General features: G+C 65.7%; 56 protein-coding genes and 1 pseudogene (2 of these 57 cut by a window edge). 31 read left to right on the top strand and 26 right to left on the bottom strand.

Annotated elements, in window-relative coordinates; genetic code table 11:
* The 4 genes in view from BLS52_RS11935 to rbsD are tightly spaced (at most 46 nt apart) and all read left to right on the top strand, a layout consistent with a single transcriptional unit that may run on beyond the window.
* Positions 1–245: the final stretch of an ABC transporter permease gene (locus tag BLS52_RS11935; RefSeq protein ID WP_090586968.1), read on the top strand. 739 nt of this gene lie to the left of the window's left edge; the window shows 245 of its 984 coding nt (coding positions 740–984); the start codon falls outside the window, past its left edge; it ends in the stop codon at positions 243–245.
* Positions 246–291: 46 nt separating this feature from the next.
* Positions 292–1,236 carry a substrate-binding domain-containing protein gene (locus tag BLS52_RS11930; protein WP_090586966.1) on the top strand — a complete coding sequence of 315 codons (945 nt, stop codon included), beginning with the start codon at positions 292–294 and terminating at the stop codon, positions 1,234–1,236.
* Positions 1,233–2,171 (top strand): ribokinase, encoded by a 939-nt coding sequence (locus BLS52_RS11925; protein WP_090586963.1) that lies wholly within the window; start codon positions 1,233–1,235, stop codon positions 2,169–2,171. The genes BLS52_RS11930 and BLS52_RS11925 overlap by 4 nt, the downstream gene beginning before the upstream one ends.
* A complete protein-coding gene (gene rbsD, locus BLS52_RS11920; protein WP_026545194.1) occupies positions 2,168–2,551 on the top strand; it encodes a D-ribose pyranase in 384 nt (127 codons plus the stop codon). Before BLS52_RS11925 ends, rbsD begins: the two co-directional genes overlap by 4 nt.
* Positions 2,552–2,750: 199 nt before the next feature.
* On the opposite strand, the gene BLS52_RS11915 is transcribed toward rbsD, so the two are convergent.
* Positions 2,751–2,954: a hypothetical protein gene (locus tag BLS52_RS11915; protein ID WP_090586961.1), complete on the bottom strand. Its 204-nt coding sequence runs from the start codon at positions 2,952–2,954 to the stop codon at positions 2,751–2,753.
* A 113-nt stretch (positions 2,955–3,067) separates the two neighbouring features.
* Here BLS52_RS11915 and BLS52_RS11910 point away from each other — a divergent pair, with 113 nt between their 5' ends.
* Positions 3,068–3,430, top strand: coding sequence for a PadR family transcriptional regulator (locus BLS52_RS11910; protein ID WP_090586960.1), 363 nt, complete (start codon positions 3,068–3,070; stop codon positions 3,428–3,430).
* Positions 3,427–4,779: a permease prefix domain 1-containing protein gene (locus BLS52_RS11905; RefSeq protein WP_090586958.1), complete on the top strand. Its 1,353-nt coding sequence runs from the start codon at positions 3,427–3,429 to the stop codon at positions 4,777–4,779. The genes BLS52_RS11910 and BLS52_RS11905 overlap by 4 nt, the downstream gene beginning before the upstream one ends.
* 79 nt (positions 4,780–4,858) lie before the next feature.
* On the opposite strand, the gene BLS52_RS11900 is transcribed toward BLS52_RS11905, so the two are convergent.
* A complete protein-coding gene (locus BLS52_RS11900) occupies positions 4,859–5,905 on the bottom strand; it encodes an NAD(P)-dependent alcohol dehydrogenase (protein ID WP_090587013.1) in 1,047 nt (348 codons plus the stop codon).
* A 104-nt stretch (positions 5,906–6,009) separates the two neighbouring features.
* Positions 6,010–6,786, bottom strand: coding sequence for an IclR family transcriptional regulator (locus tag BLS52_RS11895; protein ID WP_245702838.1), 777 nt, complete (start codon positions 6,784–6,786; stop codon positions 6,010–6,012).
* A 153-nt stretch (positions 6,787–6,939) separates the two neighbouring features.
* On the opposite strand from BLS52_RS11895, the gene BLS52_RS11890 reads away from it, so the two are divergent.
* The 4 genes from BLS52_RS11890 (at position 6,940) to BLS52_RS11875 (ending at position 10,387) form a co-directional block, all read left to right on the top strand.
* A complete protein-coding gene (locus BLS52_RS11890) occupies positions 6,940–7,752 on the top strand; it encodes a maleate cis-trans isomerase family protein (RefSeq protein WP_090586955.1) in 813 nt (270 codons plus the stop codon).
* Positions 7,753–7,761: 9 nt separating this feature from the next.
* Positions 7,762–9,120, top strand: coding sequence for an SLC13 family permease (locus BLS52_RS11885; RefSeq protein WP_090586953.1), 1,359 nt, complete (start codon positions 7,762–7,764; stop codon positions 9,118–9,120).
* A gap of 179 nt (positions 9,121–9,299) precedes the next feature.
* Positions 9,300–9,848, top strand: coding sequence for a heme-degrading domain-containing protein (locus BLS52_RS11880; protein ID WP_090586952.1), 549 nt, complete (start codon positions 9,300–9,302; stop codon positions 9,846–9,848).
* Between the two features lie 38 nt (positions 9,849–9,886).
* Positions 9,887–10,387 carry a GNAT family N-acetyltransferase gene (locus tag BLS52_RS11875; protein ID WP_090586950.1) on the top strand — a complete coding sequence of 167 codons (501 nt, stop codon included), beginning with the start codon at positions 9,887–9,889 and terminating at the stop codon, positions 10,385–10,387.
* Between the two features lie 49 nt (positions 10,388–10,436).
* On the opposite strand, the gene BLS52_RS11870 is transcribed toward BLS52_RS11875, so the two are convergent.
* The 4 genes from BLS52_RS11870 to arsB all read right to left on the bottom strand — a co-directional run bounded on the left by BLS52_RS11870 (position 10,437) and on the right by arsB (position 13,589).
* Complete coding sequence (locus tag BLS52_RS11870) at positions 10,437–10,985, bottom strand: P-loop NTPase family protein (RefSeq protein WP_245702837.1); 549 nt, start codon at positions 10,983–10,985, stop codon at positions 10,437–10,439.
* A 66-nt stretch (positions 10,986–11,051) separates the two neighbouring features.
* Positions 11,052–12,029: a thioredoxin-disulfide reductase gene (gene trxB, locus BLS52_RS11865; protein WP_090586947.1), complete on the bottom strand. Its 978-nt coding sequence runs from the start codon at positions 12,027–12,029 to the stop codon at positions 11,052–11,054.
* 13 nt (positions 12,030–12,042) lie between these two features.
* The gene (locus BLS52_RS11860; RefSeq protein ID WP_026545157.1) at positions 12,043–12,474 is read right to left on the bottom strand and encodes an arsenate reductase ArsC; all 432 of its coding nucleotides are present in this window, start codon (positions 12,472–12,474) and stop codon (positions 12,043–12,045) included.
* Positions 12,475–12,491: 17 nt separating this feature from the next.
* Complete coding sequence (gene arsB / locus BLS52_RS11855) at positions 12,492–13,589, bottom strand: ACR3 family arsenite efflux transporter (protein ID WP_090586946.1); 1,098 nt, start codon at positions 13,587–13,589, stop codon at positions 12,492–12,494.
* A gap of 88 nt (positions 13,590–13,677) precedes the next feature.
* Here arsB and BLS52_RS11850 point away from each other — a divergent pair, with 88 nt between their 5' ends.
* Positions 13,678–14,028, top strand: a complete 351-nt coding sequence (locus BLS52_RS11850) for an ArsR/SmtB family transcription factor (protein ID WP_026545155.1) — start codon at positions 13,678–13,680, stop codon at positions 14,026–14,028.
* A gap of 10 nt (positions 14,029–14,038) precedes the next feature.
* Here the strand turns inward: BLS52_RS11850 and BLS52_RS11845 are convergent, their stop codons facing one another.
* Genes BLS52_RS11845 through BLS52_RS11835 form a run of 3 tightly spaced genes read right to left on the bottom strand, consistent with a single transcriptional unit; the run spans position 14,039 to position 18,236 of the window.
* Complete coding sequence (locus tag BLS52_RS11845; RefSeq protein ID WP_090586944.1) at positions 14,039–15,739, bottom strand: amidase; 1,701 nt, start codon at positions 15,737–15,739, stop codon at positions 14,039–14,041.
* Complete coding sequence (locus tag BLS52_RS11840) at positions 15,739–16,788, bottom strand: agmatine deiminase family protein (RefSeq protein ID WP_245702842.1); 1,050 nt, start codon at positions 16,786–16,788, stop codon at positions 15,739–15,741. The genes BLS52_RS11845 and BLS52_RS11840 overlap by 1 nt, the downstream gene beginning before the upstream one ends.
* Before the next feature lie 17 nt (positions 16,789–16,805).
* Entirely contained in the window at positions 16,806–18,236 is a 1,431-nt protein-coding gene (locus BLS52_RS11835) for a flavin monoamine oxidase family protein (protein WP_281241716.1), read from the bottom strand.
* Between the two features lie 397 nt (positions 18,237–18,633).
* Between BLS52_RS11835 and BLS52_RS18540 the strand changes: the two genes are divergently transcribed.
* The 4 genes from BLS52_RS18540 to BLS52_RS11815 all read left to right on the top strand — a co-directional run bounded on the left by BLS52_RS18540 (position 18,634) and on the right by BLS52_RS11815 (position 21,609).
* Complete coding sequence (locus tag BLS52_RS18540) at positions 18,634–19,476, top strand: hypothetical protein (protein WP_090586940.1); 843 nt, start codon at positions 18,634–18,636, stop codon at positions 19,474–19,476.
* Between the two features lie 88 nt (positions 19,477–19,564).
* Positions 19,565–20,293 carry a class F sortase gene (locus BLS52_RS18535; protein ID WP_175460157.1) on the top strand — a complete coding sequence of 243 codons (729 nt, stop codon included), beginning with the start codon at positions 19,565–19,567 and terminating at the stop codon, positions 20,291–20,293.
* A 24-nt stretch (positions 20,294–20,317) separates the two neighbouring features.
* Positions 20,318–20,689, top strand: a complete 372-nt coding sequence (locus tag BLS52_RS11820; RefSeq protein WP_090586938.1) for an Hpt domain-containing protein — start codon at positions 20,318–20,320, stop codon at positions 20,687–20,689.
* A 35-nt stretch (positions 20,690–20,724) separates the two neighbouring features.
* Positions 20,725–21,609, top strand: a complete 885-nt coding sequence (locus BLS52_RS11815; RefSeq protein ID WP_217636748.1) for an EamA family transporter — start codon at positions 20,725–20,727, stop codon at positions 21,607–21,609.
* A gap of 69 nt (positions 21,610–21,678) precedes the next feature.
* On the opposite strand, the gene BLS52_RS11810 is transcribed toward BLS52_RS11815, so the two are convergent.
* Positions 21,679–22,851, bottom strand: a complete 1,173-nt coding sequence (locus BLS52_RS11810; protein ID WP_090586936.1) for an ROK family transcriptional regulator — start codon at positions 22,849–22,851, stop codon at positions 21,679–21,681.
* Between the two features lie 146 nt (positions 22,852–22,997).
* Between BLS52_RS11810 and xylA the strand changes: the two genes are divergently transcribed.
* From xylA to BLS52_RS11795, 3 genes are all read left to right on the top strand, one after another.
* On the top strand, positions 22,998–24,188 hold the full coding sequence (gene xylA / locus BLS52_RS11805; protein WP_090586934.1) for a xylose isomerase: 1,191 nt from the start codon (positions 22,998–23,000) through the stop codon (positions 24,186–24,188).
* Between the two features lie 114 nt (positions 24,189–24,302).
* Positions 24,303–25,691, top strand: coding sequence for a xylulokinase (locus tag BLS52_RS11800; RefSeq protein WP_090586931.1), 1,389 nt, complete (start codon positions 24,303–24,305; stop codon positions 25,689–25,691).
* Between the two features lie 70 nt (positions 25,692–25,761).
* Positions 25,762–26,784 carry an LLM class flavin-dependent oxidoreductase gene (locus BLS52_RS11795; protein WP_090586929.1) on the top strand — a complete coding sequence of 341 codons (1,023 nt, stop codon included), beginning with the start codon at positions 25,762–25,764 and terminating at the stop codon, positions 26,782–26,784.
* A 22-nt stretch (positions 26,785–26,806) separates the two neighbouring features.
* Here the strand turns inward: BLS52_RS11795 and BLS52_RS11790 are convergent, their stop codons facing one another.
* Entirely contained in the window at positions 26,807–27,118 is a 312-nt protein-coding gene (locus BLS52_RS11790) for a putative quinol monooxygenase (protein ID WP_090587011.1), read from the bottom strand.
* 57 nt (positions 27,119–27,175) lie between these two features.
* Between BLS52_RS11790 and BLS52_RS11785 the strand changes: the two genes are divergently transcribed.
* From BLS52_RS11785 to BLS52_RS11775, 3 genes are read left to right on the top strand one after another with little or no spacing between them, the layout of a single operon-like run.
* Positions 27,176–27,700, top strand: a complete 525-nt coding sequence (locus tag BLS52_RS11785) for a VOC family protein (RefSeq protein ID WP_245702836.1) — start codon at positions 27,176–27,178, stop codon at positions 27,698–27,700.
* A complete protein-coding gene (locus BLS52_RS11780; RefSeq protein WP_090586928.1) occupies positions 27,628–28,374 on the top strand; it encodes a DsbA family protein in 747 nt (248 codons plus the stop codon). Before BLS52_RS11785 ends, BLS52_RS11780 begins: the two co-directional genes overlap by 73 nt.
* Positions 28,375–28,404: 30 nt before the next feature.
* A complete protein-coding gene (locus BLS52_RS11775) occupies positions 28,405–29,643 on the top strand; it encodes an ROK family protein (protein ID WP_139186262.1) in 1,239 nt (412 codons plus the stop codon).
* Here BLS52_RS11775 and BLS52_RS11770 read toward each other — a convergent pair.
* The 4 genes from BLS52_RS11770 to BLS52_RS11755 form a co-directional block, all read right to left on the bottom strand.
* Positions 29,628–30,425, bottom strand: coding sequence for a cation:proton antiporter domain-containing protein (locus BLS52_RS11770; protein ID WP_245702835.1), 798 nt, complete (start codon positions 30,423–30,425; stop codon positions 29,628–29,630). The two genes, BLS52_RS11775 and BLS52_RS11770, sit on opposite strands and share 16 nt — an antisense overlap.
* Before the next feature lie 58 nt (positions 30,426–30,483).
* On the bottom strand, positions 30,484–31,152 hold the full coding sequence (locus BLS52_RS11765; protein ID WP_090586924.1) for a class F sortase: 669 nt from the start codon (positions 31,150–31,152) through the stop codon (positions 30,484–30,486).
* 84 nt (positions 31,153–31,236) lie between these two features.
* Complete coding sequence (locus BLS52_RS11760; RefSeq protein WP_090586923.1) at positions 31,237–32,475, bottom strand: hypothetical protein; 1,239 nt, start codon at positions 32,473–32,475, stop codon at positions 31,237–31,239.
* A gap of 136 nt (positions 32,476–32,611) precedes the next feature.
* Positions 32,612–35,491 carry an FAD-binding and (Fe-S)-binding domain-containing protein gene (locus BLS52_RS11755; protein WP_090586921.1) on the bottom strand — a complete coding sequence of 960 codons (2,880 nt, stop codon included), beginning with the start codon at positions 35,489–35,491 and terminating at the stop codon, positions 32,612–32,614.
* Between the two features lie 52 nt (positions 35,492–35,543).
* Between BLS52_RS11755 and BLS52_RS11750 the strand changes: the two genes are divergently transcribed.
* The 3 genes from BLS52_RS11750 to BLS52_RS18845 are packed head-to-tail and all read left to right on the top strand — an operon-like array spanning position 35,544 to position 37,964.
* Positions 35,544–36,245 (top strand): GntR family transcriptional regulator, encoded by a 702-nt coding sequence (locus tag BLS52_RS11750; protein WP_090586920.1) that lies wholly within the window; start codon positions 35,544–35,546, stop codon positions 36,243–36,245.
* Positions 36,246–36,293: 48 nt separating this feature from the next.
* Complete coding sequence (locus tag BLS52_RS18850) at positions 36,294–36,995, top strand: DUF7800 domain-containing protein (RefSeq protein WP_245702834.1); 702 nt, start codon at positions 36,294–36,296, stop codon at positions 36,993–36,995.
* 39 nt (positions 36,996–37,034) lie between these two features.
* Entirely contained in the window at positions 37,035–37,964 is a 930-nt protein-coding gene (locus tag BLS52_RS18845; RefSeq protein WP_245702833.1) for a metallophosphoesterase family protein, read from the top strand.
* A gap of 22 nt (positions 37,965–37,986) precedes the next feature.
* Here the strand turns inward: BLS52_RS18845 and BLS52_RS11740 are convergent.
* Positions 37,987–39,605 (bottom strand): annotated as a pseudogene (locus BLS52_RS11740) (SLC13 family permease).
* Positions 39,606–39,759: 154 nt separating this feature from the next.
* Here BLS52_RS11740 and BLS52_RS11735 point away from each other — a divergent pair.
* The 3 genes from BLS52_RS11735 to BLS52_RS11725 all read left to right on the top strand — a co-directional run bounded on the left by BLS52_RS11735 (position 39,760) and on the right by BLS52_RS11725 (position 42,956).
* Positions 39,760–41,199: a lipase maturation factor family protein gene (locus BLS52_RS11735; RefSeq protein WP_090586918.1), complete on the top strand. Its 1,440-nt coding sequence runs from the start codon at positions 39,760–39,762 to the stop codon at positions 41,197–41,199.
* 68 nt (positions 41,200–41,267) lie between these two features.
* On the top strand, positions 41,268–42,536 hold the full coding sequence (locus BLS52_RS11730) for a multidrug effflux MFS transporter (protein ID WP_245702832.1): 1,269 nt from the start codon (positions 41,268–41,270) through the stop codon (positions 42,534–42,536).
* Between the two features lie 21 nt (positions 42,537–42,557).
* Positions 42,558–42,956 (top strand): VOC family protein, encoded by a 399-nt coding sequence (locus BLS52_RS11725; RefSeq protein ID WP_090586917.1) that lies wholly within the window; start codon positions 42,558–42,560, stop codon positions 42,954–42,956.
* A 16-nt stretch (positions 42,957–42,972) separates the two neighbouring features.
* Here the strand turns inward: BLS52_RS11725 and BLS52_RS11720 are convergent, their stop codons facing one another.
* Positions 42,973–43,227, bottom strand: coding sequence for a hypothetical protein (locus BLS52_RS11720; RefSeq protein ID WP_090586915.1), 255 nt, complete (start codon positions 43,225–43,227; stop codon positions 42,973–42,975).
* Positions 43,228–43,402: 175 nt separating this feature from the next.
* Positions 43,403–43,651 carry a hypothetical protein gene (locus BLS52_RS11715; RefSeq protein ID WP_090586914.1) on the bottom strand — a complete coding sequence of 83 codons (249 nt, stop codon included), beginning with the start codon at positions 43,649–43,651 and terminating at the stop codon, positions 43,403–43,405.
* Between the two features lie 109 nt (positions 43,652–43,760).
* Here BLS52_RS11715 and BLS52_RS11710 point away from each other — a divergent pair, with 109 nt between their 5' ends.
* Positions 43,761–44,672 carry a ribonuclease Z gene (locus tag BLS52_RS11710; protein WP_090586912.1) on the top strand — a complete coding sequence of 304 codons (912 nt, stop codon included), beginning with the start codon at positions 43,761–43,763 and terminating at the stop codon, positions 44,670–44,672.
* Here BLS52_RS11710 and BLS52_RS11705 read toward each other — a convergent pair.
* The 3 genes from BLS52_RS11705 to BLS52_RS11695 form a co-directional block, all read right to left on the bottom strand.
* Positions 44,669–45,772, bottom strand: a complete 1,104-nt coding sequence (locus tag BLS52_RS11705; RefSeq protein ID WP_090586910.1) for an oxidoreductase — start codon at positions 45,770–45,772, stop codon at positions 44,669–44,671. The two genes, BLS52_RS11710 and BLS52_RS11705, sit on opposite strands and share 4 nt — an antisense overlap.
* Before the next feature lie 67 nt (positions 45,773–45,839).
* Complete coding sequence (locus BLS52_RS11700) at positions 45,840–46,877, bottom strand: isopenicillin N synthase family dioxygenase (RefSeq protein WP_090586909.1); 1,038 nt, start codon at positions 46,875–46,877, stop codon at positions 45,840–45,842.
* 112 nt (positions 46,878–46,989) lie between these two features.
* Entirely contained in the window at positions 46,990–47,250 is a 261-nt protein-coding gene (locus BLS52_RS11695) for an antitoxin (protein WP_090586907.1), read from the bottom strand.
* A 318-nt stretch (positions 47,251–47,568) separates the two neighbouring features.
* Here BLS52_RS11695 and BLS52_RS11690 point away from each other — a divergent pair, with 318 nt between their 5' ends.
* The 3 genes from BLS52_RS11690 to BLS52_RS11680 all read left to right on the top strand — a co-directional run bounded on the left by BLS52_RS11690 (position 47,569) and on the right by BLS52_RS11680 (position 50,884).
* Positions 47,569–49,023: a glyceraldehyde-3-phosphate dehydrogenase gene (locus BLS52_RS11690; protein WP_090587008.1), complete on the top strand. Its 1,455-nt coding sequence runs from the start codon at positions 47,569–47,571 to the stop codon at positions 49,021–49,023.
* A 62-nt stretch (positions 49,024–49,085) separates the two neighbouring features.
* Positions 49,086–49,877 carry a ZIP family metal transporter gene (locus tag BLS52_RS11685; protein ID WP_090586906.1) on the top strand — a complete coding sequence of 264 codons (792 nt, stop codon included), beginning with the start codon at positions 49,086–49,088 and terminating at the stop codon, positions 49,875–49,877.
* A gap of 23 nt (positions 49,878–49,900) precedes the next feature.
* On the top strand, positions 49,901–50,884 hold the full coding sequence (locus BLS52_RS11680) for an aldo/keto reductase (protein WP_090586904.1): 984 nt from the start codon (positions 49,901–49,903) through the stop codon (positions 50,882–50,884).
* A 74-nt stretch (positions 50,885–50,958) separates the two neighbouring features.
* Here the strand turns inward: BLS52_RS11680 and BLS52_RS19140 are convergent, their stop codons facing one another.
* The 4 genes from BLS52_RS19140 to BLS52_RS11665 all read right to left on the bottom strand — a co-directional run.
* Complete coding sequence (locus BLS52_RS19140) at positions 50,959–51,069, bottom strand: MFS transporter small subunit (RefSeq protein WP_425425040.1); 111 nt, start codon at positions 51,067–51,069, stop codon at positions 50,959–50,961.
* A 1-nt stretch (position 51,070) separates the two neighbouring features.
* On the bottom strand, positions 51,071–52,456 hold the full coding sequence (locus BLS52_RS11675; protein ID WP_026545123.1) for an OFA family MFS transporter: 1,386 nt from the start codon (positions 52,454–52,456) through the stop codon (positions 51,071–51,073).
* Between the two features lie 154 nt (positions 52,457–52,610).
* Entirely contained in the window at positions 52,611–54,677 is a 2,067-nt protein-coding gene (gene malQ, locus BLS52_RS11670; RefSeq protein WP_090586903.1) for a 4-alpha-glucanotransferase, read from the bottom strand.
* A 101-nt stretch (positions 54,678–54,778) separates the two neighbouring features.
* Positions 54,779–55,270, bottom strand: partial view of a VCBS repeat-containing protein gene (locus tag BLS52_RS11665; protein WP_175460156.1) — the final stretch only. The gene runs 1,644 nt beyond the window's last position; 492 of the gene's 2,136 nt are visible here — the last part of the coding sequence; the start codon falls outside the window, past its right edge; the stop codon is at positions 54,779–54,781.

The following is a 55,270-nucleotide window of genomic DNA, read 5'->3' as shown; positions in this document are numbered from 1 at the left end:
AGCCACAGGCCGCCGCGGGTTATGAGCTCGACGCGATTGCCGCCGTCGTCATCGGTGGCGCCTCGCTTGCCGGCGGTATCGGCCGGATCAGCGGCACCCTGGTCGGCGCCCTGGTCCTCGTGGTGATCCGTAACGGCCTCAACCTCCTCAACGTCTCCTCCTTCTGGCAGCAGGTGGTCATCGGCCTGGTCATCGCCGTTGCTGTTGGAATCGACTCCCTGCGGCGCAAAAACCAACCGCACTAGAACAAGCACTTACTCCGTCCAACCAATCCAAGAAAAGGAAACAACAATGAAGTTCTCCGCACCCCGCAAGGCTGCCGTCCTGACTGTGTCCCTGGCCCTGGCGTTCTCCGCCACTGCCTGCAACCGCGGCGGCGAAGAAGGCGCCGAGGGATCGGCGTCCGCCACGCTCGCCCTTTCCACGCTGAACAACCCGTTCTTCGTCGAACTGCGCGACGGCGCCGAAGCCGCCGCTGAAGAAGCAGGCATCGAACTCGAAGTGGTCGATGCGCAGAATGACTCCGCAACCCAGACCAACCAGCTCGCCACCGCCGCCACCAGCGGCACCGACGGTGTCATCATCAACCCGGTGGACTCCGACGCCGCAGCCGCCTCGGTTGCGCCGCTGATCGAGGGGGACATCCCCGTCGTCGCAGTCGACCGTGCAGTCAATGGTGCCGAGGTGGGCTCGCTGGTTTCCAGCGACAACGTTGCCGGCGGCAAGCAGGCAGCAGACGAACTCGCCAAGGCCATGGGCGAAAAGGGCAAGGTCATCGTCCTCCAGGGCGTCGCCGGAACCTCTGCCAGCCGTGACCGCGGTGCCGGCTTCGAAGAGGGCATCTCGGCCTACCCGGACATCGAGGTGGTTGCCATGCAGACCGCCAACTTCGACCGCGCCGAAGCCCTCAACGTTGCCACCAACCTGCTGCAGGCCAACCCGGACGTCACCGGCATCTTCGCCGAGAACGACGAAATGGCACTCGGCGCCATCCAGGCTCTCGGCGACCGCGCCGGATCCGAGGTCATGGTCGTTGGCTTCGACGGCACCGAGGACGGACTGGCTGCCATCGAGGAAGGCACCATGACTGCCACCATCGCGCAGCAGCCCGCCGAGCTCGGCAAGCGCTCCGTCGAGGTACTCCAGCAGCTCCTCGCCGGCGAGACTGTCGAAGCAACCATCCCCGTTCCGGTCACCACCGTGAACTCGGAGAATGTCGGTGAATTCACCAAATGAGCACACGGCCGCCGGGCGTCGTCGTTGTAGGGTCCATCAACGCCGACCTCGTAGTAACACTGGAACGCCACCCCCAGCCGGGCGAAACCCTGCTGGGACGGACCATGACGGTGATGCCCGGCGGCAAGGGCGCCAATCAGGCTGTAGCTGCGGCGAAGCTGGGAGCACCGACCACCATGGTCGGTGCTGTGGGCAGGGACGCCTACACCGACGTCGCGCTCTCCGGTCTGCTCGCTGCCGGAGTCCATACCGATGGCGTCGAACGTCTTGAGACCACCACCGGCGTCGCCATTGTGGAAGTCGACGACGACGGTGAGAACACTATTGTGGTCATTCCCGGTGCCAACGGGGAGGTTTCACCCTCACTCGTGTCTTCGGCTGCGGGCTTGATTTCCGACGCCGGTGTGCTGGTTTTGCAGGGCGAGATTCCTGCCGCCTCGGTTGCCGCAGCGGTTGCTGCGGCCCGGGGCAGGGTGCTGATCAACCTGGCACCGGTGGTCGAGCTGGAGCGCTCGACCCTGCTGCGTGCCGACCCGCTCGTGGTCAACGAACATGAGGGTGCGCTGGTGCTCGCGCAGCTGACCGGTGCACCTGCGCCGTCGGACCACGCGGAAACCGCCCGTGCGCTCCTTGCCTGCGGCTTCGGGTCTGTCGTGATGACGTTGGGCGGCGCCGGTGCGCTCCTGGCAACGTCATCGGGCGTGCTCGAAGTTCCGGCACCGCGGGTTTCCGTGGTGGACACCACCGGCGCCGGAGACGCGTTTGTTGGTGCACTGGCAGCCCGGTTGGTTGCCGGCGATCCACTTCCCGACGCCGTCACCTTCGCGGTGCGGGTCGGCGCGTTTGCGGTCGGCGCGGAGGGCGCACAGCCCTCCTATCCGTCGCTGTCCGACGTCCTCCCGGAGGCACCGTCCGAGGCGGGAGTGCGGGCATGAAGAAAACCGGAATACTGAACGGACCGGTGAACGCCCGGCTGAGCACCCTGGGCCACGGGCATCTGGTGATGATCACGGACTGCGGCATGCCGCTTCCCGACTCTGCCGCCGTCGTCGACCTCGCCCTGGTCAAGGGAATGCCGCGGTTTGTCGATGTGCTGCGGGCGGTGCTCGCCGACGTCGAAGTCGAGGGGTCCATCATCGCCTCGGAAGCGTCCGCGACCGCGGTGGAGGACGCTGTGCGGGGTGAGGGACTCGCCCCCGCCATCGTGAGCCACGAGGAGCTGAAGGAGTTGCTCGCGGAGGCCCGGCTCATCATCCGGACCGGTGAAGCGACGCCGTTTGCCAACGTGGCGCTGCGTTGCGGGGTGACGTTCTAGGGGTGTTGTCTGCGAGGCTGGTGCCTAGGCCGGGCGCCCAGCCCGGTTATACCCGGCCCGGATTCCCCACTTTCTGGTTGGGACGGGCCGGGAATGACGGCGTGTTGCCAGCGGCGCGCCGAAAGCTGGCCGAGTACTTGGGGGAAGCGGCCCGGCATCGCGGACCCGACCGTCACTATCTTGCAGTCCTCCTGGACCGTCAGTCCACAAACTCCGACTGGATTTCGATAAAATCCCAGTCCCGCGGCGGGAGCGTCGAACCGGTCAGATCGGGCCCGCCGGCCTCCCGCACCGCGCTCGCCGCCTGGGGGTCAACCTCCGGAGCCCGCAGGTTTTCGCGGAACCATTCCTTGTCGCTGGTGTCCAGCAGCATCCACCACTGCTCGATGCGAAGTTCGGCCATGACGCACCCCTCAACTCTGTATGGGCTTCCACCGTAGGCTTGTGAACCGAAGCGCAACATACCTAGCACTGCTATGCTTTTCTACCTAATAGCTCTAGGTATACGGAGACGTCATGCGCATCGACAAAGACCTCGTGGCAGCCTCCGCCACACCCCTCGTTCTCGGCATTCTGGCCGAAGGAGACCTCTACGGGTACGCCATCCTCAAACGCGTCAGCGAGCTCTCCGGCGGCAGCATGCAATGGAGCGACGGAATGCTCTACCCGCTCCTGCACCGCCTCGAACGGCTCGGCTACGTGGACTCCTCATGGGGCACCTCCGAGGCCGGCCGCCGTCGTAAGCATTACGCAATCACCCAGGCCGGCATGGAAGCGCTCGCGGAACGCCAGCAGCAGTGGACCGTCGTCGCCGACGCGCTCCGGCAGGTCTGGCACACCACACAGCGACCGCCCTCGGCGGCTGAAGGGCGGGCATGATGGCGCACGCAGAACTTGAGGCGCAGATCGATAGGTGGCGCAGCTACGTCCAGCGCAGTCAGGCCATCTCCGCCGCTGACGTCGACGAGCTCGAAGACCACCTCCGCGAACAGATCGCCGAGCGGAAAGCCACCGGCCTCGATGACGAGGAGGCCTTCCTCGTGGCCATCCGGCGCCTCGGCAACCTCGACGCCGTCTCGCGCGAATTCGCGCGCGAACATTCGGACCGGCTGTGGAAGCAGCTCGTCCTCCTCCCCGAAACAAGAGACGACGACGGCGGCACGCCCCCCTGGCGCGAACTCGCCGTTGTTCTGGCGCTGGCGGTGGGTGCCGGCATCGCGGTGAAGGTCGGCTTTTCACTCATCGAAAACGAGAACGTCTTTGCACGGAACCTTGGTTTGCTGGTTTTCCCGTTCCTCACGGGTTATTTCGCGTGGAAACGCCGGCTGACCCTGGCCGTCCTGTCGGCGCTCGCCATCCCCTTCGCGGTCCTCGCCGTGGTCGTCAATGTGTACCCCTTCTCCCCCGGCGGCTCCACGGAGTGGCTGGCGGTGCTGCATGCGCCGGTAATCCTGTGGATGCTGGCGGGACTGGCGTACGTCGGCGGACGGTGGCAATCGGACAGCCGCCGGATGGACTTTGTCCGGTTCACCGGCGAATTCGCGATCTACTACACGCTCCTGGCACTGGGCGGAGCGGTGCTGATCGGACTCACGCTCGGCGCCTTTTCCCTCATCGGCACCGACTTTGAACCGGTCCTTGCCGAATGGATCCTGCCCTTCGCGGTACCCGGCGCGCTGGTGGTCGCAGCCTGGCTCGTGGAAGCGAAGCAGAACGTCGTCGAGAACATCGCGCCGGTCCTGACACGCATCTTCACACCGCTCACCATCCTGATGCTGCTGGCGCTACTCGGCGTCCTCGCAGCCTCCGGTGGCCTGGTGAACGTGGATCGTGAACTGCTGATCCTCATGGACGCGATCCTGATCCTGGTGCTGGCCCTGCTGCTCTATTCGATTTCTGCGCGAAATTCCCTTGCACGGCCTGGGCTGTCCGATGGGCTGCAGCTTCTGCTGGTCGGGGCCGCACTGGCGGTAGATGCCGTAATGCTGACGGCGATGCTGACCAGGATCGCCGAGTTTGGACTCAGTCCCAACAAGATCGCTGCCCTCGGACTGAACGTCCTTCTCCTGGTTCACCTGGTCCGGGCCGACTGGCTCACAATCGGATTCATCAGGGGACGCCGGCCCTTCGGGCAGCTTGAAGACTGGCAGACACGGTACCTGCCGGTCTATGGCGCGTGGGCCGCCGTCGTCGTCGTTGTGTTTCCGCCGGTCTTCAGCTTCACCTGACCGGGCCTGCAGACAAAAGCAAAAGCGGCCTGCCCGAGCACTAGCTGCTCGGGCAGGCCGCTGTCAGTTCCCCTAAGGGCTAGTTCAGCGTCGACGTGTCAATGACGAACCGGTACCGCACATCCGAGGCCAGGACGCGCTCGTAGGCGTCGTTGATCTTGTCGGCCGGAATGAGCTCGATCTCGGCGCCGAGGTTGTGCTCGGCGCAGAAATCGAGCATTTCCTGGGTCTCGCGGATGCCGCCGATCATGGATCCGGCGAAGGACCGCCGGCCACCGATGAGCGCGAACGCCTGCACGCGAAGCGGTTCCGCGGGCGCGCCCACGTTGACCAGTGCACCGTCGAGGCTCAGCAGTCCGAGGTAGGCGCTGATGTCCAGGGACGCACTGACCGTGTTGATGATCAGGTCGAAGGAGCCCGCCAGTTCCGTGAAGGTGTTCTCATCACTGGTGGCGTAGTAGGCGTCCGCGCCGAGGCGCAGCCCGTCCTCCTGCTTCTTCAGCGACTGGGACAGAACGGTCACTTCCGCGCCCATGGCGTGGGCGATCTTGACCGCCATGTGGCCAAGCCCGCCAAGCCCGACGACGGCGACCTTCTTGCCGGGTCCGGCACCCCAGTGCCGCAGCGGCGAGTAGGTGGTGATCCCCGCGCAGAGCAGGGGGGCGGCGGCGTCCAGCTCGATACCTTCGGGGATCCGGACAACAAAGTCCTCGGTCACCACAACATGGGTGGAGTAGCCGCCCTGGGTGATGGTTCCGTCGCGGTCCACGGCGCCGTAGGTGCCGACGTTGCCGTTCAGGCAGTACTGCTCCTCACCGGCCTGGCAGTTTTTGCACTCGCGGCAGGAGTTGACCATGCAGCCGACTCCCACGCGGTCGCCGACGGCGTGCTTGCTCACGTTGGAGCCGACTTCGGTGACGATGCCGGCAATTTCGTGGCCGGGTGCCAGCGGGAACTGCTGCGGACCCCAGTCGCCGCGGACGGTGTGGATGTCGGAGTGGCAGATGCCGGCGAACTTGATGTCGATCAGGACGTCGTCGGGCCCGACGTCGCGGCGTTCGATGGTGGTGGGGACAAGGTCCTCGGTGGCCGAGGGAGCGGCGTAGGCAGAAACCGTAGTGGGCATGAATAACTCCTGAACATCAAGTTTGACGACGTGCATTGTTCCGGGGGTAGGCAACGCCAGCGAACGAAATCGTATTCCCCGTCACCACGCGCGGGCTTGCTCCTCTAAGCACGCTCAACATAGCCGAGGGCATGGCTCGCGGCCTGAGCCGCCGCTGCCACCACCGGCCCCAACTGTTGGACATCGCTCTCGGTTACCCGCTGGGTGGGAAAGCCCAGGCCCAGGACGGCCACGAGGGTCCCCGCGACATTGAACACCGGCGCTGCAATAGAGCCGACATCACTGTGCCGTTCACCAAACGCCGCGAAGAATCCCTGCTTCCGTGTCACCTCCGCCTGAGCATCCAGGGTAGCCAGGCTGTCCGGAGTATCGGAGGTGAATTTGGCGAGTTCACTCCCCTCAAGGGTTGCACGGGCATCAGGATCATAGGCGAGGAAGACCTTGCCCGGCGCTCCCGCGTGGATCGGCATCACCATGCCAACCGCGAAAGGACGCATGACAACATGGCGGGTCTCGGCCACAGCGACGATGGTCCGGAAGGCGCCGTCGCGCACGTAGAGGCAGGCAGTCTCGCCGGTCTCATCACGCAGGCTCTGGAGGATCGGTTTGGTGAGCTGGACGATGTCCATGCCGGTGGTCCCGGTTGAAGCCCAGCGGACCAGTCGGATGCCAATCCGGTACCGGTCGCCGTCGCGGTCCAGATAACCCTCGTGAACCAGACTCTGAACCAGCCGCTGGCACGTGCTCGAAGGGAGCCCGGTTTGCCGGGCAAGCTGCTGAAGCGTCGGCTCCGGGGACTCCGGAGTGAAGCAGTCGAGGATCTGGCTGATCTTCTGCAGCACCAGAATAGGCGCGGAACCACGGGTGCTATCTGATGCCACGGAGAGGCCTTTCAAGAGAATCGACGCGTCCATCGTAGTAGCGGAACACAGGCCGTTTTGACATGTCGTGATGCAACCCACATTATGGGATAACAACCCACCACACGGGTTTATGGGTGTGGAGCCACAAACACAACGTCGTGAAGGACGCATATGAACACCGCTGCTGCATGTTGCGAAACAGAACCGGCCCAGGCGCCGGCGAACACCTCCCGTATTGGGCTTATTGTCCCGAGCTCCAACACCACGATGGAAACGGAACTGCCGGAGCTTTTCCGGCGCCAGTCCCAAGCCACCGGACACCGTTACACCTTTCACTCCGCCCGGGCCGGTATGAAGAGGGTCAACCGGGAAGAGCTCGCCGCCATGGTGGGCAAGGCTGCTGACTGCGCCGCGTCGGTGTCCGACGCCGACGTCGACGTGATCGCCTACGCCTGCCTTGTCGCCGTCATGGCGCAGGGGCCAAACGCGCACGTCGGATCAGAGCAGACGATCGCCGACGCTGCGGCCAACAACGGACACCCGGCCGAGGTCACCAGCAGCGCCGGTGCACTCGTCCGCACTCTCCAGGAGATGGGCGCGCGCCGCATCGCCATGGTGACCCCGTACGTTCCGGCACTCACCCAGACCGTCGCCGATTACATCGAAGGCGCCGGCATCGAGGTTGTCGATTCGGTTTCCCTGTCCGTTGACAACAATCTCGAAGTGGGACGTCTGGACCCGCAGCAGCTTCCCGGCATTGCCCAGAAGCTGAATCGCGAGGGCGTTGACGCTGTGATTCTCTCGGCGTGCGTGCAGATGCCGTCGCTGGCTGCGGTTCAGACCGCTGAGGATCAGCTCGGGGTGCCGGTAATCACTGCCGCCGTCGCAACCACCTATGAGATCCTCAAGGCCCTCGGCCACACGCCGGCGATTTCGGGTGCCGGGCGTCTTCTCGCCGGCGACCTCGTTCCGGCTGTGAAGTAGGGCAGCACCATGTCACTCGCCCTCATTGCCTTCCTCGTTCTCATCGCTGCCTTCGCCTGGGGATCATTCACTCGTGTCAACGCGGGACTGATCGCCGTCGTCGCGGCCTTCATTGTCGGACCGCTGCTGGCCGGGCTCGATATCAAGGAAGTGATCGGTGCATTCCCCGCCGGTCTTTTCTTCATCCTCGTCGGAGCCACACTGCTCTTTGCGATTGTGCGGGTCACCGGGACCATCGACCTGCTCGCCTACTGGTGTGAGCGGCTGGCCGGGGACCGCAAGGTGCTGGTTCCCATCCTGATGTTCCTGCTCACGGCCTCGCTGGCCGCCGCGGGCGCCTTCACGCCCGCTGCCATCGCGATCGTGGCACCTGTTGCGCTCGCGCTGGGCATGCGCTTTGGAATCAGCACGCTCGCCATGGGCCTGGTGATCGTTCAGGGCGCCAACGCAGGGGCATTCTCACCGGTGAACCCGTTCGGCGTGTTGGGAAACCAGATGCTGGACAGTGCCGGTGCGTCCGGTGATTCCTGGAAGCTCTTCGTGTACTGCTTCCTCTTCAACGCTGTGCTCGCCCTCATTGCCTATGTAGTGATTCAGAGCATCATGAAGCGCCGTGCCGCCAAGCGCGAAGATGGCGGCAGCGCTGCCAGAACCAACGACGACGGCGGTACATCCGGTGCGGGCATCTCACCCTCCGGCGGTGGCACACCTGCCGGCACCGCTACTCTCACGGCCGTGCGCACGGAAACCCGGACGGTCACCAAGGTTCCAGTCACGCCCATGCGCATCCTCACGCTCGTTGCCCTGGTCTCGCTGCTGGTGCTGACAACCGTGTTCGGCATCGACGTCGGCGTCGCCTCACTGATCCTCTCGCTCGTGCTGATCGCGGTGAACCCCGGAGTGCAGAAACCTGCCATGGAGAGCATGCCCTGGAGCGCGATCATCCTGGTCACCGGCATCGTCACCTACGTGGGCATGCTTGAAGCGATGGGCGCCCTTGATGAACTGCAGGCGGGCATCGAGAGCCTCGGCAACGGCTCCATCGCCGCTCTGGTCACCAGCTACGTCGTCGGAATGGTTTCTGCGTTCGCGTCGACCACCGGAACGCTGGGCGTCATCAGCCCTGTCGTCACTCCGATTGCCCTGGACCCGATGTTGACCCCGATCGGCGTGGTCACCGCCATCGCCATCAGTTCCTCTGTCGTGGATGTCAGTCCAATGTCCACCAGCGGCGCTTTGCTGATGGCCAGCGCCCAGCCGAAGGATGAGCGGATGTTCTTCCGCGCCCTGCTGCTCTGGGCGATCGCCATGATCGCCGTCGTGCCGCTGCTGGTCTGGTTCGTCTTCGTTCAGCTCGGCATCGGCTAAAACCGGCCGTCGCGCTCGGAAAACCGGCCGGGGCGCCTTCACATCATTGTGAAGGCGCCCCGGCCTTTGCCCGTCCCGATCGGTCTCGGATCCGCAAGGGGACATTGCCCTCCAACAGTGCTCTCCGGCGTTCCGATAGGCTCGTACATTGAGTCCGCCGCCGAGGAGAGAGACGCTACGTGACTGAGAACCAGAGTTCAGAGGTTGAGTTCGACCCGGACGCCTCCGGAGAGCAGTCCCAGCCCGCCCTCGAAGCATTGATCGGCCGTATCGAGGAAGAGACCCGCAAGCTTCAACTAGCGAAATTCAACCAGGAGGACGCGCTTGCCCTTGGCCTGCTGATCGTGGAGCTTGCCACTCAACGGGACATGCCAGTGGCCGTCGACATCCGCCGCGGAACACACATCCTGTTCCATGTCTCGCTGCCAGGGGCGACTTTGGACAACGACTTCTGGGTCGAGAAGAAGGCCCGCACCGTTGAGCGCTACGGGGTCCCGTCCCTGCTGGTCAGCCTGCGCGGACGGCTCGGAGGACGCCGGATGGAGGACAACGCCTGGTTCGATGAGTCGGCGTACGCCGCACATGGCGGAGCCTTCCCGATCATTGTGCGCGGAACCGGACCGGTCGCCGTCGTCACTGTCTCCGGTCTTCCACAGAAAGCCGATCATGAACTGGTCGTCGAGGGGCTGACCAAGTTCACCCGGCGGAAGAAGAAGGCTGCGGCGTAGGAGCGTCGCCTTCCTCCGCTATCAGGAACAGGCGAGGAATGACAATAACCATCGTCAAGGGTGACCAGGAGGACGCGTACAACATCGCGCAGGTCCACATTCAAGCCTGGCAAGAAACCTACGCTCACCTCATTCCGCGCGAAACCCTTGCCAGATTGGACGTTGAGACGCGAGCCGCGCGATGGGCCGAAATCATCGGACGAGGAACAACAGGGGTCTGGGTCGCAAAGACAGGAACGGGCACCGGCGTCGGGTGGGCCGCGGCGAGCCGCAAAATTGATCGCGAAGCACCCCGGCCGCTGGAACTCGAAGGCCTCTACGTCCTCGCCGCGCACCACGGCACCGGCGTTGGACAACAACTGTTGGACGCAGCCTTGAAGGATGAACCCGCTTTCCTGTGGATGGCCTCCGACAATCCCCGAGCAGACGCATTCTATCGCCGCAACGGCTTCCTCCCGGACGGCGCTTCCAAAATGCATGACCTCCTTGGAACACAGGTGCCGATCGTCCGCCTAACCCGCGAACCGTTTAGCCATTGACTGCCTCACGCGCTACTCGCGACTCTGATACCCCTGAGAACTGCAACGCTCAGGCGGCACTGGCGCTGTGCACGTGAGACAACCACCGGCTAAGGTCCCGCGGTCTCTTGAATACAATGACCGGGGGAAGGGCCGGATCGGCTTTCATCGCCTGGATGACCTGACGCTTTCTCGTGAAGCTCTGGAAGTGCCACCAAATGATGGAATCCCTGGCCAGCAGACGCCGGAAGGATTCGGTGTTCCCGTTGCAGACGAGCTGACCGTTCACCGCCCTGTAGAGAGACCGGCGAAGGAGCCGGGACAGCGAAACCCAGCGCGGGTAGTCCAATGCCACAATGAGCTCCGCGCGGGGAAGGACCATATCCCGCCACGTGGCATAGGCACTGTCGAGAACCCACTCCTCACGGGAAGCGATGTCCGCAGCTAGCCGGCGCTGTTCTTCAACTGCCCGCTGCTGCCACCCCGGGAACCAACCGATGTCATCGTCCGCCGAGTACTCAGGCAAACCCGATGCTTTCGCGTAGGCGTGCGCAGCCGACGACTTACCGCTCCCTGTCACCCCGTAGAAGAGAACCCGTGATGGTGGTCGTGTAGGCACGCCTCCCAGCATGCCATGACCGCTCGGCAATGGCAGGCCTGCCGACGGGGACGAGCCGCATCCGCTCTAGCCGTGCGTCGGTTCCTCGACCATGGCGGTCGCGATGCTGTCCGCATCCTCAAGCGCCGCAAGGTACCGTTCGGCGTCGAGCGCTGCTGCGCATCCGGTGCCGGCCGCGGTGATGGCCTGCCGGTACCGGTGGTCCACCGCGTCGCCGCAGGCAAAGACGCCCGACCGGTTGGTGACCGTGGTGGGGGAATCGACCTTGATGTAGCCTTCGTCGTCGAGGTCGATCTGCCCGGCCACAAGTTCCGTGCGGGGCAGGTGCCCGATCGCTACGAAAATGCCGGTCGCGGCATGCTCGCGGGTTTCACCGCTGCGGGTATCCGTGAGCGTCACGCCGGTGACCTTGTCATCGCCATGGATGGCCGTGACCGCGGAATGCCACGCGAAACTGATCTTCGGGTTGTCCTTGGCACGCTGCGCCATGATCCTGGAGGCACGCAGCTCGTCGCGGCGGACCACCACGGTCACTGACCGGGCAAACCGGGTGAGGAACGTTGCCTCCTCCATGGCCGAGTCACCGCCGCCGACAACAACGATGTCCTGGTCCCGGAAGAAGAATCCGTCGCAGGTGGCGCACCAGGACAGGCCGTGCCCGCTGAACTTCTTCTCCTCCGGCAGGCCGAGCTCCTTGTACGCGGACCCGGTCGCGAGAATCACCGCAACAGCCTCGTGGGATTCTCCGCCGCCGGTGACTACGCGCTTGAGGTGACCGGTCAGATCGACCTCCGTGACGTCGTCGAACACTACCTGCGCACCGAACTTTTCCGCCTGCTCCTGCAGGCCTTCCATCAGTTCCGGGCCCTGCACTCCTGCGGGGAAACCGGGGAAGTTCTCCACCTCGGTGGTGTTCATCAGCGCGCCGCCGGCGGTGACGGATCCGGCCAGCACCAAAGGTGTCAGCCCTGCGCGTGCCGCGTAGATGGCAGCCGTGTACCCGGCGGGCCCGGATCCGATGATGATCAACTGTTGCGTGGCCATGAGTGTTCTCCTGCTACTTCGTTGCGGGGATCAGGGATTCGATGAGCCCTTCGATGCGGCCACGGATTTCATCGCGGATGGGCCGGACGGATTCGACGCCCTTGCCCGCCGGATCCTCCAGCACCCAGTCCTCGTAGCGCTTGCCGGGGAAGTACGGGCACTCATCGCCGCAGCCCATGGTGATGACGACGTCGGATTCCTTGACGGCCTCGGTGGTGAGGACCTTCGGAATCTCACTGCTCATGTCGATGCCGACCTCCGCCATGGCTTCCACCGCGGACGGGTTGATCTTCTCGGCCGGCTGCGATCCGGCGGAGCGGACCTCGATGGCACCCTTCGACAGGGTGGTGAGGAACGCCGCCGCCATCTGGGAGCGCCCGGCGTTGTGCACGCAGACGAAAAGGACGGAAGGCTTTTTGGCGGAATCTGTGGTCTCTGAAGTCATGAGGGTCTCCTGAAGGGTTAGGCGGACAGCGGTGCAGGAGCGAAGAATCGCTTCTGCACCCAGAGGGCAACATAGACAAGCGCAACGAGGACGGGCACCTCGATCAACGGTCCGACGACGCCGGCCAGGGCCTGCCCGGAGGTGACCCCGAAGGTGCCGATCGCCACCGCGATGGCCAGTTCGAAGTTGTTTCCAGCGGCGGAGAAGGCCAGCGTCGTCGTCCTCGCATAACCGAGACCGAGCCATTTGCCGGTCAGCATACCGGCCCCGAAAACAACGAGGAAGTAGACGAGCAGCGGCAGGGCGATCCGGGCGACGTCGAGCGGGCGGGCGGTGATCGTCTCACCCTGCAGCGCGAAGAGCAGCACGATGGTGAAGAGCAGGCCGTACAGCGCCCACGGGCCGAGCCTGGGCAGGAACGTGTTCTCATACCAGTCGCGGCCGCGGGCCTTCTCGCCGACGGTGCGGGTGAGAAATCCGGCCAGCAGCGGGATCCCGAGGAAGATGAGGACGGAGGCGGTGATGGCCCAGAAGGAGAAGTCGGCGCTGGTGGTGGGAAGACCGAGCCAGGAGGGCAGGAGCTGGAGGTAGAACCAGCCGAGGGCGCCGAACGCGAGGACCTGGAACACCGAGTTGATGAACACCAGCACCGCGGCGGCCTCACGGTCACCGCACGCGAGGTCATTCCAGATCATCACCATCGCGATACAGCGGGCGAGGCCCACGATGATGAGGCCGGTGCGGTATTCGGGCAGGTCGGGCAGGAAGATCCACGCCAGGGCGAACATGAAGGCCGGCGCCAGCAGCCAGTTGAGTGCAAGAGATGCCGCCATCAGTTTGCGGTCGGCCATCACCCGGTGCGTCTGGTCATAGCGGACCTTGGCCAGCACCGGATACATCATGACCAACAGCCCGACGGCGATCGGCAGCGACACTTCACCGATCTTCACAGCCTCCAGCGCCATATTCAGCCCGGGGATCAGCGCACCGAGGACCAGCCCCAGGACCATTGCGGCGATGATCCAGACGGGAAGGAAGCGATCGAGGGTGGACAGCTTGCCGACGACGGCGGCCGGCGCGCCTCCGGGGGGCAAGGGTGCAGTCTGGGTGCTCACGCGTCTCCTGCGAGATAGATTGATGGGAATCGATATGAATACCACCAGCTATATCGATCATTGTCAATCCAAGGTGCATAATGGGTTCATGAACACTGCGCAAACCCTTGAAACGACGCTGGACGCCGCCTGCTGCCTCCCGTCGGATCAGCCCGCTCTCAGCAGCGAGGATGCGCAGCAGCGGGCCGCCATATTCAAGGCACTGGCTGACCCGAACCGGCTGCGGCTGCTCTCCATCGTGAAGGCCGGCGAGTCCGGCGAGGCGTGCGTCTGCGACCTGACGGAGCCGCTGGATCTCGGGCAGCCGACCGTCTCCCACCACCTGAAGATCCTGGTTGAGGCCGGCCTGCTGCACCGCGAGAAGCGGGGCACCTGGGCGTACTACTCCCTGGTTCCGGGCGCGCTCGAAAAGGTGGCCGGGCTCGTTACGACGCTCTAGAAGCGGTCCGTTAGAGCGCCGGCGTCCTCGGTGGAGCCACCCGCCGCGACCCGGTTGCCTCGAAAGCCGCCGCGAGGCGCAGCAGGTCATTGTCGGAGTAGGCCTTGCCTGCGAAGGTGAGCCCCACCGGCATGCCGGTATCAGCCATCACGCCCATCGGCACCGTGACCGTCGGGATGCCCAGGTGGCGCGGGACCAGATTGCCGTTGGACACCCAGACGCCGTTGCGCCAGGCGAGGTCCGCCGAGGCGACGTTCGTGTCGCTGTCAGCGGGGCCGACGTCGGCCGCTGCCGGGAAAATCACGGCGTCCAGTCCGTGCTCGTCCATCCAGTCATGGAGGTCAGTCCGGCGGGTTTCCTCCAGTCCGCGCAGGCCTTCCTCGAGGTGCGGGATGTCGGCCAGCTGCAGGCCCTCGTTGGCGCGGATGACGTCGGGGTACTCGGCGATGTCGTCGTCGAACCCGGTGTAGCGGTCCGGGAGTGCGCCGTCCGGTGCCGGGAAGATGGCCGCGCCGTCAACCTGCTTGAGGCTCGGCATCTGCGGATCCCCGTTCGCGTCGAGGAAGTCGTTCCACGCCCACGCGCTCAGGTCCATGATCTCCCGCTGGAGGTACTCCGGGCTCACCAAGCCGCGTGTCCGGATGGTTGGCGCTCCCGGCCGATCGCCCTCGTAGTTGGACACCGCCGGGAAGTCGACCTCGACCACCTCCGCGCCCGCGCGTTCCAGGTCGCACCGCGCCGCCTCCCAGAGCGCAATGACGGATGGGCGCGTCTGGATCCGTTGGCCTGTGGGGCCGCCGATTCCGGGCATTGGCGCGGTGCCGGCGTCGTGATCCTTGTTGATGTACATGCGCGGCACACCGAAGCGCTTCCCCTTCAGCGCGCCGGCACCTGCCGCCAGGGACAGGTAAGAGGGCGGGCGCACCTCGGACGCACGCGGAATGGACACCCAGGGCTGGACGCGCCAGAAGTCGCCGCGGGTCTCGGTGTCATCGGCGACGATGATGTCGAGGACCTCGAGCAGGTCCGCCATGGTGCGCGCATGCGGGACCACCACGTCCATGGTCGGCACCAGCGGCCAGTTACCCCGGGCGGAGATGACTCCCCGCGAGGGCGTGTACGCGCACAGTCCGTTGTTCGATGCCGGGGCGCGGCCGGAGGACCACGTTTCCTCCGCCAGTCCGAACGCTGCGAAACTGGCCGCCGTCGCCGTGCCGGACCCGTTGGAAGAACCGGAGGCGAACGCGGCCGGGAGATACTCGGCGTTGTAGGGGCTTTCCGCCCTGCCGTAGACGCCGCGCTGCATGCCGCCGTTGGCCATCGGTGGCATGTTGGTGAGCCCGATCAGGATGGCTCCGGCGCTCCGGAGCCGGCCGATGGTGAAGGCGTCCTGCTGTGCGATGAGACCCTGGAATGCCGGGGATCCCGCGGCGACGGTGAGGCCTTTGACCCGGTAGCTGTCCTTGGCCGTGTACGGGATTCCGTCCAGCGGGCTGAGCGTTTTCCCGTTTTTTCTGCGCTCGTCCGAGGCGCGGGCTTTCGCCAGGACCTCCGGATTCATCACAATCACGGAGTTGAGCCGGATACCCGCGTGGTCATAGGCCGCGATGCGGTTCAGATAGGACTCGACGAGTTCCTCGCTGGTCACCTGGCCCGTTTCAAGGGCTTCGCGGAGGTCCGCGATGCCTGCTTCGACGACGTTGAATCCCATTACCGCTCCCCCTTGTTTTCGAGCGGCGCGGGCTGCTGTTGGGTGATGCAGTGGATGCCGCCGCCGAAGGAGAAAATGTCGCGGGCGTCGACCAATTCGATGGTGCGTCCCGGGTAGGCGCGGCCGAGGATGTCGGCGGCAACGGCGTCGTTGGCGTCATCGAAGGCGCACAGGATCACTGCACCGTTGCACACGTAGTGGTTGATGTAGGAGTAGTCCACGAAGCCGTCGTCGTCGGTGGTCACTGTCGGGGCCGGGACGTCGATGATTACGAGGGGGCGGCCGTCGGCGCCGGTTTCCTGTTCAAGCTCTTTCTTCAGGAGCCGCGTCACCTCGTAGTCGGGGTGGTTTGGGTTGTCCTGCCTGTGGAGGAGGACTGCGCCCGACGGCGTGAACGCGGCGACAATGTCCACGTGTCCACGGGTGCCGAACTCCTCGTAGTCGCGGCCGAGGCCGCGAGACAGCCAGATGGCGTGCCGGGTGCCCAGCCGGGCGTGAATCTCGGCTTCGACCGATTCCCGGGTGGCTCCCGGGTTGCGCCTCGGGTCCAGCTGGACGGTCTCGGTCAGGAGCACGGTGCCGCGGCCGTCGATGTGGAAGCCGCCGCCCTCGTTGACCAGGCGGCTGTCCTCGACCGGTGTCCCGGCGGAGGCCGCGACGGCCCGACCCACGTGCTGGTCGTTCTCCCACGCAGCCCAGTGCTGCGCACCCCAGCCGTTGAAGACCCAGTTCACGGCACTCACGGCGCCGCTGCTCCGGTGCACGAAGGTGGGCCCTGAATCGCGGAGCCAGGCGTCGTCGAGCACTGTTTCGGTGACCGTTATGTCGGCGCCGAGCAGTGTCCGGGCGGTGTCGGCGTCGTCTGGGTTGGCGAGGACGGTCACGGGCTCGTAGCGGGCAATTGTTCTCGCGACGCGGGACCATGCCTCACGTGCCCGGCGCAGGCTCTCGCTCCCGGGTGCGCCGAACGTGTCATTGGCGGGCGGGAACGCCAGCCAGGTGCGCTCATGCCGGGCCCATTCGGCGGGCATGACGGTGGTGCTTGTCATTCCAGTCACGGGGGCCCCTAGCCGATGAGGGCGCGTTGCTTGGCAAGCGCCGCGGCAATGTTCCAGGCGGTGTACTGACCCATGCGGATGGCGCCGTCCACGTGTTGGTAGCCCTCGGCCGCGAGGTCGGAGCTGGACCAGTGGATCGGGCCGACAGGGGTCAGCTGGTGCCGGCCGTAGCGGGTGAGCCCGCCGAGGTCGTAGCTGGCGGCGTAGGCGCCGCGGGTCCATTCCTCGGAGGCCCAGTCGGACTCGTAGTACACCTCGGGTGTCAGCGCCTGCGGCCCCAGGAATCCGGCGATCGATTCGAGGATCCGCCGGCGGCGTTCCTCAGGGTCGAGTTCGAACATCGCGTCGGCCTTTTCATCGGAGATGAACCCGACGAGGGTGCCGCGGGAGTCCTGGTGGTTGGTGTTGTCGTAGACCTCCTGGACGATGGAGCCGGCGCTGAATCCAGTGCCGGAGAGTCCGTCTTCGCGCCAGAACGGCGTGGAGTACACGGCGTGGACCTTGATGACCAGACCGAGCGACTGGTGCTGGTGCATCTGGTGCTGCCGGCGCGGCAGGGGCGGCTCGAAGGAGACCCGGGAATAGAGGTTCGGCGGGACGGCCATGACCGCGTAGCGGGCGTTCACCGTGACCTCCTCCGAGATGGCGGCCACGCTTGTGGTTCCGTCCTCCGCCGCGCTCCAGCGGAGGGTGCGCACGGGACTGTTCAGTACGACGTCGTCCCCCAACTCCGCTGCCATCCGTTCTGAAACGGACTGCATTCCGCCGACCACACGCTTGTCGAGGATGAAATCCTCGTCGACGAGGTGTGAGAAGGAACCCGCGGAGGCGGCCATCAGCACCGCCTGCAGGGTGGAGAAGGAATGGGCGGGCTTGGTGAGCATGCCGCCGGCGACGAACAGGCCGATGTTGTTGCAGGCTTCCTCATCGGCGGACTGCTGCCGCAGCCAGGTGGAAAACGAGACCGTGTCCAGTTCGCGGGCCTGCGGGTGATCCCATGGCGCCCTCGGATCCATCTGCGCGGCCAACCGGTCCAGCTCCTCGATGAGGCGGGCCATTTCCGCGCCGGTCCGGCGGCTGACCGGGAACATCTCGCCGGTGTAGCGGACGGCCTTCCCATCGGTCCCGATGTATACGGACTCGCCGTCCCGGTAGCGGGAGTAGGTCTGCAGTCCCAGCTCGTCGAGGAGGCCGATCAGCGCCGTCTGGTCCGGGGACACCCACTGCCCACCGACCTCCAGCACCGCGCCGTCGATGGTATCGGTGTGCGTGCGCCCTCCCACGCGGTCCCTGGCCTCCAGGACCGTAACGGAGTGGCCGGCCTTACGCAGCTCCCTCGCTGCCATCAGTCCGGACGGGCCGGCTCCAACGACGACGACGTCGCTTTCGATGATCCTCATGGTGTCCTCTCTAACCACGGCAGTCGTGCCGCGTAACATAAAACGAATAGCGTTCGTTTATGAGTTCCCAGATTAGAGGACGCTGCGGGATTTGGGAAGTCTGGGCCTGACAGCCGCTGAACAAGTAGTCGACGCCCAAATAGTGCCCTAAAGCAAGTAGCACATTGCGTTCGAGTAGTCCTCGGGCCAATTAAACGGGTAATCGGTACTGATGTTTTCCTGTCCCTCCACTTCTACGTTGAGCAGGTACGACTGATGACTTCGCGGGTGGGGGAGGCTCCCTTACTGCATTCATCTGACAAGTGACGCAGGATTGGCAAGCCTCATGAAGGCCGCTCAGGACCCGCACAACGGCGAATGTCCGGCCTTCCCGTCCAAACTCCACCGTGTGTCGCGCGGTCACCAGTGCCATGTCAGAGGTGAATGGAGTAATGAAATGAGGCGTCTATTCGCAGCCCTGGGCATCCTGGGGTTGCTGTCGCTGGGTGTTGTGCCGACCGCGGTTGCTACACCTGGAGAGAAAGTTGAAATCTGTCACGCCACCGGGTCAGAAGGCAACCCGTATGTGACGAACAAGGTGGACCTGAACGGACTTGAGGGACACGGCGACCACGGCGGAGACATCATTCCGCCCAACAGCTATCTGCCCGCCGGCCTGAACTACGACGCCGTCGGCCAAGCGACCTACAAGAACGGCTGCAAGCCGGTCGAGGGGCCAGCCATCCCACCGGTCGACAAAAAGATCGACATCTGCCACGCCACCGGCTCCGCCACCCACCCCTACGAGGCAATCCGCATCAGCCTCAACGGGCTCGAAGGACACGGCGACCACAGCGCAGACATCATCCCGCCCAACACCGCCCTGCCCGCAGGACTGAACTGGGACGCCACCGGACAAGCAACCTACAACAACGGCTGCGTACCCGTGCCGGTTGAAGGGCCGGCAATCCCTCCAGGCCCTCCAGGTCCTCCAGGGGAACCAGGGCAACCGGGCCAGCCTGGACAACCAGGACAGCCAGGGCAACCGGGTCAACCAGGACAGCCGGGACAGCCGGGGCAGCCAGGACCGGCAGGTCCGGCTGGTCCGGCAGGTCCGGCAGGTCCGGCAATGCAGCCAGCGCCTGCTGCCGGCGCGGTCAACAACCAGGGCTTCAACGTACAAACAGCGGGCGGAGCTGAGCCTGCAGCGGAAGAAACACCGTTGCTGCTCGGCGGGTTCGTGACGTTCCTGGTTCTCGCTGCTCTCTGGGCAGCACGGAGAAACCTGATCAGGAACTAGGTTTCTCCAACCGGACGCGGGGAGTGTGTACCGCGGAGGCTGTGCACACTCCCCGCCTCCCCTTTTACCTACGGCGAAGGGAAAGGGCATGAACACCCACCAGGGTTCGACGCCCGGGCATTCAGCGCACCACCGCGCGGCACCGGCGTCGAAGACCACCGCGGTGATCCTCACGCTGCTGCTGGCGTTCCTCGCACTTTCCCTACCGTCGTCGTCGACCGCCAAAGTACTCACCGACACGCCTGCCGTTGCGGTCCGGATCGTCGACACCGTGCCCGACGACGCCCTCACCCCTGAGCCCGTGAACCGCTCCGTTCCACGGCAGCAGGCAGAAGCGGCTCCTCCGCCACCGGTTCCCACCGAAATTCAGGGACCGCTCGCCTCCCCTCCGCTACGGATCGAGTATGCAGCGGCGGGCATCGACGTCGCGGTGTATCCCATGGAAATCGACCAGGCGTCCCGGGAAACCCAGTCCCTCGTGCCGCCGTTCACGCTCGATGGATACTGGCTTTCATCCTTCGGCACCCCGGGTTACGGATCGACCAACACAACCTACGTCATCGGACACAGCTGGGAGGACCGGGATGCCCCCTTCAACCGGCTGAGCAGCGGCGCAACGCCCGGGGAAACATTCACGGTGACTACGGCCACGGGCGTCCTGACCTATCGGGTCGATTCAGTGACCACCTTCCTGAAATCCACGCTGAAAGACAGCGATATCTGGCGCATTCTTCCAAACCGGCTGGTCCTCATCAGCTGTTACACCGAGGACCTGTGGGGGAAGAACGTCGTCGTTGTCGCCTCCCCGGTTCCCTGACCCCCACCTTGATCGGAGACACTCATGGCAGCAAACAAACGCCCTCCGCTGGTGACCTGGAGCGTGCTGCGGAGACTGGAGGACGAGTTCGACGACCCTGCCCCGGCCCGCTCCTTTGTCCGGGACTTCATCGCCTACTGGGATGACAGATACCTCCGGTTGGTCCACACGGTGGAGGGCGGAGACGCAGCAGCTTCCCTCGACGCGCTGCTCAGCGTGCGGATCACCGCCACCATGATCGGCGCCACCCGGCTGGCCCGGCTGACAGCGGATCTCGAGTCCACCCTGAAGCGCGGAGACCTCGGTGCAGTCGCTGAAGGTCTGCCCGAAATGAAGGATTGCGCCGCCGCGACCATCCGGGAGCTGACTCGAAAGTACGTCAACACGGAGCGGTGAACCGGCCGGCCGGTTGAGCCGGACAGAATGGAGGTATGCGCACCTCTTCCATTCCCGCTCCCGTGCTGATGATCGCGGCCGTCCTCTCCGTACAGTTCGGGGCGGCGCTGGCGAGGACCCAGTTCGATGCGGTGGGACCCACCGGCGCGGTGCTGCTCCGTCTGGTGTTCGGCGCGCTGATTCTGCTCATCGCCGTCCGTCCGAACGTGCGCGGCTGGAAGCGCGAGCAGTGGGCCGCCGCTACGGTGCTGGGCATCGCACTCGCGGGGATGAACAGCCTGATCTACCTCGCCATCGGTGTCATTCCGATCGGCGTTGCCGTGACGCTGGAATTCACGGGCCCCCTCCTGCTTGCTCTGGTCCAAACCCGGCGCATCGCTGACGCGGCGTGGGCACTGTTGGCGTTTGCCGGCGTCGTTCTTTTGGGGTTCGACGACGGCGGTGACCTGCCGCTTGCCGGCATCCTTTTTGCCCTCGGTGCCGGTGCGTTCTGGGCGGTCTACATCCTGGCCAGCGCGCGGGTGGGGCGGCTTGTCCCCGGCGTGGAGGGGCTGGCGGTATCGATGGCGATCGGCGCCGTCATCGCGATGCCGTTCGGAGCCACGGCCGCGCTCGGCGGGGTGCTGGCCTCGCCGGTGGTACTGCCGGTATTCGTGGGCGTGGCGCTGCTGTCCAGCGCACTCCCCTATGCGCTCGAGATGCTCGCCCTGCAGCGGCTGTCCACGCGGGTGTTCGGGGTGCTGTCCGCTTTGGGTCCGGCGATGGCGGCTCTCGCGGGGCTGCTGGTGCTGGCACAGGCGCTTGGCACCCGCGAGATTATTGCCCTGATCCTGGTCACGGCTGCGTCGGTGGGAGTGACCGTCGGGGTACGACGACGGCGTCCACCGGGACCGGAAGCCGCAGCTCCCCCGGCGCCCTGACCCACTGGAGTTTTTGTCGCCGTTCTGCTGTTATCCGGGCGCTTTAACGGCAGAACGGCGACAAAAACTTCACGGGTGGGAGGCGATGCTCCTGGGTTCGGTGAGGAGACCGGCGAACACGGCCTCCGCTGCACCGACGAGGAGTAGCTCGGACCCGAGGGCGGCACGTTCAAGGCGCACTTCGGCACCGAGGCCGCTGATCGGGCCCTGGGCAACGGCCGTACCCAGCCGCTCCCGGTCCGCATCGAGCAGCACGCCCAGGAACCCGCCCAGCACAATGACCTCAGGGTTGAAAACGTTCACGAGATTGCTGAGCGCGACCGCGAGCAGGTCTGTCTGGCGGCGGATCTCGCGGAGCACGGGAAACGGCAGCCCGGGGCCAAGCGCGTCCTCGAGCTGATCGCCGTCGGCCCGCTCCAGCCCGACCACCTTCAGCAGCCGCTCCAGATTGACCTCTGTCTCGAGACAGCCGCGGCGTCCGCAGTGGCACGCTTCGCCGTCCGGCCTGATCACCATGTGCCCAAACTCGCCGGCATACCCGGAGGCTCCGCCCAGCGGCACGCCGCCGACGATGGCCCCTCCACCGATCCCCGACGCGCTGCCGTTCAGATAGAGCGCATCGCGGTATCCCGCGGCCGCACCGAAGATGCTCTCGGCCAGGGTCCCCAGCGTCGCATCATTGGCCGCCACCGCCGGCATGCCGAGCGCTTCCTGGAAAGGCCCGACGACGTCGGCCTCCTTCCAGCCGAGATGCGGAGCCAGACGCACAACGCCTGCACCCGCATTGACCAGCCCCGGAACGGCCAGACCGACGCCGGCCACATGCTCGGCTCCGGCCAGTTCCACCGAGAGTCCTTCGACTACCGCGCGGGTGATGTTGACTGCTTCACGCAGGGTGGGTACCGACGACGTGCTGTAGCGGATGCGCCGGTGTACTTTCCCGCCGAGCCCGACGACCCCGACCGTCACGGCATCCACGTCCGGGTTGACGGCGAGCGCCACGACGCGCTCACTCGCATGGACCAGAGGGCTTGGCCTGCCCACGCGCGCTGCGGCGGCGTCCGTCTCATAGACCAGGCCGAGAGCTGACAGCTCGCCGACGAGCGCTCCGATGGTCGAGCGCGTCAGACTGCACCGCTGAACAAGCGCCGCGCGCGTCAGCGGTCCGTGCCGGTGCGCCTCGGTGAGGACCGCCGAGAGATTACGACGGCGGAGGTCCTCCGTGCCGCTGCGCTCGCTCATTCGACTCCCCTGCCGTCAATTTGTACTGGACGTAAACATAGCACCGTCATTGGGAAACACTTCGGCACCAGCCGTTGACGCCCGCCCGTCTTAGCTATATGTTTTAGTCACGAACTTATCCATCTCAACTCAGTGCGGAGTACTTCATGTCACCTCAGCCCACCCCCGCGGATCGCTTTACCTTTGGCCTCTGGACCGTCGGCTGGACCGGCACCGACCCTTTCGGCACCGACACCCGTGCGGCGCTCGATCCAGTTGAAGCAGTCAACCGGCTTGCCGAACTCGGTGCATACGGCATCACGTTCCACGACAACGACCTCGTGCCGTTCGGCTCGACCGACCAGCAGCGGGCGAGCATCCATTCCAGCTTCCGCGAAGCACTCGATCAGACCGGGCTCAAGGTCCCCATGGTCACCACCAACCTGTTCAGCCACCCGGTCTTCAAGGACGGCGGCTTCACCAGCAACGACCGCTCCATCCGGCGATTCGCGCTGCGGAAGGTCCTCACCAATATTGACCTCGCAGCCGAGCTCGGCGCGGAAACCTTCGTGATGTGGGGCGGCCGCGAGGGTGCCGAATATGACGGGTCCAAGGACTTCGCCGCAGCCCTCGACCGCATGAAAGAGGGCGTGGACACCGTCGCCGGCTACATCAAGGAGAAGGGATACGGGATCCGCCTGGCACTCGAGCCCAAGCCCAATGAACCCCGCGGCGACATCTTCCTGCCGACGGTCGGGCATGCTTTGGCATTCATCGCCGAGCTGGAACACGGCGACATTGTGGGCGTGAACCCTGAAACGGGTCACGAGCAGATGGCCGGACTCAACTTCAATCATGGAATCGCGCAGGCCCTGTGGGCGGGGAAGCTGTTCCACATCGACCTCAATGGCCAGAAGTCCATCAAGTACGACCAGGACCTCGTCTTCGGCCACGGCGACCTGACCAGCGCCTTCTTCACGGTGGATCTCCTCGAGAACGGGTTCCCCAACGGCGGTCCCCGTTACGACGGCCCGAGGCACTTCGACTACAAGCCGTCCCGCACCGATGGCTACGACGGCGTCTGGGAGTCCGCGAAGGCCAACGTGGCGATGTACCTCCTGCTCAAGGAGCGCGCGCTGGCTTTCCGCGCCGACGCCGAGGTGCAGGAGGCGCTCAAGGTTTCCGGCGTCGTCGAACTCGGTGAGACCACGCTATCTGCAGGCGAGACAACCGCGAACCTCCTGTCCGACCGCACCGCGTTCGAGGACTTCGACGTAGACAAGGCCTCGGAGCGTTCCTTCGCGTTTGTCCGGCTGAACCAGCTGGCAATGGAGCACCTCCTGGGCGCCCGCGCCTAGCAAGAGACTCCACACCCACCCCACAGCGGAGTTTTTGTCGCCTAACTGACGTTTTGACGCGGTTTAGCAGCAGTTAGGCGACAAAACTTCACAGCAGCAGCGAAGGAAGATGTTATGGCCCTGGTAGCCGGAGTGGACAGCTCAACGCAGTCCTGCAAGGTGGTGATCCGTGACGCGGACACCGGCGAGTTGGTGCGTCAGGGCTCAGCGCAGCACCCGCCCGGCACCGAGGTCCACCCCGACGCCTGGTGGACGGCCCTGCAGGAAGCCATCGCGGCGGCGGGCGGGCTCGACGACGTCGCCGCCGTGTCCGTTGCCGGACAGCAGCACGGCATGGTGTGCCTGGACGCCGACGGCGGGGTGGTCCGCCCGGCCCTGCTCTGGAATGACACCCGGTCCGCCCCGGCCGCGGCGGCTCTCGTTGAGGAAAGAGGCGCGCAGTGGTGGGCCGAGACCACCGGTACCGTGCCCGTGGCGTCCCTTACCGCGACAAAGCTCCGCTGGCTCGCGGACAACGAGCCGGAGAACGCCGCGCGGACGGCGGCGGTCTGCCTCCCCCACGACTGGCTCAGCTGGCGCCTCGCCGGCTACGGCCCAGGCTCGGGCGAAGACGGGCTGAGGGCGTTGGCCACCGACCGCTCGGATGCCTCCGGTACCGGCTACTGGGCACCGTCCACCGGGTACCTGGCGGACGTTCTCGAAAGCACCCTCGGGCACGTCCCCATCCTGCCGGAGGTCCTCGGGCCGCTTGAGTTCCGGAAGACACCCGACGGACTGCTCATCGGAGCCGGCTGCGGTGACAACGCCGGAGCGGGACTGGGGGTCGGTGCGGCGGAGGGCGACGTCGTCGTGTCCGTCGGCACGTCAGGCACGGTTTTTGCGGTGGCCGAGAGTCCGACGTCGGACTCCACCGGCCTGGTGGCCGGTTTCGCCGACGCCACCGGAAATTACCTGCCGCTGGTGTGCACGCTCAACGCCACGCTGGTGCTTGACGCGACCGCACGCCTGCTGGGCGTGAACCATGAAGATTTCGCGCGCCTCGCTCTGCAGGCTCCCCCCGGAGCGGAGGGGCTGACCCTGGTGCCATACTTCTCCGGCGAGCGCACCCCCAACCTCCCGGACGCCACCGGATCACTCCACGGCCTGACGCTGCAGAACTACACGCCGGCCAACGTGGCGCGGGCGGCCGTCGAGGGCGTTGCCTGCTCCCTCGCGGACGGACTCAAGGCGCTCACCGACGTCGGGGTTGTGGCGCGGCGCATCATCTTCGTAGGCGGCGGCGCCCGCTCCGAAGCACTGCGCCTTTCGGTGGGCGCCGTCTTCGGACTGCCGGTATCCGTTCCGGAACCCGGCGAGTACGTGGCCGACGGCGCCGCCCGGCAGGCAGCTGGAGCGCTTACCGGCGCGCTGCCCGCCTGGCGGACAACCGGCGTCGAACTGGCAGACATTGAGCCCACCCCCGAGGTGCTGGGCAGGTACCGGGAGCGGGCGGCAACAGCCTAAGCCTCACAGCATCAGCGGAGGGAAGACCCACACAAGGAATGCGCCGCCGTCGTCCTTGGTTGTGGCCGGTATGAAGCGCATCGGATTCCTGTCCTTCGGCCATTGGTCCCCGCTGGAGGGGTCACGCACGCGCACCGCGCGTGAATCGCTCATCCAGGGCATCGAACTCGCTGAGGCGGCCGAGGAGATCGGCATCGACGGCGCGTTTTTCCGCGTCCACCATTTCGCCCGCCAGCAGGCTGCGCCGTTCCCGCTGCTGTCGGCGATCGCAGCCCGCACCTCGCGGATTGAGATCGGCACCGGCGTGGTGGACATGCGCTATGAGAACCCGCTCTACATGGCCGAGGAAGCAGCGGAAACCGACCTGATCAGCGGCGGCCGGCTGCAGCTCGGCATCAGTCGGGGCTCCCCCGAACCTGCGCTCAACGGCGCAGCGAACTTCGGCTACGTACCGGCCGACGGCGAAGAGCCCGCGGACATGGCCCGCCGGCACACGGAGGTATTCCGTTACGCCATCAGCGGCGCCGGGATCGCCCAGGCGGACCCCCGCCAGGGCTCCGGACTCCTCCCCGTGCAGCCGCACTCCCCCGGACTCAGCGAGAGAATCTGGTGGGGCGCGGGCACCCGGAAGACCGCCGTCTGGGCGGCCGGACAGGGAATGAACCTCATGAGCTCCACCCTTCTCACCGAAGACACCGGCGTACCGTTCGACCAGCTGCAGGCCGAACAGATCCAGCTCTTCCGCGAGGAATGGGCCGCCGCCGGCCACAACTTCGAACCACGGGTTTCCGTCAGCCGGAGCGTCATACCCATCGTCGATGACGAGGACCGCCGGTACTTCGCGCTCAGCGCCCTGCGGGAGACCCGCGACCAGGTGGGCGTGCTCGACGGCGCCATGTCCCGATTCGGGAAGAGCTACATCGGAGAGCCCGACCGGATCGCCGCGGAACTGGCCAACGACGACGCCGTCCGCGCCGCCGACACACTCATGCTGACGGTGCCCAACCAGCTCGGCGTGGACTACAACGCCAAACTCCTTCGCAATATCGCGGAGCATGTTGCCTCTGCGATCGGGTGGGAACGGAAGGTTTGAGACCCGCCGGGGTGTTGACCGACTAGAGCTCGCCCTGGGCGGCCGTCCCGGCCGGGATAGCCGTCAACCGGGTGACCTCGACCGGCTTCTGCAGCAGCCCCTCAAGGGAGGCGCCCAGGCGCTGCACGGCCTCGCCGGCGCCGTGCTCGTCAAGCGACTCCACCGATTCCCACTTCTCGATCATGACGATGTCACCGTTCGGTGCCTCGTGAATGGCATATAGCAGGCAACCGGGCTCCTCATGCACCTCAGCGATGGCAGGGCGCAGCGCCTCGACCACCTGGTCGAAGGCGCCCTCACTGGGCGTAAAAACCGCGGTAACAACAATCGACATAGGTGTCTCGCTTTCACAGTCTGGATGAAGGTCCCCCGCCATACTAGGCTCCCCACCATGGACCAGCAGCTTCATTTCATCACTCTCGCCACCCGGGACCTCGACGCCGCCCGCAGCTTCTATCAGGAGGGCCTCGGCTGGGAACCCAAACTCGATGTGCCGGGCGAGATCCTGTTCTACCAGGTAGCGCCGGGGCTTCTTCTGGGACTGTTCGACGCCGCCAAGTTCGCCGAGGATCTCGGCGGCACCACCGCCCCGGCTGTTTCCGGCATGACCCTCTCCCACAACGTGGACAGCTCGGACGCCGTCCGGAGCACGGTCGGGGCCATGACCGGCGCGGGCGGCACCGTCCTGAAGGAACCCCAGCAGAGCCGGTTCGGCGGGATTTTCCATGCCCATGTCGAGGACCCCGAACGGCGTGATCTGGGAAATCGCCCACAACCCCGCCTGGCGCATCAACGACAACGGCGGCGTGGAACTCGGCTAGCTCCCGCCCCTATAGTGGCCGAATGGACGCTGCCACTGAGAAGAACGCCGACATCCACTTCTACTTCGACCCTGTTTGCCCCTTCGCCTGGATGACTAGCAAATGGGTCCGCCTGGTGATGGAAGAACGCGGCTACGACGTCGAATGGCGCTTCATCTCGCTGCGCCTGCTCAACGCGTCGGTCGACTACGACTCACACTTCCCCGAAGGCTACGAGGCCGGCCACACCGCCGGCCTGCGCCTGCTGCGCGTCGCCGCGCGGACCCGCCAGGAACACGGGCCCGACGCCGTCGGCACGCTGTATGCGCGCCTCGGCGCCCACATCTTTGATACGGAACGGGACGAGGAGTCCCAGTCCGGCGCCACGGGCCACCACGGCACCCGCGAATTCCTGGAACCGATCCTCGCGGAAGCCGGCCTGCCGCCGTCGCTGGCGGACGCGCTCGACGACGGCTCCCTCGACGCCGTCATCCAGTCTGAAACCGACGACGCGCTCTCCCGGACCGGCAAGGACGTCGGCACGCCGATCATCCACTTCGAGCCGCCGGAAGGCGTGGCCTTCTTCGGCCCGGTCATCAGCAGGCTCCCCTCCCGCAGCGAAGCCGCCGAGTTGTGGGACCACGTGGTGGCCCTGGCCCGGTTCCCCGGCTTCGCCGAGCTGAAGCGCAGCCTCCGGGAGCGGCCCCAGCTGCGCAGTTTCGGGATCACCGACGCCGAGACCGGGATCGAGGAGGACTGGCACGGCGGAAGCCGCCGGCAGAAAAAGTAGTCCCGACGCCCCAGCGTGTTAACTGGGTAGGTGAACGTACCCGAATCCCGGCGCGCAGCCCCCGCGGCCGCATCGTCGACCAACATGCTGCGGCGTTCCAACGCGCGCCTGATCCTCGACACGATCTGGCAGGTCCCCTCCGGCAGCACTCTCACGGCGAACGAGCTCATCAGCTCAACGTCGCTCACCCGGGCCACCGTTCTGGGGGTCTGCGACGACCTTCTCCGTGACGCATGGATTGTCGAGGAGCCGGCGCGGGCCGCAACCGGCAAGGGCAGGCCCGCCCGGCATTTCGCCCTCAATGACAACGCGGGCTATGTGATCGGCGTCGACGCGGGATACAGCGGTATCCGCAGCGTCGCCGCGAACCTGCGCGGGGACGTGAAGGGGCGCGGCGGCGCCGCGTTCGCCGCCGATCTTGACGATCCCGATCCCGCCCCCCGGACCGCGGCGCTGCAGCGCGCCATTGATACAACGCTCGACGACGGCGGTATCGATCCCGCGCAGGTGCTGACAGTATGCTTCGGCATCCCCGCCCCGGTCAGCCGCCGCGGGACCATCCCCACCGGCAACCCGTTCTGGGAACGGATGTCCGTTGACCGGGCCGCGGTGCTTGCCGGCCGCCCGCACTGGAGGTCCTTCATCGAAAATGATGCCAACCTCGCGGCTCTCGCGGAGCGCTACAACGGCACGGTCGATCCGGACGGCAGTTTTCTGGTGCTCCTTGCCGGCGAACGGTTCGGCGCCGGAATCATCGAGGACGGACATCTCCTGCACGGTTCGCTGGGCGGCGGGGGCGAAATGCACTACCTCGACCTGGTGGAAGGCGTGGGCAGCCCGGAAGCCATCGCTCCGCTGGCCCGCGCGTGGGCGTCCGATGCCGTTGCAGCAGGCCGCCGGACCGTGCTGTCCAAAGGCATGTCGAAGAAGACCAAGCCATCCGCCGAGGCCGTGTTCGCCGCAGCGGAGGCGGGTGACGCCGTCGCTCTCGAGATCGTGGAGCGCCTCGCCGAGCGGCTTTCCCGCGTCATCTCTACCCTCGCGTCCCTGCTCAATCCGGACACCGTGGTTATCGGCGGCGCCGTGGCGCCGTCCATAGCGCGCCTTGCGGAGCAGATCGAGCAAAAGGTGGCAGCGACGTCGCACTTTCCGCCCCGGGTGGTGGCGTCATCGCTGGCCGGCGACATTGTGCTGACCGGCGCGGTGAACGCCGCACTGGACAGGGTGCGGCGCAACGCGCTGGAGATCGAGCTTCACAGGGCCCCCTGACGGAGTGGGCATCGTCGGAAGATCGAAGGAGAAACTGCTGGTACGCCAGGCCGAACGCTGGCTGGCGGGACACGTACGGCCTTCCGGAACGACGGCGGCGGGCAGCACTCCTCCATCAACCCGGCGCCCTTCGTCCAAACGAATAGCCTGGCCAGCAGAAATCCGGCGAGTACACCGAATACCGCGGCCCCCAGCACCTCCCACAGCAGCACCTTCACGAGCAGTTCCTGCCCTGCCACCCCGGGCTTTGTCAGCAGCAGGATGGGCAGCATCACAAAGAGATAGCCGAGTCCGTCGTTGATGCCGCTCTCGGCGGAGAGGTTGTGGCGGACACGTTCGGGGATGCGGTCCTCGGCCAGGGAACCGGTGACGATGGGTGTGGTGACCACAGGGTCGGTCGGGGTGATGATGGCGCCCAGCAGGAGTGCCAGCAGGAACGGAATCCCGAGGAGCGCCCACAGCACGCCCGTGGCCACGACCAGCATGCCGACCATGCCCAGGAGGATGATGGCGGCGATCCAGCGCAGGTTCTTCCGCCAGTAGCCGTGCGGCAGCCGAAGGGCAACACCGGTCAGTCCGATGGCGAGGGTGATGCGCGCGGCCTCCTCAAGCAGTGTGCCGGTCGGAACTCCAAAGTCCTCGATGGTTAGGATGCCCAGGGCATAAGGGCCGATCAAAGCCCCGAACAGCAGTGCGAGTACAGGGCCGGGCAAGCTGACCCTCTGCGTCAGGGTTGAGAACGCCGAGAGCACCAGCACTGCCCCGGCGAAGAGCGCCAACACCAGATTGATGGTCAGAACGTCCCCCTACCTTCGTCTCCGCTGCCCCGGTAACGGTCATCTAGGATATCGGGGTCGCAGTGACAATCACGTTCTTTCCCCACAGGTCCTCGGTGTAGCAGCTGATCAGTACGAGCCTATTGGGGACGATGTCCCAGATGTCGCTGTCCTTCAGCGTGTCCTTGTTGTGGGTGGTGATGGTGTCCACCACGTAGTCGATCTCCCCCTCGGCGGTCGTGAGTGTCACGGAGTCTCCCACTTCAACGTCGGAACTGAGCCGGTTGAAGGGGCTTTCGCGGCCCTCCCAGCTGTGGCCCGTGACGTACACGGTGTCCTTGGACCCCTCACCGGGCGCGCCGTAGTTGGTGAGCCAGTAGCCGTCGAGGGTCTCCGGCGGGACGAGCGACTGTGCAGCCAGGTCCGCCTCCGTGGGAGTGAGCGGCAACACCGGGACGTTGATATCCGCCGACTCGATGATGAGCGCGGTCGGCGCGGACGCGGTCGGCAGGGCAGGCGGCGGTGCGGGCGCCGATGGAACCGGTGAGGGGGTCGGACTTGCCGGGGCGGACGTTGCCGAAACCGCCGTCGGAGCCGTGGTCGGGGACGCTCCCGGGCCGGAGAACAGCTGCAGCGCAGCCACCACCAGAGCCAGGAAGAGCAGGAGCACGACGGCGGCAAGGACCAGCCGCTTACGACCCTCCGGTTGGGTCCGGGTGTCGGTAGTACTCATGTTCCTGCGATCTTTTCCCTGTGGTGGTGCGGTGAGGGGCACCGTCCGCTGGACGGCACCCCTCACCCGACGTGTCCCGTAATGCTAGCTGTTGCTGACGCGGCGGGCTGCCAGCGTTCCGGCGACAACCATGAAGCCCAGACCTGCTGCGAGGACGCCGATCCCAGCGGGGTCGGTGTCGGTTGTTGTTGCGGCTGTCTGAACGTTCATTCCGCGATTAGCGCTACCGGTGCCCCCGCCCGTGGTGACTGCGCCGCCGCCGGTCCCGGTTCCGGTACCGCCGTCGGTGCCAACGCCGCCCACGGCTCCTGCTTCGGTGCAGGCATCGATCGCCGCGTTGAAGAGTGCCTCCAGCTCCAGCAGGTCGATGTCCAGCCCTTCGAGCTGAATGAGGAGGCCTTCGACGACGGCGACCGCCGCAGCAAGGTCTGCCTCGGCTTGGAGAACTGCGTCGGCCGCGACGATCTGGTTCTGCAGATCAATCAGGGCGCTAAGGTCCACGTCACCAAGCAGCGCGTCCAGCTCGGCTTCAAGAGCGAGCAATCCCTCGATATCGCCGCTGGCCAGGAGGTCGACCAGCAACTGTGCCGTTGCTGCGTCGTCAACGAGGATCTCAAGGTCAGCTATGACGTCGCGAAGGGCACCCTCGAGCGCTACGAGGTCAACCTCTGCCTCAAGCAGGAATTCACTGGAAACGATGCCGACGTCGAACAGCGCGTCAACGGAGGCCTGGGTCAACTCACCGTCGGCCAGGTCGCCGAGGAGCGCATCTGCTTCGACCTGTGTGAGGTCGCCCCCTGTGACAGCGGCGTTGATGGCCGCAGTAAGACCGTCAATATCCAACGCTGCAGCGAGGAGGAAATCCTCAACGTCGATACCCAGCTCCAGCAGCGCATCCGCCGTCACCTGATCGATTTGTCCGCCCAACACAACTTCGAGGAGGGCCTGGGCTTCTCCTACTGCGCTGCCCGCAGACGCGTTGGCGTTAATGATGGCATTGAGGTTCGGAAGCTGCTCGGTTTCGACAGTCAGTAGCGCCTCGGTCACCAGGACTTCGAGCTCCTCCACGGTGAGCGCACCCTCCACCGTCAGCAGATCAAGCGTTTCCTGCGCGTCAATGAGGTTCTGCAGCGCTACGGCGAGCTGCACCTCCAGGTCCGCGGTAATCCCTGCATTATTGAGGGCAGCTGTGAACTGGCTCTGCGCCGTGAGGCACTCCGGCGATTCGTGAACGGCTGCGGCCGGCGTCGCGGCAAAAAAAGCACCGCCCGCAACGAGCGTGACGGTGGATCCTGCAGCGAGAAGCTGCTTGCGTGCTTTCATGGTTCTCCCCTGTACGAGTGGACGTTGGCGTCGTCGCCAACCGCGCCCAATTGTTGCGAGTGGCAATCAAGGCCCTCCAACAATTACCGCAATCAAAACCTCAACAGGTAAATACGCTTATTGTGTTATGCAACCGTTATGCTTTGGCGGGTCGCTGCGCACTTTGTGCCTGATCCAGCAGCTGCGCCAAATGAATTCCCTTCCGCTCGCTGAGGTCCTCCAGTTGGGTCCGGCAGGAATAGCCGTCAGCAAGGACGACGGCGTCATCGGCTGCGGCGCGGACCGCCGGCAGCAGCTGCTGCTCGGCCACCGCAACGGAAATCTCATAGTGGCCGCGTTCGACCCCGAAATTCCCAGCCAGGCCGCAGCAGCCCCCGAGCTTCTGCAGCGAGGCGCCCGCGCCTTCCAGCAGCGCCGCATCCGGGCTCCACCCCATTACAGCGTGATGGTGGCAGTGCGGCTGCGCAACGATGGTGGTCCCCTCCAAGGACGGCGACTCATACCCGGGCGTCTGCGCAAGCAATTCCGCGAGGGTGTGCGTGGCCGCGGCAACCTTCCCTGCTTCCGCACGGCCCAGCAGTTCGATCGAGTCCGAGCGGAGCACACCGGTACACGAGGGTTCAAGCCCCACGATGGGAATCCCCTGCTCGGCATACTCCTTCAGGGTGTTCACGGATGAGCGCAGGATCTTCCGGGCGCTGTCGAGCTGCCCGGTCGAGATCCAGGTGAGCCCGCAGCACACCGGCTTCTCCGGAATGCGCACCTCGTAGCCTGCGTCCTCGAGCACCCGTACCGCCGCCTTGCCGACCTCTGGGGAGAAGTTGTTGGTGAAGGAATCCGCCCAGAGAAGTACGGGCGGTCGACCCCCGGACGCGTTGACGGGTCGGCCGGCGAACCACTTGTGAAACGTCTGCGGGGCGAAGGCGGGGATTTTTCGGCGCTGGTCCACGCCTGCTACCCGCAGCCCCAGCTTCCCGAGGCCGGGCAGGCTCATCAGGGCGTTCACCACCCGCGGCGCAACCGATGCGAGCGAAGCCCACCGTGGCAGCCAGCCGAGCGAATAGTGCGACGCCGGCCGGATCCGACCCTTGTAGCTCTGGTGCAGGACCTCCGCTTTGTAGGAGGCCATGTCGATTCCTGTGGGGCAATCCGAGGCGCAGCCCTTGCAGGACAGGCAGAGGTCGAGTGCATCATGGACCTCCGGCGCCCGCCAGTTAGGCTTGCCCTGTTTGTGGCCGGCGGCCGCGCCGCCGGTGACGCTTCCGTTGATCATCTCCTGCAGCGCCCGGGCACGGCCGCGCGTGGAGTCCTTCTCTTCCAGCGTCGCCACGTAGGACGGGCACATCACGGTATGGCTGTTCCGCTGCGTGGCGCGGCACTGGCCCACGCCGGTACAGCGATGGACCGCCTGGCTGAAGTCGCCGTCGTCGTGCTCATAACCGAAGGCGAGGCCGGAGCGCAGTGGTCCTGCCTCTGCAACCCGAACGTTGGCGTCGAGTGGCTCGGGATCCACCAGGATGCCGGGGTTGAGGATGTTGTCCGGGTCGAAGATGCCCTTGACCTTGCCGAAGAGCGAGAGCGCGGCCGGCGTATACATGTACGGCAGAAGCTCGCTGCGGGCACGGCCGTCGCCGTGTTCGCCGGAGAGGGATCCACCGTAGGAGGCCACGAGCCGTGCCGCGTCGGTGAGGAAGGCACGGAAGGCGGCGGCGCCGTCGTCGCGCTGGAACGGGAAGTCCAGGCGCACATGCACACAGCCGTCTCCGAAGTGGCCGAACGGGAATCCCGTGAGGTTGTGGGTCAGGAGGAGATCGTCGAATTCCCGGAGGTAGTCCCCCACCCGTTCCGGCGGGACGGCCGCGTCTTCCCACCCCGCGTGGGCCGGTGCACCTGCCGGCGAGCGGCCGGCAAGCCCCCCGCCGTCCTCGCGGATCCGCCACAGCGCTGCCGCCTGGGCGGGGTTGGTGATGATGCGTGAGTCCGTGGCGGCGCCGGTCCGGCTGACCGCTGCTGCCCGGTCGGCGACCTCGGCGGCGTCGTCACCCGAGATCTCAACAAACAGCCAGGCCGCCCCACCGGGCAGTTCGGGCACTGCCTGCGGCCCCTTCCGCGAGCGCACCACCTCCACGATCCGCGAATCCAGCCCCTCACACGCGGTGGGCTTGAACGGCAGCACGGCGGTCACCGCGTCACCGGCGTCGCCGATGTTCGCGAACCCAAGCACCACCATGGTCTTGTGCGGCGCGTCGGTCACCAGCCGGACGCCCGCTTCAAGCACCACGGCGAGCGTCCCCTCGCTGCCCACGAGCATCCGGCGCAGGTCGAATCCGCGCTCCGGCAGCAGATGCTCCAGCGAGTAGCCCGACACCTGCCGGCCAAACCGGCCCAGTTCCGTGCGGATGGTCCCAAGGTTCTCGCCCACCAGCGAGCGAAGCGCGTCCGTTTCAGCGGACGACGGCGCGTCCCCGGCTCCCAGCCGGAGCCTGGTGCCCGATCCCGTCATCACCTCGAGATGGGTGACGTTGTCAGCTGTCCGGCCATAGGCGAGCGCCCGCGATCCGCACGCGTTGTTGCCGATCATGCCGCCCACGGTGCAGCGCGTGTGCGTCGACGGGTCAGGACCGAACCGGAGGCCATGGGCGAGCGCCACCTTCTGGAGCGTGGCATGCACGGCGCCGGGTTCCACAACGGCGGTCCGGCTCTCGGCGTCGAACTCCAGGACCCGGTTGAGGTGGCGGCTGAAGTCGATGACGACCCCGCGGCCGATCGAGTTTCCGGCCAGGGACGTGCCGGCGCCGCGTGAGGTGAACGGGATTCCGCGTTCGCGGCACACTTCGAGGGTGGTGAGGACTTCGTCGAGGTGCCGCGGGAAGACGACAGCGGCGGGCTGGATCCGGTAGAGGGAGGCGTCGCTGGAGTAGACGGCGCGGGAGGTTGCGTCAGCCCGCGCATCCGCAACACCGCGCGACTGCAGTTCGGATACAAGGGACCTGGGTGCCGTGAGCGTCGTCGCCATGGGTAACATGTTACTACTACGCAGGCCCCGCGCACACGGCTAGGCTGGGTGCATGCCTGCCGCACCGACGCCGCGACCGCCGTCACTCACCGAACGCACCATCGAAGCGGTGCGTGACGGCATCCGGAACGGCACGTTTGTACCCGGTGAGCTGTACTCGGTGTACCAGCTGGCGGACCGGCTGGCCGTCTCCCGCAGCCCGGTCCGCGAGGCCCTGCTGCGGCTGGCGGAGACCGGGATGGTGACGATCGAGAAGAACCGCGGGTTCCGCGTGGTGTTGCCCGGCGCCCGCGAGCTCGCCGAGATCATGGCGGTTCGGGTGGCCCTTGAGGTTCCGGCCGCTGCCCACGCGGCGCGGCGTGCCGGCCCCCAGGACCGCGAGGCACTCGAGAAGGAACGCGAGGCCATGCAGCAGGCGGTGCTCGACGGCGACGAGGGCACCTTCCTCCTCCACGACCAGCACCTTCACGGCCTCCTGCTCAACCTTGCGGGCAACAGCCGCACCATCCGCATCATTGCGAACCTTCGTGACGCAACCCGCCTCGTCGGAATGTCCACGATCCGCACCTCCCGGTCGCTTGAGGAGGTCTACGCCGAGCACCTGCCCATCCTCACCGCCGTTGAGCATAGTGACGCCGAGGCCGCCGCACGCGCAATGCGCCGGCACCTCGAATCAACGGGAAAGCTGCTGCTGCGCGGGGCGGCCACGGAGAACGACGACGTCGACCGCCTCTGGGAGGACTACGTCGGCTGAGCGTGCCTGCAATGGCGCGGCTACCCAACACGCGGGTAGAACTGACCTATGGACAGCTCGCTGATACTTGGCCCTATGCTCCGGTTTGTCGACGAGACAACAGCGAGCGTGTGGGTGGAAACGCGCACAGCCGCACGGGTCCGGGTGAGTTCTGCCGGCAGGGAATGGGAAGCTGCCACCTTCTCCGTACATGGGCACCACTACGCACTTGTTGAGGTCGACGGCCTGGAGCCCGGATCCAGTTCGCCCTACACGGTCGAGATCGACGGCGAGCGGGTGTGGCCTGAGGAAGAGTCACCGTTTCCTGCCCCCGTGATCCGCACGATTGACCCCGACCGGCCGTTCCGCCTTTCCTACGGTTCCTGCCGAACCAGCGAAGTGAATGACCTCGCCGCCCACAAATCCCACGGCGTGGACTCGTTACTGGCGTTCGCCCTGCACCTCGCGGACCGGGGAGAGCAAGCCGCACCGGATCTCATCGCGTTCCTGGGCGATCAGGTGTACGCCGACCTGCCGAGCAGTGAAATGCGTCAGATCATCCGGAACGACCGCGGCATCAGCACCAAGCTGGATGCGGAGTTGCGCAACTACGAGGAGTACACCCAGATCTACCGGCTGGCCTGGTCCGGGCCGGCAATCCGGTGGCTTTTGTCCACCGTCCCGAGCGCCATGATCTTCGATGACCATGACATCCGGGACGACTGGAACTCGTCGCTGCTCTGGAAGAAGAAGGTCGCGACGATCCCGTAGTGGCGGGATCGGATCGTCTCCGGACTGGCGTCCTACTGGGTGTACCAGCACCTCGGCAACCTCTCACCCGAGGAGCGAGCGGCCGACGAAATCTGGCAGGCCATCCAGTCCCATCCTGGGCCTGGTGAGATCGAACTCGGCCCCATCGTCGAGGCGGTCGTCGATGAAGCTGACCGGGACCCGGAACGCTACCGCTGGAGCTTCTGCCGGGATTTCGGTGACACCCGGCTGATCGTCCTCGATTCCCGGGCGGCCCGGGTACTGGAACCCGGCAGGCGTTCCATGATTGACCCGAAGGAACTGCAGTGGCTCGACGAGCGGATGCAGGGCGACCGGCGGCACCTGCTCATCGCCACGTCCCTGCCGTTCCTTCTCCCCCGCGGGCTCCATCACATCGAAGACTGGAACGCTGTGCTGGCCGACGGCCGCTGGGGCGAACGCCTCGCCCTGGCGGGTGAGTGGATCCGGCAGGCAATCGACCTTGAGCACTGGGCGGCATTCCCCGACAGCTTCCGTGCCATTGCCGCCATGACAACCGAGGTTGCCGAGGGCAGGCGGGGCGTTGCCCCCGAGACCGTGACTTTCCTGTCCGGGGATGTCCACTTCTCCTATATTGAGGAAGTGGACCGGCCCATGCAGTCGCGGGTGCTGCAGGCGGTCTGTTCTCCGATCCGGAACCCGCTCCGTCCCGCCCTCCGCTGGGTTGCGGCGGTGATGTCGCGGCGGGTTGCCGGCCCGCTCGGTGGGGTACTCGCCCGGTTCTCCCCACACCCGCCATTCCACTGGTCAACGCTGAAGAACCCATGGTTCGACAACAACCTCGCAAGCCTGGAGGTGACCGCGGAGGGGTTGAAGCTGCGGTGGGACACCGGCGTCGTCATCGATGGGCACCATGACGCTCCGAAGCTGCAGGAGGTCACGTCGATCACCATCGCCCCGCACCCGGTAGCGGCGCGAAAGCCTCACTGAGTAATCCGCCGGTCCGCGGCCGCTAGTAGGTAATGGAGAACACCCACACCGCCAGCGTCATGGTCACCAGGGTGATCAGCACAATGCCGATCAGGTTGAGCCACAGGCCGCCGCGGATCATCTGCCCAATGGTCACGTAGCCGGAGCCGAACGCGATGGCATTAGGCGGTGTGGCCACCGGCAGCATGAACGCACAGGTTGCCGCCAGCGCCACCGGAATGGCCAGGAGCATCGGATCCAGCCCCAGGCCCAGCGCTACGCCACCGGCGACGGGCAGGAACGTTGCCGCAGTCGCGGTGTTGCTGGTGAGTTCCGTCAGGAAGATGATGCCGGTCGCGAAGATCAACACGATCAGGAGCACCGGCACGGCGCCCAGCGCTCCCGCACTTTCGCCGATCCACTCGGTCAGGCCCGAGGAGGAGAACTGGGAGGAAAGGGCCAGCCCGCCGCCGAACAGCAGGAGGACACCCCACGGCAGCTTGACGGCGGAATCCCAGTCGAGCAGCCGTACGCCGCGCGCCGCGCTGGCCGGCAGCAGGAACAGCAGCAGGCCCACCACCATGGCGATCCCGGCGTCGTCGATGGGCGCGGACGGGAAGATGACCGGTACAAAGACCCAGCTGAGGGCGGCCAGGGCGAAGATCGCGAGCACGCGCTTTTCGCCGCTGGACATGGGTCCCAGCTGGGCGAGTTCCTTGCCGATCAGCTCCCTGCCGCCCGGAATGTGGTCGATCTCGGGCTTGAACAGGACTTTGGTGAGCAGGAACCAGGCGATGGTCAGCATCACCACGGATAGGGGAACCCCCACGAGCATCCACTGCCCGAAGCCGATGCTGATGTCATGTTCCTCCTGCAGTACCCGACGAGGAGCGTATTGGGCGGGGTCCCGATGATCGTGCCGAGCGAACCGATGGAGGCTGCGTAGGCGATACCCAGCATGAGAGCGGTGCCGAAGTTGGACTTGATGATGGCGTCCTTGACTTCCGCACTCTGCGGATCCGCCCCCTCCAGGTCCGGATCAGATGCCGTCCCACGCGCATGACCGTCCGCTTTGCCTTCCGCCGCGGCGTCGGCCAGCAGATTGGGGAGCAGCAGCAGGACGGACACGCCGATCGGCAGCATCATGACGGCGGTTGCCGTATCGGAGACCCACATGCTGAGGAAGGCGGTGGCCACCATGAATCCTGCGACCATCTGTGCCGGTTTGGTGCCCATCACGCGCACCGTCTGGAGCGCGATGCGGCGGTGCAGATTCCAGCGCTGCATCGCAAGGGCAAGAAGGAAGCCGCCCATGAAGAGGAAGATGATGTTGCTGCCATAGGAGGCGCCGACGTCGTCCACTGCCACGTCCTCCCCCAGAACGGGGAAGATGATCAGCGGAAGGAGCGCCGTGGCGGGGATGGGAATGGCCTCGGTCATCCACCACACGCCCATGAGTACTGCCGTGGCAGCCGTCAGTTTGGCCGGATGCGCCAGATCGGCGGGCATCACGAAGTAGACAAGCAGTGCCAGGCCAAGACCAACAGCAAACCCGGTCCATTTGATCCGGTGGGTCTTGGGATCCTCGGCGGGGGCACGCTCGCCGGGCGATTTGAACTCGACATCCCGGTCCTGAAGCTCCTGCGGACCGGGAGGATTCATGGAGCCCCCGGACAGGGAACTCGTGCGCCGGGTGTCTTTACCGGCCGGTTGCGGCTTGAAAGGCATATCCACTCCACATCATTTGGGGATGGTGCAGTGCGTCACAGTTTTAGCCCCCTTGACGCTCCCCATCCTGCAGGAGTTTCGTTGAATCATGGAGTGGTTGGGCGGCGTGCTCGACGCCGAGGGGTACGAGGTGGGGAGGCAGATCCTCCAGCGCGGTGTCGCTGCCATCTATCTGATCGCGTTCATCTCCGCGATCAACCAGTTTCCGGCGCTGCTCGGTGAGAACGGTCTTTTGCCCGCCCCGCGGTTCATCGAGCGGGCCGGAAAGCGGGCCGGCCCCACGTTCTTCCGCTGGCGCTACTCGGATCGGCTGCTGCTGGCGGTGTGCTGGATCGGTGTCGGGGTCGCCGCGCTGCTGGTGATCGGAATACCGCAGTCCGGACCACCGTGGCTGCCGATGCTCGCGTTCCTGACTCTGTGGGCGCTGTACCTGTCGGTCGTGAACATCGGCCAAGTGTTCTATGGCTTCGGCTGGGAGAGCCTGCTGCTTGAAGCCGGGTTCCTGGTCGCGTTCCTCGGGTCCAACGAGGTGGCGCCACCGTTCCTGGTGTTGTTGGTGATCCGGTGGCTGGTGTTCCGTCTTGAGTTCGGCGCGGGCATGATCAAGATGCGCGGCGACCGGTCCTGGCGCGACCTCACCGCCCTCTACTACCACCACGAGACCCAGCCGATGCCGAATCCGGCCAGCCGCTTCTTCCACCTGCTCCCGAAGCCGCTGCACAAGGCCGAAGTCGCCGGAAACCACTTCACCCAGTTGGTGGTGCCGTTCTTCCTCTTCGCTCCGCAGCCGGTCGCCGGATGGGCCGCGGTCATCATCATCGTCACCCAGGCGTGGCTGGTGATCTCCGGAAACTTCGCCTGGCTCAACTGGATCACCATAGTCCTCGCTTTCGGCGCAGTCCCTGACTCCTTCTACGAGACCCTCGGCCTCACCATTGCGCCCGCTTACAGCACCACGCCGGTCTGGTTCGCGGCCGTCGTCGTGCTGGTGACCGCCTTGATCGTCTGGCTGAGCCGGCAGCCGCTGCTGAACCTGTTCGCGAAGCGGCAGCTGATGAACGCCAGCTTCAACCGATTCCACCTGGTCAATGCCTACGGTGCCTTCGGGAGCGTCACCAAGGTCCGGTATGAAGTGATCATCGAGGGAACAGCCGACGACGGCGCACCGGGCTCCCGCTGGGAGGAGTACGAATTCAAGGGCAAGCCGGGCGACCCGTCACGCATGCCCCGCCAGTATGCTCCCTACCACCTGCGCCTGGACTGGCTCATGTGGTTCCTGGCGCTAGGGTCCGACGGCGGCTGGTTCACGCCGCTGCTGGTGAAGCTTCTGCAGGCGGATCCGAAGATCCTGAAACTCCTGCGGTACGACCCGTTCAACGGCGAGCGCCCGCGGTACGTGCGGGCGCGGATGTTCCGCTACCGTTTCTCCACCCGGGAGGAAAAGCGTGCCAACGGCCTGTGGTGGATGCGGGAGGAAGCCGGCACGCTCGTGGAGCCGGTGTCATTGCGGGCCGTCCAGCGGCGCTGAGTCCGGCCGGGCAGTAACGTTTCAATTTCCTCCACCGCTCAGCGTGAAAGCGGATTAGAGTTGCTCAGGTGACCAACCCGCCTCCGCCACAGGTCCGCTCCCCACGGTACGTGCCCGGAATCAAGTACATCCTCATGCTCGGTGCTCTTGCCGCGCTGCCCGCGGTAACCACGGACATGTATCTTCCGTCGCTTCCCGTGGTGGCCGAAGATCTGCGGGCCAGCCAGGCGGCCGTGCAGTTCACCCTTTCGGGGATGCTCCTGGGCGGCGGCGTGGGCCAACTGGTCATTGGCCCCCTCTCCGACCGGTTCGGGCGCCGGCTGCCGCTCATCATCGGGATCACCATGCACGTGGTGATTTCACTGCTCTGCTCGATCGCACCGGATATCGGCACGCTGATTGTGCTGCGCGTGCTTCAGGGGTTCTTCAATGCGGCGGCCGCCGTCGTCGCTATCGCGGTGATTCGTGACAGGTTTGTGGGATCTGACGCTGCGCGTCTGCTCTCGCGCCTCATGCTGGTGATCGGGGTTGCCCCGCTCTTCGCCCCCACCATGGGGCAGGCTATCGCCGGAATCTGGCACTGGCGGGCGGTGTTCTACGCCCTGGCACTGATCGGCGTACTGCTGGTACTGATTGTGTGGCGCTTCATGCCCGAAACGCTTCCATCGGAAAGGCGCCGGTCAGGGCACGTCCGGAACGTCACCGCCGGGTACTGGCAGCTCCTCCGGGACAGGCGCTTCATGTCCCTCGCGGTCATTCCCGGACTTGGGCTGGGTGTGATCATGAGTTACGTAGTGGGCTCGCCCTTTGTGTTCCAGGAACAGTACGGGCTCAGCCAGGGCCAATTCGCGCTCATCTTTGCGCTGAACGGTGTGGCGCTGGTGCTCTCGGCGCAGGTCAATGCAACCCTGGTACGCAAGATCGCGCCGGCCAAACTCCTCCGGACGGCCGCCGTGGCACAACTCGTGTTTGCGCTGGTCCTCGTTGCCGTCGCCGCGACAGGATTCGGCGGTGTCATCGGACTCCTTGCAGCGCTATGGCTGGTACTTGGCACGCAGGGGATGATCCCGGCGAACGCGTCGGTGCTGGCCCTGAACTCCTATGGCCAGATGGCCGGGACGGCAGCCGCGGTCATTGGGGCGCTGCAATCGGGAGTAGCGGGAATAGTCAGCCCCCTGGTGGGCGTACTCGGAGGAGATGCACTGTCCATGTCCGTGGTGATGATCGGGGCAGTGGTGCTCACCGTCGTCGTACTCCTGCTCGGTACGCCGGTGTTCCGCCGGGACGGGTGGAGGGCCTTCGAGGTCCCGGACGAACGGGCCGCCACCCCAGCCTGAACCCCTGCGTATGCTGTCTCCATGACAGCTCCCCAGATCTACGTGAGTTTCCCCGGAACGGCCCGGCAGGCTCTGACCTTCTATGCGGATGTCTTCGGCGGTGAGCTGTCCCTGCATACCCTCGCGGAGTTCGGCCGAAGTGACGGCCCGCCGGATGCGATCGCGCACGGGACGCTCAGCGGAACCGTAGCCATGGCCGGATCGGATGCAGGACCGGGCGACACCCCCGTCCGTTTCCAGGGTCTGATGCTCTCACTGCTGGGTACCGCCGAGCCCGAGGTCCTGCACCAGTGGTTCGACAGGCTCGCTGATGGCGGGTCGGTGGTTGACCCGCTCGCGCCGAAGCCGTGGGCCGCCTCGGACGGGCAGGTCATTGACCGCCATGGACTGCACTGGCTGATTGGCTACGAACCGCAGTGAGGCTGCGCGTGAGTTGCTAGTCCTGCTCCGGGCCGTCCATAAATTCCGCTTTTCGACGCTGCGGCAGGTCATCAATCAGTTCGTTGAGAGCCAGCGCAATGGTGTTCCGCTCCCGTACCGGCAGGGGGTACATCCCGTGCAGGTAGGCTTCCAGCTCAAAGGCCCCAACGTTTCCGCCCACGCTGTAATAGTGCACCCACAGATCATCGGCGCTCACCTCGGCCTCGTGTGCCGCCAGCCAGGTGCTGTGTTGTTGGGTATGTTGCGTCATGCTCAGGCCTGTTTCAGAACGTGCAACCGGGAAATGGTTTATGCCCATGCTCTGGGGAACACCCGGGGAACCGGCTTACCCCCGGATAGACACTCGATCGTTCGTAAGCTTACCTTCTGCGGTCCGGTCGTGGGGGAAATCAGGCTGCTGATGGTTACCGAATGGAGCCTCTGCCCTAGTCGCTGGGGCTGGTCTCCGTCGTCAGGTCGCGGTCGTCGCCGCCTTCTTTGTCTTTATCCTCCGCAGGACCGGCTGCTTCATTGACGCCCTCAGCAGCACCCTCCGCTTCCTCCTCGGCCTTCTCCGCGGCCCGATCCTCTACCTGCTCTTTCTCGGTGCGCTCGGGGTCCCGCGAGATGGGATTATGCGCGTTCTGAAGACCGTCCTGAACCGGGTTCTGGTTGTCGTCGATTTCGGTGTCCATGATTTCCTCCTGTCATCATTCACGCTTGATGCGCCAACGTTACCGTGCAGACATTCCCCGTAGGTTTCCATGATCCTCAATCGGGTTCCAACGGTGGCAGACTCGATCCATGCGCGAACTCGTGATTCTCGGTACCGCCTCCCAGGTCCCGACCCGCACGCGCAACCATAATGGGTACCTGCTCCGCTGGGACGGTGAAGGCCTGCTGTTCGATCCGGGTGAGGGCACCCAGCGCCAGATGACCCACGCGGGGGTCAGTGCGTCCGGCATCACGCGCATCTGCCTCACCCACCTCCACGGTGACCACTGTTTCGGCCTGCCAGGCGTCCTGTCCCGCATGGTGCTCGACGGCGTCACCCACCCCGTGCACCTGCACTACCCGGACTCGGGGGAAGAAACGGTCCGTGCCCTGGTCTCCCTCGCGACACCGGGCCTTGACCTGAGGCTCACGCCGCACGGAGCAGCGGGACCCATTGCCGGTGGGCTCGAGGTCCAGCCGTTGCGGCACCGGATCGAGGCGTACGGCTACCGTCTCACCGAGCCCTCCTCGCGTACCCTGCTGCCGGAACGGCTTGCCGCCGCCGGGATCACCGGGCCCGACGTCGGCCGCCTCCAGCGGGAGGGGCGGATCGGCAACATCACGCTCCGGGACGTCAGCGTGCCGCGTCCCAGTCAAAGTTTTGCCTTCGTCATGGACACCGCTGAGTGCGAGGGCGCCGACGCGCTGGCGGACGGCGTTGACCTGCTGGTCGCCGAGTCCACCTTCAGCGACGACGACGCCGCCCTGGCAGACCAGTATCTACACCTCACCGCAGGCCAGGCCGGGGCGCTGGCGGGCAACGCCAAGGCGGGAACGCTGGTGCTGACGCACTTTTCCTCCCGCTATCCGGATGTGGACGTGTTGGCCGCCCAAGCGAGGGCCGCCGTCGTCGGTTCCGGCGGGAGCGGCACACAGGTCATCGCGGCAAATGACCTGGACCGGATACCGCTCCCAAAGCGCCGCCGCGCCGCTGCACCCTAGGCGGGGAGTTCCAACTCCCAGTCCTTCACGTCCGCAACCGGCGCGAAGATGCTCCCGTCCAGTTCAGCCAGCCCGACGCCGCTGCGCACCCGCCGCGGCCAATCACGGTTCGCGAGCGCAGCCTTTCCGAGCGCCACGACATCGGCCGTGCCATCCTCCAGCAGGGCCGTCGCGGCGTCCGGATCATCGAGGTTCCCGTTGGCGATCACCGGGAGCCCGGTGTGCTTCTTTGCGAGCGTCGCAAGCGACGGCCCGCTGTCGCCGAAGGCGGGTGCTGCCGCACGGTATTCGGTGGTGTGCACAAAATCGATGCCGGTGGCGGCCAGTGCCTCGAAGATGACCCGTGCGTCCTCGGCGCCGCCGGCCCATTTGTGCTCGTTGTCGCTTACCTTGCCCTGGGAGATGCGGATACCCACGGTCATGCCTGGGCCCACCGCCTCGCGGACCGCCCGGGTTACCTCTGCGGGGAACCGGACGCGGTTCTCCACGGATCCGCCGTACTCATCGGTGCGCTCGTTCAGGTAGTCCGTGAGGAACTGGTCCAGCAGGTAGCCGTTGGCACCGTGAATCTCGATACCGTCGAACCCGGCCTCCTGTGCCCGCAGCGCGGCGCTCACGAATCCGTCCTTGACCTCCGCGAGCTGCTCGCGGGTGATCTCCGACGGGACGGGGTAGGCTCCTTCCCCGCGGTAGAACGCGAGCTGTTCGCCCTTCGGTGCAATGGCCGACGGCCCGATCGAAGACCCGACAAAACGGTTGCCCTGCGACTGTGACCCGGCGTGCATGAGCTGCGCAAAGATCCGGGAGCCGGCTTTGTGGACGCGCTCCACCACGGTGGCCCACGATGCAGCCTGCTCCGGCGTCGCTATTCCCGGCTGGAACAGGTATCCCTGGCTGTGCCGGGTATCAGGGTAGATGCCCTCAGTGATCAGCAATCCAAATCCGCCGCGCGCGTAACCCTCGTAGTAGGTGCCCATGCGATCGGTGGCGTGGCCGTCCTCCGAGGCGCTGACCCGGGTCATCGGTGCCAGCGCAACACGGTTCTGCAGATCGGTGTTGCCCAGACGCATCGGCGCCCAGAGCGGGGAGTGCTTCGTCATGAAAATCTCCTTGGGTAGCAGGTTGCCGCCGGACCAGTCCGGCAGTCGGCCTGCTTTCCTCAGCGACCTAGCGCTGTGAGATATTCCGGGCGAGGTCCGGATGGTGGATTTCGGCGACGTCCGGATGCGCGCGTGCCCGCCCCTTGAGGACGTTCATGCCGTAGGTGGACAGCATCGGGTTGTCGGGGTCGTCGGAGATACCGCGGGCATCAGCTGCCAGTTCGGGCGGCAGCGGCACGGGATGCACCACGGCATCCAGCCGGGGCGACCAGAAGAAGGGCACCGAATAACGGTCCACCCCGGGCGGCGGCGCCTGGACCCGGTGGATGGTTGCGAGGAGGTAGCCCCCGGTGGCGACCTCCAACATCTCACCGAGGTTCACCACGAGCGCGCCGGGGATCGGCTCCACTGGAATGGGCGCCTCCGCACCGGGCGGCAGCACCTCGAGGCCGCCCACCTCGTCCTGCAGCAGCAGCGTCACGAATCCGTAATCCGCATGCAGGCCCACCCCCTGATCCCCTGCGCCCTCGAGCCCGCCGACATAGTGCACCAGCTTCGCCATCCAGGCCGGGGTGTCTTCGAAGAGCTCCGCGAAGTAGTCCTCAGGCTGGCCCAGGGCCACGGCGATCGCGGCGAGCAGCTCCGCGCCGACGTCGGACATCAGCCCAGCCCACTCCATTGCCCGGCGCTCCATTTCGGGAAGGATCTCCCGGGGCCACTGGTTGGGGCCCTGAAGAAGCCAGAAGGGCTGGTCAGCAGGGTAGTCCGCTACGGGCTCACGTTCGGGAGAGAAATCGATCTGCTCGCGGGAGTCGGCCCGGCCCCGGGTCACCTCGGTGCCCAACCGAGCGTAGCCGCGGAAGTGCGGGGAGTTGCGGTTGTCGAGCGCAAGCCGCTGCTCCAGCGGAAGGTCGAAGAACTGCTTCATCACCTCGAAAAGTCCGTCAACCTGGGATGGGCCGGCCCCGTAATTGGTGATCTGGAAGAAGCCCACCACGTGAGCTGCCTCCCGCAGCCGGGTGATGAACCCAGGGTCAAACGATCCATCCGGGCGGCGGGCGGTGCTGAGGTCGAGCACGGGAATCGATTGCTGGGATTGCTTCATCTAGGGAGAGTACCGCGAGCGCCCTTAGCTGATACTCCTCTTTGTGACGCAATGTTTCGCCGCGGTGTTCATGTGCAGGAAGGGGCCCGTCCGGGACGCGTCGCGATGGAGCTCAAAGGCGCGGATTCCCGGTGTCACCCCCTGGGGCCTGCGGCCCGTCGCCGGGATTGCGGAGATGCTTGTGCGCCTGGTCCCGCGCATTATCGATCTTGTCCTGGTGCTTGCCCTTGGTAGCGCGGTCAGCAACCTCCGCCACCCGGTCCACAACCTTGCCGCCGACCTGCTTTGCCTGAGGGCTGTTGAGCGCCTCCCGGACCTTGGGGTTGCGTGCCAGGTTCCTGGCGATTTTGCCGAGCGATCCGAATGAAGCCATGGTGTCCGTCCTTTCCGACGTGTCTGCAAGTACCAACGTAGCCCGACTGAAGAACGATCCCCCGGTATGCCGTTCATCACAGATCTGCCCTTCCGCGATGCCCTGCAAACCAGGACGGCTATCCTAGGTGCATCGCCGCAGCCCGCCGCCGACGTCGTTGTCGGTAGGTTCTCAAGCGGCCCACATCTAAAAAATGCCGACTGCGCGGGCCAGCCCGCATCCATCACCGTGGTCAGTTGGCGAAAATGCCGGAACAACCGGCAGAGAGAGGACCTGATCATCGTGGATCACAACCTTGTCGACACCCGCGGCACCTGGATGAGCCGGGAAGCACTTGCCGAAGGGATGATTCCCGTCATCGGCCGCCTCTACCGTGAAAACAACGTGGTCACGAGCATCCACGGGCGCAGCCTCATCAACAAGTCCACCATGGGCATCCTCAAGGCGCACCGCTTTGCCCGGCGCATGAGCAAGGAAGAGCTGCTCCTGGAGGAAACCGCTCCCCTGCTGCGCACCCTCGCTGAGCTCGACCTTGGCGCTGCCTCGATCGATGTGGCCCGCCTGAACCAGAAGTACAAGTTGAGCCAGGAGGAGGCCGGCGGTCCTACTCTGGAGGAGTTCCTCCGGGCGGAGCTGGCCGACGTCGTGGGGAAGCGCGGTGCCGACGCACGCACGAGCACCGACGTCGTCCTCTATGGTTTCGGGCGCATCGGGCGCCTGGTGGCCCGCCTGCTGATCGAGAAGGCGGGTGGCGGTCACGGCCTGTGCCTGCGGGCGATCGTGGTGCGCAAGGGGGCCGACAACGACCTCATGAAGCGCGGGAGCCTGCTGCGCCGGGACTCGGTACACGGCTCCTTCGAAGGCAGCATCCAGGTGGACGAGGAAACCAACACCATCACCGCCAACGGCGTGCGGATCCAGGTCATCTACTCGAATGACCCGGCAACAATCGACTACACCGAGTACGGCATCAAGGACGCCCTGGTGGTGGACAACACCGGCCGCTGGCGCGACGAGGAAGGCCTCAGCCAGCACCTGCAGAGCAAGGGCGTCGCGAAGGTGCTGCTGACCGCTCCGGGCAAGGGTTCGCTGAAGAACATCGTCCACGGCATCAACCACACCGACATCACCGCCGGGGACCGCATTGTCACCGCGGCATCCTGCACCACGAACGCCATCACCCCGGTACTGAAGGCCATCAACGACGAGTTCGGTGTGGTGCACGGCCACGTGGAGACCGTCCACTCGTTCACCAATGACCAGAACCTCATCGACAATTTCCACAAGGGCGACCGCCGCGGACGTTCTGCGGCCCTCAACATGGTCATCACCGAGACCGGAGCCGCCAAGGCCGTCGCGAAGGCGCTGCCCGAGCTTCAGGGCAAGCTCACCGGCAGCTCCATCCGCGTGCCCACCCCGGACGTGTCGATCGCCATCCTGAACCTGTCCCTGGAGAACGAGACAACCAAGGACGACGTCAATGACTACCTCCGCGAGATGTCGCTGCATTCGGTCCTGCGCAAGCAGTTGGACTACATCGACTCCCCCGACGTCGTCTCGACCGACTTTGTGGGCTCCCGCCGTTCCGGCACCGTAGACGGCCTTGCCACCATCTGCAACGAGAGGAACCTTGTCCTCTACGTCTGGTACGACAACGAGTTCGGGTACAGCTGCCAGGTAGTGCGCGTCATGGAGGAAATGGCCGGCGTCAACCCGCCCTCGTTCCCGGCGAAGGAAGCAGTGCCGACGGCGGAGCTCGCCGCCACGCGCTAGCCACGGGCGGGGGCCCGGAAGCCGGCCCCCACGGGCTCGTCCACGCTCCTATACTTGCGCGCATGGGAACGTCGCTGCTGTTCGGGGTCATCGCGTCAACGCCGCTCATTATCGGCTCACTCATCGGTATCCGCTTCGAACTGCCGAAGCGGATCCTCGCAATGCTGCTGGCTTTCGCCGCCGGATCGCTCATTACGGCCCTGGCGTTCGAGCTGTTCTTCGATGCCTATGAGCACGGCGGAATAGTCCTTGCCGCGGGCGGGCTGTTCGCCGGTGCCGTGGTCTTCACCGTGCTGAGCGCCCTGTTGGACAAGTGGGCCCAGCCGGGAGAGCAGGACGTTCCGGCTGACGAATACCAGGGCAGCGCCAAACTCGATACCGACGCCGCCGCGCAGGAGAAGAAGTCATCAAGCGTCTCCACCCGTGGAGCAGCGGGACTCGCGCTTCTCGCCGCGGTCACACTCGACGGCATCCCGGAGAACGTGGCCCTCGGCGTAGCCCTGGGTGAGGGCACGGGCGGGCTGGCGCTCCTCGCCGCGATCTTTGTCTCCAACCTGCCCGAGGCTCTGGTCGGCTCGTCCTCGATGCAGAGCCAGGGCATGTCCAGGGGCAAGATCCTGGGCCTCTGGACAGCATGTGCGGTACTGCTGGTGGCCGCCGTCGTGATCGGTGCCGGTCCGCTCTCCGGCGCGGATCCGCAGACCATCTCACTACCCCTGGCCTTTGCCGCCGGTGCCGTGATCGCGTCCCTGGCGGACACCCTGATGCCTGAGGCGTATGAACACGGCGGGCCCGCCGTTGCCCTGAGCACGGCGGCAGGATTTGTCCTGGCGTTCGTCCTGTCGCTGATGTGAGTCTGCCGCCCTATAGTCGAACAATGGAACAACGCACTCTTGGCAAGACAGCGCGCAATGTATCGGTGATCGGGCTGGGTACGTGGCAGCTCGGGGCGGACTGGGGCTCAGTCGAGCCGAAGGACGCCACCGCCGTCCTGGAAGCCGCGGCTGACGCGGGCGTGAACTTCTTCGATACCGCGGATGTCTACGGCGACGGACGCAGCGAGCAGACCATCGGCGCATTCCTCGCGGACAACCCGGGACTGGACATCACTGTCGCCACCAAGATGGGCCGACGCGTGGACCAGGTTCCGGAGTACTACACCCTCAGCAACTTCCGCGAGTGGACCGACCGCTCGCGCCGCAACCTCCGGCAGGACACCCTGGACCTCGTCCAACTGCACTGCCCTCCCTCCGCCGTGTACTCCTCAACCGAGGTGTACGACGCACTGGACACACTCGTGTCAGAAGGAGTGATCCGGAACTACGGAGTCAGTGTGGAGAGGACCGATGAGGCTCTCGAAGCAATCCGGCGGGGCAACACCGCCACCGTGCAGATCATCCTCAACGCCTTCCGCCTCAAGCCGCTCGATGAAGTACTTCCCGCCGCGCGGCAGGCCGGCGTCGGAATTATCGCCAGGGTTCCGCTGGCCTCGGGGCTCCTGTCCGGCAAATACAGCAAGGACACCGCGTTCCCCGAAGATGACCACCGCAACTACAACCGGACGGGTGCGGCGTTCGACGTCGGCGAGACGTTCTCGGGAGTGGACTTCGAGACCGGCCTGGCAGCGGCACAGGAGTTCAGCGCCCTGGTGCCGGACGGCGTGAGTACCGCCCAGGCGGCGCTCGCCTGGATCATCGCGCAGGACGGCGTGAGCACTGTAATTCCCGGAGCCCGGTCCGCTGCCCAGGCACGGGCAAACGCCGAAGCCGGGGGACATTCCGAGGTCGGCAACAGCATGAGCACCGGTGTCCAGGACATTTACGACCGGCACTTCCGGGAAGCCGTCCACCCGCGCTGGTAGGTACGTGTACCCCACAGAAGACCGCCGCCGTCAACATCGTCCACGGCGGCGTCTTCTGGTCTGTCAATTCCGGGCTAGCCAGTGAACAGTGCGGCCACCCGGGTGAGTGTCATAAAGATCCCGTAGGCCAGGGGCACTGCCACGAGTGCCCAGACAACGGTCAGTCGTGCCTTGCTGATTTCCATCTCATGCCTCCATTGCGGGTTCGGTAATTGTCTTCTTCGGTTCGTGGAAGCGCGAATCCACAGGCTTGATCAGCAGGTTTGCAATGAACCCGATGATCAGCAGGCCAACCATGGTTAGGAGGGCGGGCTGGTAATCCGCCGCAACCAATTGCCCGGGAGTACCGCGTGCATCAAGGAACCCGTTCACGATCAGCGGTCCGGCGATGCCGGCTGCGGACCAGGCCGTCAGGAGGCGGCCGTGGATGGCGCCCACCTGGAACGTGCCGAACAGGTCGCGGAGGTACGCCGGGACAGTGGCGAAACCGCCGCCGTAGAAGGAGATGATCACAAACGCGAGCAGCACGTAGAGGATGGTGGTTGAGGCACCCGCAAGGGCAAGTACCGTGTAAAGGATGGCACCGACACCGAGGTACACCATGTAGATGCGTTTGCGGCCAATGTGGTCCGAGGTGCTCGACCAGACAAACCGACCCGCCATGTTGCCGATGGACAGCAGACCGACAAAACCGCCGGCCACCGCCACCGAAACGGCGCTGATGCCGTCAGGCTGGCGGAAGAAGTCCTGGATCATGGGTGCAGCCTGCTCAAGAATGCCGATCCCGGCCGTGACGTTGCAGAAGAGCACAATCCAGATCAGCCAGAACTGCTTGGTGCGGATGGCGTTCTTGGCCGACACATGGTCAGTGGTGACAAGCGGCTTCGACTTCAGCGTGCTCGGATCGAACCCTTCCGGACGCCAGTCCGCAGCGGGAACCTTGATGGTGAAAGCACCGAACACCATGTAGATGAGGTAGATCACTGCGAGTGTCACGAAGAGCATTCCCACGGCTTCACCGCTGGCAACCCATCCTTCAGCGCCCGAGTTCGGGTCATACATCCTGAGCAGCTGGGTGGACAGCGGGCTGGCGATCAGCGCACCGCCGCCGAACCCCATGATCGCCATTCCGGTGGCCAGTCCCGGCCGGTCCGGGAACCACTTGATCAGCGTGGACACGGGCGAGATGTAGCCGATACCGAGGCCGATTCCGCCGATGACGCCGTAGCCGAGATAGACCAGCCAGAGCTGGTTGGTGAAGATGCCGAGAGCACCCACCAGGAAGCCGCTCACCCAGAACATTGCTGAGGTGAACATGGCCTTGCGCGGTCCGTTCGTGTCAACCCAGGTGCCCATGACGGCCGCGGACAGGCCGAGCATCACAATGGCGATGGAGAAGATCAGACCGATCTGCGTCAGACTTGCGTCGAAGTGTTCCACCAGCGCCGTCTTGTAGACGCTGGTTGCGTATGCCTGGCCGATGCACAAATGCACGGCGAGTGCTGCCGGCGGAATCAGCCAGCGGTTGAATCCGGGTGGGGCTATGGTGTGATCCCTGTCGAGCCAGCTCATGGACGGAATGCCTCTTTCTCTATTGTTGGACGTCATCGTCCGCTCAGCCCCCACCACAGAATATTGTGCATTAGGTCACACGTTGCCTGGAGCAAGCACCGCCGTCGTGCGGTGAACGGTCATTCTGACGCGATGAACGGTGTTCGTAGTCGGTTTACGGTTGGATGGAACGCACCAGCGATTCGAACCGGGCCAGCTCAGCCAGGTCCTCAACGAGCACGACGCCGTCCGGACCCGCCAGCGGGACCTGCCAGTTGGGATACTGCTCGGCTGTGGTGCCTGGCTGGTTCTGCGTCCGCTCCTCGCCGACGGCGTCCGTCAACGCTACACCGAGCAGCACGGACGGCGTTGTCGCGATGAACGTGTGCATGGCCTCGACCGTCTCCTGCACCGTTGCCGGCCGGGTGCCGGTGGTGGAGCGGACCAGCGACAGCACCTGCTCCTGCGCTTCCCGGTCCGCTTCTTTCTCCTCCTCCACAGGCCTGCCCAACAGACCCAGCCGCTCACGCAGTTCCACGTGCCGTCCGGCGAGGTAGCCGGCGCTGGGCGGCAGGTCGTGGGTGGTGACCGTGGTGAGGCACGCTGTCCGGTACTGCTCGGCGGGACGCGGTTCTTCGTCGTCGTACTCAAACCACAGGATTGAGGTGCCCAGGACGCCGCGCTCCGCCAGGTACTCCTGCACTCCGGGCTCGAAGACGCCGAGGTCTTCACCGACCACCACGGCACCTGCCCGTTCCGCTTCGAGGGCGAGGATGCCGATGAGGGCCTCGTGGTCGTAGTAGACGTAGGCTCCGTTCCCGGGGCTGGAGCCCTGCGGGATCCACCAGAGGCGGAACAGTCCGAGGATGTGGTCGATCCGGATCCCGCCCGCATGGCGAAGGATGGTGCGCAGCATATCCCGGTAGGGGGCGTAGCCGGATTCCGCGAGCCGTTCCGGGTGCCAGGGCGGCTGGGCCCAGTCCTGTCCCTGCTGGTTGAACATGTCCGGCGGCGCGCCGACGCTGATTCCCGAGGCCAGGACGTCGCGGAGGGTCCACGCGTCGGCGCCGGCGGGATGGACCCCAACCGCGAGGTCGTGCATGATGCCAAGGTTCATCCCGGCTGCGGCGGCGGCCCGCTGCGCTGTCTCGAGCTGTTCATCGCAGAGCCACTGCAGCCAGGCATGGAACTCGATCCGGGAACCGAGCCGTACCCGCTGGGCCTCGAGGTATTCGGGATCCTCCCACTCAGCAGCACCCTCCGGGAGCGTCTCGGCGAGCGCCGACCACAGTGCGAAGTTCTCCAGGCCGGGGCCTGCCTCCTCGCGGAACCGCTGGAAGGCTTCCTCCCGTTCGGGAGTACGTCCGACGGCGAAGATCAGCTCCAGCGCCTGCAGTTTGGCGGCGTAGCTCGGGTCCCGGTCAATCACTTCTGCATTGTGGTTCGCGGCCTTAAACCCGGCGGCCAGGTTGCGGACCGTCTCCGCCTCCGCCCCGGACAGACCGCCGAATTCCGCAACGTTCTCCACCCTGAGATAGATGGGGTTGAAGAACCGGCGGGTACTCGGAAGGTAGGGAGACGCCTCCACTGGAGGCTTGGGCTGCGCCGCGTGCAGCGGGTTGATCAGCACAAAGCCCGCACCCTTCGCAGCGGAAATCTCGGCAAGCCGCGCGAGGTCGTCGAGGTCCCCGATTCCCCACGAGGCCTCCGAGCGAACCGAATACAGCTGCGCCATGAGCCCCCAGGTGCGGGTCAGCCTGTCGGCGGTGCTGAGCCGTCTCGGAGTCACCACCAGCGCGCAGCTGGTCTCGGCCGAGCCGACGGACGCAACCAGCGAATGCCAGCCGAGCGGCAGATCGGGCGGCAGGTCCACAGCAAAGCGGCTGATCCCATCCGCGTCCCCGGTCTGGGGGCTGCCCACGGTCAGCGGCAGCTCCGTCCCGTCCTCCAGTTCGATGCGCAGGGACGGCGCGGCGCCGGAAGGCACATTCACGGGCACAGTGGTGGGATCGCCCTGGCGGACGACGACGGCGGCAGGAAGCGTCCGCGCCCACGGCGCGCGTTCTGCAGCGCGGAGGGAGGCTGCGATGTCGTCGTCGGTTGCGCAGTCAACTCCCAGCGCGGTGAGGACCGACACCAGGGTGTCATCGCTGACCGTCCGGGGCGCGCCGTCCCACCCCTTGAAGGTGGTTCCGACGCGGTACTGCTCGGCAAGGTGCTGGAGGGGAGTTTGCTCAGCCATCTTCCTAATCTATTGGTTGGAGGCGCGTCCTGCTGACATGCAGGAGATCCCCTCCTGCCTAAGCGGGAGGGGATCTCCTGTTGTTCAGGTGGTTCGGTCAGCTACTGGACGATGGTGAAACCACCCCAGCCGTTGCCGATCTGGGTGCGGGATCCGACGAAACCGCCGGTGCCGTTTCCGCGGTAGACGAAGAGTCCGCCGGCGCTGTCACGGGCCACCAGGTCACTGTTGGCGTCCGCGGTGCCCCAGGCGCCTGGACCGGTGATGGTGTAACCGTTCCAGCCGGAGCCGATCTGGTTGGCGGTACCGAACCGGCCGGTTCCGTTGCCGCGATAGAGCCAGAGGGCGCCGGTGGAGGTGCGGGCGATGACGTCGGAGTTGCCGTCACCACTGAAGTCACCGGTGCTGAGCAGGGTCGTGAAGCCGCCCCATCCGGAACCTGGCTGGGTGCGGGCACCCCATCCGCCTGCCCCGTTGCCGGGGTACAGGTAGAGTGCACCGGTGGAGCTGCGGGCCAGCAGATCAACTCTGTTGTCACCGTTGAAATCACCCGGTGTGATCAGCGCGGTCATGCCCTGCCAGCCGTTGCCGAC

Source organism: Arthrobacter subterraneus (assembly GCF_900099735.1).
Taxonomy (GTDB): Bacteria; Actinomycetota; Actinomycetes; order Actinomycetales; family Micrococcaceae; genus Arthrobacter_D; species Arthrobacter_D subterraneus.
This window is presented reverse-complemented; position numbering and strand designations above follow the sequence as displayed.

Coding starts and splice junctions, on each gene's coding strand:
- BLS52_RS11810 (WP_090586936.1), bottom strand. CDS start 22,851: ATGAGCGAGCGCAGCGGCACGGAGGACCTCCGCCGTCGTAATCTCTCG.
- BLS52_RS11700 (WP_090586909.1), bottom strand. CDS start 46,877: ATGAAGCAATCCCAGCAATCGATTCCCGTGCTCGACCTCAGCACCGCC.
- BLS52_RS11875 (WP_090586950.1), top strand. CDS start 9,887: ATGACAATAACCATCGTCAAGGGTGACCAGGAGGACGCGTACAACATC.
- rbsD (WP_026545194.1), top strand. CDS start 2,168: ATGAAGAAAACCGGAATACTGAACGGACCGGTGAACGCCCGGCTGAGC.
- BLS52_RS11765 (WP_090586924.1), bottom strand. CDS start 31,152: ATGAGTACTACCGACACCCGGACCCAACCGGAGGGTCGTAAGCGGCTG.
- BLS52_RS11800 (WP_090586931.1), top strand. CDS start 24,303: ATGGCCCTGGTAGCCGGAGTGGACAGCTCAACGCAGTCCTGCAAGGTG.
- BLS52_RS11915 (WP_090586961.1), bottom strand. CDS start 2,954: ATGGCCGAACTTCGCATCGAGCAGTGGTGGATGCTGCTGGACACCAGC.
- BLS52_RS11725 (WP_090586917.1), top strand. CDS start 42,558: ATGACAGCTCCCCAGATCTACGTGAGTTTCCCCGGAACGGCCCGGCAG.
- BLS52_RS11750 (WP_090586920.1), top strand. CDS start 35,544: ATGCCTGCCGCACCGACGCCGCGACCGCCGTCACTCACCGAACGCACC.
- BLS52_RS19140 (WP_425425040.1), bottom strand. CDS start 51,069: ATGGAAATCAGCAAGGCACGACTGACCGTTGTCTGGGCACTCGTGGCA.
- BLS52_RS11930 (WP_090586966.1), top strand. CDS start 292: ATGAAGTTCTCCGCACCCCGCAAGGCTGCCGTCCTGACTGTGTCCCTG.
- BLS52_RS11690 (WP_090587008.1), top strand. CDS start 47,569: ATGAGCCGGGAAGCACTTGCCGAAGGGATGATTCCCGTCATCGGCCGC.
- BLS52_RS11720 (WP_090586915.1), bottom strand. CDS start 43,227: ATGACGCAACATACCCAACAACACAGCACCTGGCTGGCGGCACACGAG.
- BLS52_RS11715 (WP_090586914.1), bottom strand. CDS start 43,651: ATGGACACCGAAATCGACGACAACCAGAACCCGGTTCAGGACGGTCTT.
- BLS52_RS11705 (WP_090586910.1), bottom strand. CDS start 45,772: ATGACGAAGCACTCCCCGCTCTGGGCGCCGATGCGTCTGGGCAACACC.
- malQ (WP_090586903.1), bottom strand. CDS start 54,677: ATGGCTGAGCAAACTCCCCTCCAGCACCTTGCCGAGCAGTACCGCGTC.
- BLS52_RS11685 (WP_090586906.1), top strand. CDS start 49,086: ATGGGAACGTCGCTGCTGTTCGGGGTCATCGCGTCAACGCCGCTCATT.
- BLS52_RS11820 (WP_090586938.1), top strand. CDS start 20,318: ATGGCAGCAAACAAACGCCCTCCGCTGGTGACCTGGAGCGTGCTGCGG.
- BLS52_RS11910 (WP_090586960.1), top strand. CDS start 3,068: ATGCGCATCGACAAAGACCTCGTGGCAGCCTCCGCCACACCCCTCGTT.
- BLS52_RS11755 (WP_090586921.1), bottom strand. CDS start 35,491: ATGGCGACGACGCTCACGGCACCCAGGTCCCTTGTATCCGAACTGCAG.
- BLS52_RS11785 (WP_245702836.1), top strand. CDS start 27,176: ATGGACCAGCAGCTTCATTTCATCACTCTCGCCACCCGGGACCTCGAC.
- BLS52_RS11695 (WP_090586907.1), bottom strand. CDS start 47,250: ATGGCTTCATTCGGATCGCTCGGCAAAATCGCCAGGAACCTGGCACGC.
- BLS52_RS11925 (WP_090586963.1), top strand. CDS start 1,233: ATGAGCACACGGCCGCCGGGCGTCGTCGTTGTAGGGTCCATCAACGCC.
- BLS52_RS11680 (WP_090586904.1), top strand. CDS start 49,901: ATGGAACAACGCACTCTTGGCAAGACAGCGCGCAATGTATCGGTGATC.
- BLS52_RS11780 (WP_090586928.1), top strand. CDS start 27,628: ATGGACGCTGCCACTGAGAAGAACGCCGACATCCACTTCTACTTCGAC.
- BLS52_RS18850 (WP_245702834.1), top strand. CDS start 36,294: ATGGACAGCTCGCTGATACTTGGCCCTATGCTCCGGTTTGTCGACGAG.
- BLS52_RS11860 (WP_026545157.1), bottom strand. CDS start 12,474: ATGACTTCAGAGACCACAGATTCCGCCAAAAAGCCTTCCGTCCTTTTC.
- BLS52_RS11735 (WP_090586918.1), top strand. CDS start 39,760: ATGGAGTGGTTGGGCGGCGTGCTCGACGCCGAGGGGTACGAGGTGGGG.
- BLS52_RS11760 (WP_090586923.1), bottom strand. CDS start 32,475: ATGAAAGCACGCAAGCAGCTTCTCGCTGCAGGATCCACCGTCACGCTC.
- BLS52_RS11815 (WP_217636748.1), top strand. CDS start 20,725: ATGCGCACCTCTTCCATTCCCGCTCCCGTGCTGATGATCGCGGCCGTC.
- BLS52_RS11900 (WP_090587013.1), bottom strand. CDS start 5,905: ATGCCCACTACGGTTTCTGCCTACGCCGCTCCCTCGGCCACCGAGGAC.
- BLS52_RS11675 (WP_026545123.1), bottom strand. CDS start 52,456: ATGAGCTGGCTCGACAGGGATCACACCATAGCCCCACCCGGATTCAAC.
- BLS52_RS11790 (WP_090587011.1), bottom strand. CDS start 27,118: ATGTCGATTGTTGTTACCGCGGTTTTTACGCCCAGTGAGGGCGCCTTC.
- BLS52_RS18535 (WP_175460157.1), top strand. CDS start 19,565: ATGAACACCCACCAGGGTTCGACGCCCGGGCATTCAGCGCACCACCGC.
- BLS52_RS11885 (WP_090586953.1), top strand. CDS start 7,762: ATGTCACTCGCCCTCATTGCCTTCCTCGTTCTCATCGCTGCCTTCGCC.
- BLS52_RS11795 (WP_090586929.1), top strand. CDS start 25,762: ATGAAGCGCATCGGATTCCTGTCCTTCGGCCATTGGTCCCCGCTGGAG.
- BLS52_RS18540 (WP_090586940.1), top strand. CDS start 18,634: ATGAGGCGTCTATTCGCAGCCCTGGGCATCCTGGGGTTGCTGTCGCTG.
- BLS52_RS11840 (WP_245702842.1), bottom strand. CDS start 16,788: ATGACAAGCACCACCGTCATGCCCGCCGAATGGGCCCGGCATGAGCGC.
- BLS52_RS11710 (WP_090586912.1), top strand. CDS start 43,761: ATGCGCGAACTCGTGATTCTCGGTACCGCCTCCCAGGTCCCGACCCGC.
- BLS52_RS11835 (WP_281241716.1), bottom strand. CDS start 18,236: ATGTTACGCGGCACGACTGCCGTGGTTAGAGAGGACACCATGAGGATC.
- BLS52_RS11890 (WP_090586955.1), top strand. CDS start 6,940: ATGAACACCGCTGCTGCATGTTGCGAAACAGAACCGGCCCAGGCGCCG.
- BLS52_RS11905 (WP_090586958.1), top strand. CDS start 3,427: ATGATGGCGCACGCAGAACTTGAGGCGCAGATCGATAGGTGGCGCAGC.
- BLS52_RS11845 (WP_090586944.1), bottom strand. CDS start 15,739: ATGGGATTCAACGTCGTCGAAGCAGGCATCGCGGACCTCCGCGAAGCC.
- BLS52_RS11850 (WP_026545155.1), top strand. CDS start 13,678: ATGAACACTGCGCAAACCCTTGAAACGACGCTGGACGCCGCCTGCTGC.
- trxB (WP_090586947.1), bottom strand. CDS start 12,029: ATGGCCACGCAACAGTTGATCATCATCGGATCCGGGCCCGCCGGGTAC.
- xylA (WP_090586934.1), top strand. CDS start 22,998: ATGTCACCTCAGCCCACCCCCGCGGATCGCTTTACCTTTGGCCTCTGG.